The 56295-nt window shown below is 72.8% G+C and carries 54 protein-coding genes (1 of these 54 cut by a window edge); 42 read left to right on the top strand and 12 right to left on the bottom strand.

Translation table 11 applies throughout. From position 1 onward, the window contains the following. Positions 1-200 precede the first annotated feature (200 nt). From FHX40_RS00220 to FHX40_RS00250, 7 genes are all read left to right on the top strand, one after another. Entirely contained in the window at positions 201-482 is a 282-nt protein-coding gene (locus FHX40_RS00220; protein WP_142257714.1) for a metal-sensitive transcriptional regulator, read from the top strand. Between the two features lie 84 nt (positions 483-566). Next, a complete protein-coding gene (locus tag FHX40_RS00225; protein WP_142257715.1) occupies positions 567-779 on the top strand; it encodes a heavy-metal-associated domain-containing protein in 213 nt (70 codons plus the stop codon). Positions 780-984: 205 nt separating this feature from the next. Beyond that, on the top strand, positions 985-3324 hold the full coding sequence (locus FHX40_RS00230; protein WP_142257716.1) for a heavy metal translocating P-type ATPase: 2340 nt from the start codon (positions 985-987) through the stop codon (positions 3322-3324). A 108-nt stretch (positions 3325-3432) separates the two neighbouring features. Further along, positions 3433-3966 carry an SRPBCC family protein gene (locus FHX40_RS00235; RefSeq protein ID WP_142257717.1) on the top strand — a complete coding sequence of 178 codons (534 nt, stop codon included), beginning with the start codon at positions 3433-3435 and terminating at the stop codon, positions 3964-3966. A gap of 97 nt (positions 3967-4063) precedes the next feature. After that, a complete protein-coding gene (locus FHX40_RS00240) occupies positions 4064-4852 on the top strand; it encodes a MerR family transcriptional regulator (RefSeq protein ID WP_142257718.1) in 789 nt (262 codons plus the stop codon). Further along, entirely contained in the window at positions 4852-5700 is an 849-nt protein-coding gene (locus tag FHX40_RS00245) for a hypothetical protein (RefSeq protein ID WP_142257719.1), read from the top strand. Before FHX40_RS00240 ends, FHX40_RS00245 begins: the two co-directional genes overlap by 1 nt. A gap of 158 nt (positions 5701-5858) precedes the next feature. Further along, complete coding sequence (locus FHX40_RS00250) at positions 5859-6629, top strand: magnesium transporter MgtE N-terminal domain-containing protein (protein WP_142257720.1); 771 nt, start codon at positions 5859-5861, stop codon at positions 6627-6629. Positions 6630-6659: 30 nt separating this feature from the next. On the opposite strand, the gene mftR is transcribed toward FHX40_RS00250, so the two are convergent. Beyond that, complete coding sequence (mftR, locus tag FHX40_RS00255; RefSeq protein WP_229788782.1) at positions 6660-7217, bottom strand: mycofactocin system transcriptional regulator; 558 nt, start codon at positions 7215-7217, stop codon at positions 6660-6662. A gap of 436 nt (positions 7218-7653) precedes the next feature. On the opposite strand from mftR, the gene FHX40_RS00260 reads away from it, so the two are divergent. The 4 genes from FHX40_RS00260 (at position 7654) to FHX40_RS00275 (ending at position 11362) form a co-directional block, all read left to right on the top strand. After that, positions 7654-8457: a mycofactocin-coupled SDR family oxidoreductase gene (locus FHX40_RS00260; RefSeq protein WP_142257722.1), complete on the top strand. Its 804-nt coding sequence runs from the start codon at positions 7654-7656 to the stop codon at positions 8455-8457. Positions 8458-8564: 107 nt separating this feature from the next. Beyond that, on the top strand, positions 8565-9392 hold the full coding sequence (locus FHX40_RS00265; RefSeq protein ID WP_142257723.1) for a mycofactocin-coupled SDR family oxidoreductase: 828 nt from the start codon (positions 8565-8567) through the stop codon (positions 9390-9392). Positions 9393-9436: 44 nt separating this feature from the next. Further along, positions 9437-10348: an AAA family ATPase gene (locus FHX40_RS00270; protein WP_142257724.1), complete on the top strand. Its 912-nt coding sequence runs from the start codon at positions 9437-9439 to the stop codon at positions 10346-10348. Positions 10349-10465: 117 nt separating this feature from the next. Next, positions 10466-11362, top strand: coding sequence for a VWA domain-containing protein (locus FHX40_RS00275; protein ID WP_211350118.1), 897 nt, complete (start codon positions 10466-10468; stop codon positions 11360-11362). Positions 11363-11398: 36 nt separating this feature from the next. Here FHX40_RS00275 and FHX40_RS00280 read toward each other — a convergent pair whose 3' ends face one another. Further along, the gene (locus tag FHX40_RS00280; RefSeq protein WP_142257726.1) at positions 11399-12154 is read right to left on the bottom strand and encodes a helix-turn-helix domain-containing protein; all 756 of its coding nucleotides are present in this window, start codon (positions 12152-12154) and stop codon (positions 11399-11401) included. 148 nt (positions 12155-12302) lie between these two features. On the opposite strand from FHX40_RS00280, the gene FHX40_RS00285 reads away from it, so the two are divergent. From FHX40_RS00285 to FHX40_RS00345, 13 genes are all read left to right on the top strand, one after another. Then, the gene (locus FHX40_RS00285; RefSeq protein WP_142257727.1) at positions 12303-12647 is read left to right on the top strand and encodes a hypothetical protein; all 345 of its coding nucleotides are present in this window, start codon (positions 12303-12305) and stop codon (positions 12645-12647) included. A 199-nt stretch (positions 12648-12846) separates the two neighbouring features. Then, entirely contained in the window at positions 12847-13194 is a 348-nt protein-coding gene (locus FHX40_RS00290) for a hypothetical protein (RefSeq protein WP_142257728.1), read from the top strand. A 651-nt stretch (positions 13195-13845) separates the two neighbouring features. Next, the gene (gene hppD, locus FHX40_RS00295; protein ID WP_142257729.1) at positions 13846-15045 is read left to right on the top strand and encodes a 4-hydroxyphenylpyruvate dioxygenase; all 1200 of its coding nucleotides are present in this window, start codon (positions 13846-13848) and stop codon (positions 15043-15045) included. Positions 15046-15326: 281 nt separating this feature from the next. Beyond that, complete coding sequence (locus FHX40_RS00300; RefSeq protein ID WP_142257730.1) at positions 15327-16322, top strand: inorganic phosphate transporter; 996 nt, start codon at positions 15327-15329, stop codon at positions 16320-16322. Then, entirely contained in the window at positions 16319-16984 is a 666-nt protein-coding gene (locus tag FHX40_RS00305) for a DUF47 domain-containing protein (RefSeq protein ID WP_211350119.1), read from the top strand. Before FHX40_RS00300 ends, FHX40_RS00305 begins: the two co-directional genes overlap by 4 nt. Before the next feature lie 54 nt (positions 16985-17038). Further along, on the top strand, positions 17039-17455 hold the full coding sequence (locus FHX40_RS00310; RefSeq protein ID WP_142257731.1) for a hypothetical protein: 417 nt from the start codon (positions 17039-17041) through the stop codon (positions 17453-17455). Next, the gene (locus FHX40_RS00315; RefSeq protein WP_142257732.1) at positions 17452-20172 is read left to right on the top strand and encodes a KGGVGR-motif variant AAA ATPase; all 2721 of its coding nucleotides are present in this window, start codon (positions 17452-17454) and stop codon (positions 20170-20172) included. The genes FHX40_RS00310 and FHX40_RS00315 overlap by 4 nt, the downstream gene beginning before the upstream one ends. Positions 20173-20558: 386 nt before the next feature. Further along, the gene (locus FHX40_RS00320) at positions 20559-21494 is read left to right on the top strand and encodes an NADP-dependent oxidoreductase (protein WP_142257733.1); all 936 of its coding nucleotides are present in this window, start codon (positions 20559-20561) and stop codon (positions 21492-21494) included. Between the two features lie 40 nt (positions 21495-21534). After that, entirely contained in the window at positions 21535-22668 is a 1134-nt protein-coding gene (locus tag FHX40_RS00325) for a methyltransferase domain-containing protein (RefSeq protein WP_142257734.1), read from the top strand. Between the two features lie 114 nt (positions 22669-22782). Then, complete coding sequence (locus FHX40_RS00330) at positions 22783-23616, top strand: CPBP family intramembrane glutamic endopeptidase (RefSeq protein WP_170198662.1); 834 nt, start codon at positions 22783-22785, stop codon at positions 23614-23616. Beyond that, entirely contained in the window at positions 23613-24770 is a 1158-nt protein-coding gene (locus tag FHX40_RS00335; RefSeq protein ID WP_142257735.1) for a sensor histidine kinase, read from the top strand. Before FHX40_RS00330 ends, FHX40_RS00335 begins: the two co-directional genes overlap by 4 nt. Continuing rightward, complete coding sequence (locus FHX40_RS00340) at positions 24767-25426, top strand: response regulator (RefSeq protein ID WP_142257736.1); 660 nt, start codon at positions 24767-24769, stop codon at positions 25424-25426. The genes FHX40_RS00335 and FHX40_RS00340 overlap by 4 nt, the downstream gene beginning before the upstream one ends. Before the next feature lie 130 nt (positions 25427-25556). Then, positions 25557-26348 (top strand): HAD family hydrolase, encoded by a 792-nt coding sequence (locus FHX40_RS00345; protein ID WP_142257737.1) that lies wholly within the window; start codon positions 25557-25559, stop codon positions 26346-26348. 18 nt (positions 26349-26366) lie between these two features. On the opposite strand, the gene FHX40_RS00350 is transcribed toward FHX40_RS00345, so the two are convergent. The 4 genes from FHX40_RS00350 to FHX40_RS00365 form a co-directional block, all read right to left on the bottom strand. Further along, a complete protein-coding gene (locus FHX40_RS00350; protein WP_142257738.1) occupies positions 26367-27482 on the bottom strand; it encodes a hypothetical protein in 1116 nt (371 codons plus the stop codon). Continuing rightward, on the bottom strand, positions 27479-28420 hold the full coding sequence (locus tag FHX40_RS00355; RefSeq protein ID WP_170198663.1) for a TOMM precursor leader peptide-binding protein: 942 nt from the start codon (positions 28418-28420) through the stop codon (positions 27479-27481). The genes FHX40_RS00350 and FHX40_RS00355 overlap by 4 nt, the downstream gene beginning before the upstream one ends. Positions 28421-28788: 368 nt before the next feature. Continuing rightward, positions 28789-29370, bottom strand: coding sequence for a dienelactone hydrolase family protein (locus FHX40_RS00360; RefSeq protein ID WP_142257740.1), 582 nt, complete (start codon positions 29368-29370; stop codon positions 28789-28791). A gap of 141 nt (positions 29371-29511) precedes the next feature. Continuing rightward, a complete protein-coding gene (locus FHX40_RS00365; RefSeq protein WP_142257741.1) occupies positions 29512-30828 on the bottom strand; it encodes an FAD-binding oxidoreductase in 1317 nt (438 codons plus the stop codon). A 92-nt stretch (positions 30829-30920) separates the two neighbouring features. On the opposite strand from FHX40_RS00365, the gene FHX40_RS00370 reads away from it, so the two are divergent. Continuing rightward, positions 30921-31799 carry a sigma-70 family RNA polymerase sigma factor gene (locus tag FHX40_RS00370; protein WP_142257742.1) on the top strand — a complete coding sequence of 293 codons (879 nt, stop codon included), beginning with the start codon at positions 30921-30923 and terminating at the stop codon, positions 31797-31799. A 160-nt stretch (positions 31800-31959) separates the two neighbouring features. Here the strand turns inward: FHX40_RS00370 and FHX40_RS00375 are convergent, their stop codons facing one another. Then, the gene (locus FHX40_RS00375; protein ID WP_170198664.1) at positions 31960-33210 is read right to left on the bottom strand and encodes a PAS domain-containing sensor histidine kinase; all 1251 of its coding nucleotides are present in this window, start codon (positions 33208-33210) and stop codon (positions 31960-31962) included. A 1070-nt stretch (positions 33211-34280) separates the two neighbouring features. On the opposite strand from FHX40_RS00375, the gene FHX40_RS00385 reads away from it, so the two are divergent. From FHX40_RS00385 to FHX40_RS00400, 4 genes are all read left to right on the top strand, one after another. Beyond that, positions 34281-35255, top strand: a complete 975-nt coding sequence (locus tag FHX40_RS00385) for a zinc-binding dehydrogenase (protein ID WP_142257744.1) — start codon at positions 34281-34283, stop codon at positions 35253-35255. A 236-nt stretch (positions 35256-35491) separates the two neighbouring features. Beyond that, complete coding sequence (locus FHX40_RS00390; protein ID WP_142257745.1) at positions 35492-36826, top strand: citrate synthase; 1335 nt, start codon at positions 35492-35494, stop codon at positions 36824-36826. A gap of 172 nt (positions 36827-36998) precedes the next feature. Further along, on the top strand, positions 36999-38309 hold the full coding sequence (locus FHX40_RS00395; protein WP_211350120.1) for a PP2C family protein-serine/threonine phosphatase: 1311 nt from the start codon (positions 36999-37001) through the stop codon (positions 38307-38309). Between the two features lie 195 nt (positions 38310-38504). Then, a complete protein-coding gene (locus tag FHX40_RS00400; RefSeq protein WP_142257746.1) occupies positions 38505-39860 on the top strand; it encodes an aminomethyl transferase family protein in 1356 nt (451 codons plus the stop codon). Positions 39861-39937: 77 nt separating this feature from the next. Here the strand turns inward: FHX40_RS00400 and FHX40_RS00405 are convergent, their stop codons facing one another. The 3 genes from FHX40_RS00405 to FHX40_RS00415 all read right to left on the bottom strand — a co-directional run bounded on the left by FHX40_RS00405 (position 39938) and on the right by FHX40_RS00415 (position 43172). After that, on the bottom strand, positions 39938-40621 hold the full coding sequence (locus FHX40_RS00405) for a response regulator (RefSeq protein WP_211350475.1): 684 nt from the start codon (positions 40619-40621) through the stop codon (positions 39938-39940). Next, complete coding sequence (locus FHX40_RS00410) at positions 40618-42276, bottom strand: sensor histidine kinase (RefSeq protein ID WP_142257747.1); 1659 nt, start codon at positions 42274-42276, stop codon at positions 40618-40620. Before FHX40_RS00410 ends, FHX40_RS00405 begins: the two co-directional genes overlap by 4 nt. Before the next feature lie 398 nt (positions 42277-42674). Then, entirely contained in the window at positions 42675-43172 is a 498-nt protein-coding gene (locus tag FHX40_RS00415; protein WP_142257748.1) for a copper chaperone PCu(A)C domain-containing protein, read from the bottom strand. 192 nt (positions 43173-43364) lie between these two features. Here FHX40_RS00415 and FHX40_RS00420 point away from each other — a divergent pair, with 192 nt between their 5' ends. The 6 genes from FHX40_RS00420 (at position 43365) to FHX40_RS00445 (ending at position 48557) form a co-directional block, all read left to right on the top strand. Next, positions 43365-45026, top strand: coding sequence for a pentapeptide repeat-containing protein (locus tag FHX40_RS00420; protein WP_142257749.1), 1662 nt, complete (start codon positions 43365-43367; stop codon positions 45024-45026). 122 nt (positions 45027-45148) lie between these two features. Beyond that, complete coding sequence (locus FHX40_RS00425) at positions 45149-45379, top strand: hypothetical protein (protein WP_142257750.1); 231 nt, start codon at positions 45149-45151, stop codon at positions 45377-45379. Between the two features lie 213 nt (positions 45380-45592). After that, positions 45593-47092 (top strand): cytochrome bc1 complex cytochrome b subunit, encoded by a 1500-nt coding sequence (gene qcrB, locus FHX40_RS00430; RefSeq protein ID WP_142257751.1) that lies wholly within the window; start codon positions 45593-45595, stop codon positions 47090-47092. 64 nt (positions 47093-47156) lie between these two features. Next, positions 47157-47363 carry a hypothetical protein gene (locus FHX40_RS00435; RefSeq protein WP_142257752.1) on the top strand — a complete coding sequence of 69 codons (207 nt, stop codon included), beginning with the start codon at positions 47157-47159 and terminating at the stop codon, positions 47361-47363. Positions 47364-47400: 37 nt separating this feature from the next. Further along, positions 47401-47964 carry an NADPH-dependent FMN reductase gene (locus tag FHX40_RS00440; protein WP_142257753.1) on the top strand — a complete coding sequence of 188 codons (564 nt, stop codon included), beginning with the start codon at positions 47401-47403 and terminating at the stop codon, positions 47962-47964. Positions 47965-48020: 56 nt separating this feature from the next. Next, positions 48021-48557: a flavin reductase family protein gene (locus FHX40_RS00445; RefSeq protein ID WP_142257754.1), complete on the top strand. Its 537-nt coding sequence runs from the start codon at positions 48021-48023 to the stop codon at positions 48555-48557. Between the two features lie 6 nt (positions 48558-48563). Here FHX40_RS00445 and FHX40_RS00450 read toward each other — a convergent pair whose 3' ends face one another. Continuing rightward, positions 48564-49055, bottom strand: a complete 492-nt coding sequence (locus FHX40_RS00450) for a hypothetical protein (protein ID WP_142257755.1) — start codon at positions 49053-49055, stop codon at positions 48564-48566. Positions 49056-49264: 209 nt separating this feature from the next. On the opposite strand from FHX40_RS00450, the gene FHX40_RS00455 reads away from it, so the two are divergent. From FHX40_RS00455 to FHX40_RS00480, 6 genes are read left to right on the top strand one after another with little or no spacing between them, the layout of a single operon-like run. After that, the gene (locus FHX40_RS00455; protein WP_229788790.1) at positions 49265-50827 is read left to right on the top strand and encodes an ABC transporter substrate-binding protein; all 1563 of its coding nucleotides are present in this window, start codon (positions 49265-49267) and stop codon (positions 50825-50827) included. Continuing rightward, entirely contained in the window at positions 50824-51813 is a 990-nt protein-coding gene (locus FHX40_RS00460) for an ABC transporter permease (protein WP_142257756.1), read from the top strand. The genes FHX40_RS00455 and FHX40_RS00460 overlap by 4 nt, the downstream gene beginning before the upstream one ends. Next, the gene (locus tag FHX40_RS00465) at positions 51813-52709 is read left to right on the top strand and encodes an ABC transporter permease (protein ID WP_142257757.1); all 897 of its coding nucleotides are present in this window, start codon (positions 51813-51815) and stop codon (positions 52707-52709) included. Before FHX40_RS00460 ends, FHX40_RS00465 begins: the two co-directional genes overlap by 1 nt. 20 nt (positions 52710-52729) lie before the next feature. Next, positions 52730-53713, top strand: coding sequence for an ABC transporter ATP-binding protein (locus FHX40_RS00470; RefSeq protein WP_142257758.1), 984 nt, complete (start codon positions 52730-52732; stop codon positions 53711-53713). Then, entirely contained in the window at positions 53706-54386 is a 681-nt protein-coding gene (locus FHX40_RS00475) for an ABC transporter ATP-binding protein (RefSeq protein ID WP_142257759.1), read from the top strand. The genes FHX40_RS00470 and FHX40_RS00475 overlap by 8 nt, the downstream gene beginning before the upstream one ends. Positions 54387-54418: 32 nt before the next feature. Beyond that, complete coding sequence (locus FHX40_RS00480) at positions 54419-55246, top strand: universal stress protein (RefSeq protein ID WP_142257760.1); 828 nt, start codon at positions 54419-54421, stop codon at positions 55244-55246. 244 nt (positions 55247-55490) lie between these two features. Here the strand turns inward: FHX40_RS00480 and FHX40_RS00485 are convergent, their stop codons facing one another. Continuing rightward, positions 55491-55901, bottom strand: a complete 411-nt coding sequence (locus tag FHX40_RS00485; protein ID WP_142257761.1) for a DUF2795 domain-containing protein — start codon at positions 55899-55901, stop codon at positions 55491-55493. Between the two features lie 222 nt (positions 55902-56123). Between FHX40_RS00485 and FHX40_RS00490 the strand changes: the two genes are divergently transcribed. Continuing rightward, positions 56124-56295, top strand: partial view of an MBL fold metallo-hydrolase gene (locus FHX40_RS00490; protein WP_142257762.1) — the 5' end (the start) only. The gene runs 671 nt beyond the window's last position; only the first 172 of its 843 coding nucleotides appear in the window; its start codon is at positions 56124-56126; its stop codon lies off the right edge, out of view.

A 56295-nucleotide genomic window follows, 5' to 3' on the forward strand; every position in this document is an offset into this window, starting at 1 on the left:
TTTTCTGCCCGCGAAACCCCCGGAGCCCGGATGTGAGGAGGGTCATGCGGCGGGGCGGTGATCGGGGGGAATACCCTAGGGGGGTAGGGTGTTCTGGCCAAGGTACCGCGGCCCGGGCGGGGCGGTATCGGGGGCCCGCCTCGCCCGGTTCCCGCGAGGAGGCGTGGTGCCGAGGGCGACGGGAACGGGGGAGCAGGCGGATGGTTGGATACACGAAGGCGAAGGAAGACCACCTCAGGCGGTTGCGGCGCATCGAGGGCCAGGTCCGCGGCCTGCAGCGGATGGTGGAGAACGACGCGTACTGCATCGACGTTCTCACCCAGGTGTCGGCCGCGAGCCGGGCGCTGCAGGCGTTCGCCCTCGAGCTGCTCGAACGGCACATGGCGCACTGCGTCGCCGAGGCCGCGGCCAAGGGCGGCGCCGAGGCCGACGCGAAGATCAGGGAGGCGTCCGCCGCCATCGCCCGTCTGGTCCGCTCCTGACCGGCCGGACGCCAGGACCACGGCGAACGACGGGGCGGGAACCGACCCCCGTCCCGCCCCGGAACACATAGGAGGTTGACCGTCATGGCGATCACCAGCACCTACACCGTCAAGGGCATGACCTGCGGCCACTGCGTGCGCTCGGTCGAGGAGGAGGTCGGCGAGGTCCCCGGCGTCACCGGCGTCGAGGTCGAGCTGGAGACCGGCCGGCTCACCGTGCACAGCGAGGCCCCCATCGCCGCCGACCGGATCGAGGCCGCCGTCAAGGAGGCCGGATACGAGCTGGTGACCGGCTGACCGCGACCCCGCAGGCCGTACCGGTGTCCGCGGGCCGGCGGGCACCGGCGGCCGCGGGCCGCGGGAGGCGGCCTTGAGGAGGTGCGATGACAACCGGCACAACGCCCGGGGACCCGGCGCCGGCCCGGCACCGGGCCACCGGCGACCACGCGACCGGTACGCACGACGGCACCGGCCATGGCCGTCCATCCGGAGAGGAGGAGTGATGGCTTCCGTCACCGGCGACCGGCAGACGGCCGCGGGCACACCGAAGGACGAGGGCACGGCGGACGGCGTGGAGTTCGCCGCCCGGAACGTGATCGAGCTCTCGATCGGCGGCATGACCTGCGCGTCCTGCGCCGCCCGCATCGAGCGCAAGCTCAACAAGCTCGACGGCGTCACCGCGACCGTGAACTTCGCCACCGAGAAGGCGAAGGTCACCTACCCCGACGGCCTCGACCCGGCCGACCTCGTCGCCGTGGTGGAGAAGGCGGGCTACACCGCCGCCCTCCCCGCCCCGCCGCCGCCCGAGCCGGAGGAGGGCGGGCCCGCCGCCGATCGGGACACTGCGCAGGACACCGAGCAGGACGCCGAGCTGCGGGCGCTGCGCACCCGGCTGATCGTCTCGATCGTGCTGTCGGTGCCCGTGGTCGCGATGGCGATGATCCCGCCGCTGCAGTTCACCTACTGGCAGTGGCTGTCGCTCACCCTCGCCGCGCCGGTCGTGGTCTACGGCGGCCTGCCGTTCCACCGCGCCGCGTGGACGAACCTGCGCCACGGCACCGCCACGATGGACACGCTCGTGTCGCTCGGCACGCTCGCCGCGTTCGGCTGGTCGCTGTGGGCGCTGTTCTTCGGCACCGCCGGGATGCCGGGCATGACCCACGGCTTCGAGTTCACCGTGGTCCAGGGCCACGGCAGCGGCAACATCTACCTCGAGGCCGCCGCGGGCGTCACCACGTTCATCCTCGCCGGCCGCTACTTCGAGCACCGCGCCAAGCGCCGCGCCGGGGCCGCGCTGCGCGCGCTCATGGAGCTCGGCGCGAAGGACGTCGCGGTGCTCCGCGACGGCGCCGAGGTCCGGGTGCCGATCGACCGGCTCGCCGTGGGCGACCTGTTCACGGTACGGCCCGGCGAGAAGATCGCCACGGACGGCGTGGTGGTCGAGGGCTCCTCGGCGGTGGACGCGAGCATGCTCACCGGCGAGTCGGTCCCGGTCGAGGTACGGCCCGGCGACGCGGTGACCGGCGCGACCGTGAACGCGGGCGGGCGGCTCGTGGTGCGCGCCACCCGGGTGGGCGCGGACACCCAGCTCGCCCAGATGGCCCGGCTGGTGGAGGAGGCGCAGACCGGCAAGGCCCAGGTGCAGCGGCTCGCCGACCGGATCTCGGCGGTGTTCGTGCCCGTGGTGATCGCCCTCGCGGTGGCCACGCTCGGGTTCTGGCTCGCCCGCGGGGCCGGGCCGGAGGCGGCGTTCACCGCCGCGGTCGCCGTGCTGATCATCGCCTGCCCGTGCGCGCTCGGCCTCGCCACCCCGACCGCGCTGCTCGTCGGCACCGGCCGGGGCGCCCAGCTCGGCATCCTGATCCGCGGGCCGGAGGTGCTGGAGTCCACCCGCCGCATCGACACCGTGGTGCTCGACAAGACCGGCACGATCACCGAGGGCCGGATGACCGTCGTCGACGTGGTCGTCGCCGAGGGCGAGGACCGCGACGAGGCGCTGCGGCTCGCCGGGGCGCTCGAGCACGCCTCCGAGCACCCGATCGGCAGGGCGATCGCCCGCGCCGCGCTCGACGCCGCCGACGGCGCCGCGCTGCCGGTGCCGGAGGGCTTCGCCAACGTCGAGGGCCTCGGCGTGCGGGGCACGGTCGAGGGCCACCACGTGCTCGTCGGCCGGCCCGCGCTGCTCGCCGAGCGGGCGTCCGCACCGCTCCCACCGGAGCTGGAGCGCGCGTTCGAGCAGGCCCGGGCGGCCGGCCGTACCGCGGTGGCGGTCGGCTGGGACGGCAGGGCGCGCGCCGTGCTCGTGCTCGCCGACCGGGTCAAGCCGACCTCGGCCGAGGCGATCCGCCGCCTGCGCGAGCTCGGCCTCACCCCGGTGCTGCTCACCGGCGACAACAAGGCGGTGGCCGAGGCGGTCGCGCAGGAGATGGGCATCACCGAGGTGTTCTCCGAGGTGCTGCCCGCGGACAAGGTGGCCGTGGTGAAGCGGCTGCAGTCCGAGGGCCGGGTGGTGGCGATGGTGGGCGACGGCGTGAACGACGCCGCCGCGCTCGCCCAGGCCGACCTGGGCCTGGCAATGGGCACCGGCACCGACGCGGCGATCCAGGCCGCCGACCTCACGCTGGTGCGCGGCGACCTGCGGGTGGCGGCGGACGCGATCCGGCTGGCCCGCCGTACCCTCGCGACCATCAAGGGCAACCTGTTCTGGGCGTTCGCCTACAACGTCGCGGCGCTGCCGCTCGCCGCGGCCGGGCTGCTCACCCCGATGATCGCCGGTGCCGCGATGGCGTTCTCCAGCGTGTTCGTGGTGAGCAACAGCCTGCGCCTGCGCCGCTTCGCCTGACCGCCGCGAGAACGGTGGTCCATATCGAGAGCACTGCTCTTGCATTCCGAGGCCACCTCGTGAGATCGTCGCTCTGAAAAGAGAGCACCGATCTCGCGAGGTGGCCTCATGCCGTCCCGGCTCCGCTACTCCGGCCCGCCGCCGGAGGTCCTCTACCGCGACTACGCCGCCCGGGGGCGGGTGGACCGCGACGCCCAGCTGGTGTCCTCCTCCAGCCGGATCGTCGGGCATCCGGCCGAACGCGTGTGGGAGACGCTCACCGACGTGCCCGGCTGGCCGTCCTGGGCGGCGAACGTGCGCGTCACCGCGTTCGACGGGGTGCGCCCCGGCGCCCGCTTCCGGTGGCGGCTGAACGGCGTGGCGATCCGGTCCCGGTTCGCCGTGGTGCGGCCGGGCCGCGAGCTCACCTGGACCGGCGCGTTCCTGTGGTTCCGCGCGGTGGACCGGCACGTGCTCGAGCCGGTGGGGGAGCACGCCACCCGGGTGACGATCACCGAGTCGCTCGCCGGCCCGCTGCTCCCGCTGCTCTACAGCGCCGAACGCCTGCGCGCGAACCACGAGCGCTGGCTCGCCGACCTCGCCGCCGCCCTCGACGCCCGGCCGGTACGGCGGGCCGGGGACGGCCCGTCGCGCGGCGGTTGACCCTGTCTCATGGTCAACCGCGAGGCGGTTGACCCTGTCTCATGGTCAACCGCGAGGCGGTTGACCATGACGCAACGTCAACGTTCTTACTGCCCGCATGAGGATCGGCGAACTCGCCGCACTGGTCGGGGTGACCACCCGTACCGTGCGCCACTACCACCATCTGGGCCTGCTCCCCGAGCCCGCGCGCCGGGCGAACGGCTACCGCGAGTACCGGCTGCGGGACGCGGTCGTCCTCGCCCGCATCCGGCGGCTGGCGGAGCTGGGCCTCTCCCTCGACGAGATCCGTGACGTGCTCGCCGACGACCAGGGCCGGGAGCTGCGCGAGGTGCTCGCCGAGCTCGACGCCGACCTCGCCCGGCAGCAGGAGGCGATCGCGGCCCGGCGGGCCCGGCTCGCCGCGCTGCTGCGCGAGGAGGAGCTCGACCCCGACGCGCCGATCTCGCCGGACATGGCGGAGGTGCTGCGCCACCTGCCCGCCGAGGGGTCCCGGCTCGCCGCCGTCGACCGCGGGCTGCTCACCCTGCTCGACACGGTGACCGAACCGGCGGCCCGCGAGCGCGTGCTCACCCTGCTGCGCCCGCTCACCACGCCCGAGGCGGTCGCCCGCGGGCGCGAGCTCTACCGGCGGCTGGAGGAGCTCGCCGACGCCGACCCCGGCGACCCCCGGGTGGCCGAGCTCGCCGCCGACTTCGCCGCGAGCATCCCCGCCGAGCTGACCGGGTTCGCCGGGACCGCCGAGCCGGCCGACGGCCCGGGCGGCGACGTCGGGAACGACGCCGCCGTCTGGCTGGACGCGATCACCGCCGAGCTCTCCCCGGCCCAGGCCGAGGTGGTCCGGCTCACCGTACGCAGGCTCGCCGAGCGCCGGGAGGAGGGCCGCTGATGGTACGGCTCGCGCGCCTGCTGGCGCTCCTCGTGCCCCCGGCCGAGGTGCTCGTCGTGGTGCTGCTGCTCACCGGGGTGGAGCTGCCCATGCCGGTGATCGTCGCCGCCGAGTCGGCCGTCGCCACGGTCATCGTGGTGGAGGTGACGACCGCGTACCGCCTGTTCCGGGAGGAACGGCGGGCCGGGGCGGGCCGCCGGGCCGCCGCGGCGGCGGTGTGGCGCCGCCTGGTGCCCGAGCCGGCGCGCCGGGCCCTGGCGTTCGAGATGAAGGGCACGGCGAGCGTCGCGCTGTGGCTGCTGCGCCGCCGCGACGGGGTGCCGCCGGGCGCCACCGCCCTGCCGTACGCGGGGGAGCAGTGGCCGATGCTGCTCATCCTCATCGGCGCGATGGCCGTCGAGGGGGTGGTGGTCGAGGTGCTGCTCGCCGCGTTCGACGTGGCCACGGCCATCCGGGTGGTGGTGATCGTGCTGCACGTCTACACGATCTGGCTGCTGCTCGCGGCCGGCGCGTCCTGCGCGGTGCGCCCGCACGTGGTGACCGGGGACACCCTGCGGATCCGGTACGGGGTCTTCCTCGACGTGTCCGTGCCCCGCGCGCTCATCACCTCGGTACGGCTCGCGCGGCGGCACGACGAGCCGCGGGTGGTGGCCGTCGCGGACGGCGGGCTCGCCGTCGCCGTCTCCTCGCGGACCAACGTGGAGCTGGAGCTCGCCGAGCCGATCACGGTGGCCCGTCCGCTCGGGGCCCGGGCCGAGGTCACCTCGATCCGCTTCTTCACCGCCGACCCGGCCCTCGCCGTCACCGCGCTCAGCGCGGGAAAGGCGCCATCTGACACCTACGAGTAAAGATTGTTAAGGGCGTATGCGGGCGGTGACAAAGGTGCCTCAAGGGTCTTAGAGTCAACATTCACCACACTAACCGACTTTTGACCCTTGATCACTGTGCGATCTCTCACAGGGAGATCACGGACCCGACGGCCTGTGCGACTAGGCGGGAGGCGAGCATGCTGCCCGGTTGGATGATGCCGATCGACGAGCTCATCAACAACGTCCTCAGCGCCCCGCGTCACGAGGCAGCCCGCGTCCTCGTCGCCTTGCCTCCCGATCGGTTCGAGCCGGTGCTCCAGGCGATGCGGCTCGAGGACCTGATCCACGTGGCGATCGCCGCCCGGCCGAAGGAGCAGGCCGAGCTCATGTCACGGCTGTCCATCACCAAGATCCAGGACATGGTGCACGCGATGGCGCCGTCGTACGCGGCGACGTTGCTGTCGTCGCTGCCGCCCAAGCGCCTGGTGGCCGTGATGGAGGGCGTGTCCCCGCAGCACACCTCCGAGCTGCTGCGGGTCATGCCGGAGGAGCAGCGGGCGATCCTGCTCAGCTCGATGGACCGGCAGAACGCGGGCTCGCTGCTCGCCTCCAGCTACGAGCTCGACGTCGCACAGGTCCTGGCACGTACCAACGTCACCGTCTCCTCGCTCGGCGAGGGCCAAACCGACGCCCTGCTCGTCGGCATCTTCGGCCGGTACATCCTGCTCACCATCCACTACATCGACCAGGGCGAGTTCACCGCGCAGGACCTGCAGAAGGCCGAGTCGCGGGCGCACGGCATGCAGGTGAGCGCGGTGCTCGCGGTCACCAACGCCCCGATCTCCTACGACGTCCAGGAGTACAAGCTCGACGCGATGCGGCGCGGCCGGGTCATCGACGTCGTCACCTGGACCGATCCCGGCCACGACGGCCAGCTCCAGCGCATGCTCGTCCAGCTCGTCCGCTGACCCTGCGCACCGGGCGGGTCGCCCGCGGCGTCAGCCGAGGGCGAACCCGCTCCGCAGCATGTCCAGGCCCGCCTCCAGCAGGCGGGACAGGTCGGCGTCCTCGTGCCGCAGCCACTGCTCGTACGCGCCCAGCGCGACGCCGAGCAGCGCCCAGGCGATCGCCTGCGGCGGGTGGTCGTCGGTACGCAGCCCCAGGCGCTCGGCCGCGTACTCGGCGATCACGTTCCGCCATGCCGCGTACCGGAGGATGGAGTGCGCCTGCAGGGCGGGCACGTACAGCAGCAGCCGCATGCGCTCGCGGTGCCAGTGGATCTCCTCCGGCGGCAGCCGGTTGAACTCGAGCACCGCGGCGCGCAGCGCCTCCATGAGCGGGGCGGACCGTGGCTGCCGGCGCAGGAACTCCCGCAGGTCCGCAAGGCGCTGGTCGAAGTCGCCCCACAGCACGTCGTTCTTGGAGGGGAAGTAGCGGAAGAACGTCCTGCGCCCGATGCCGGCGGCAGCCGCGATGTCGTCGACGGTGGTGGCCTCGAAGCCCTGGTCACGGAAGAGCCGGATCGCCACGTGGGTCAGCTCCGCCGCGGTCGTCACGGGGCGTCTGCCCAGCCGGCCGGCCGGGCGCGAGGTGCCGTGCGGTGACGCCGAGCCCACGTTGGGTCTTCCTTTCTGCACTGAGTGCCATTAGTGTCGGTGCAACGACAGAGGCGGATGACGTCGCCGACGTCCTTTCGACGTCGTCCTGAACCCGAGGAGCGTCCCATGTCCGTCCCTCTCCGACCGACCTCTCCCACGCCCTCGCCGAAGGACGCCGGGCCGCCGGCATAGCCACGGCCGCGTAGCCCTCGTCACCGCCCCCGTGCCGGAACGCGATCCCGAATCCTAGGCGGGTCGCGGCATGCCCGCACGGCCGCCGCCGCTTTCCGAAGCGGACCATCGTCCCTGATCAATCCCCGAAACCCCCGTTCCGATCGACCCCGCACCCCGTGTCGCGGAGGTCGGTCACGCAGCGCGACGCAAGGAGCACGGTATGGGACGTGTCGCAGGCAAGGTCGCCCTCATCACCGGTGCCGCCCGTGGCCAGGGCCGCAGCCATGCCGTACGGCTGGCGCAGGAGGGGGCCGACGTCATCGCGGTGGACATCTGCGGACCGATCCCGAACATCACCTATCCGCACGCCACCCCCGACGACCTCGCCGAGACGGTCAAGCAGGTCGAGGCGCTCGACCGGCGGATCGTCGCGGTGCATGCGGACGTGCGGGACCGCGACGCGCTCAAGCAGGCGATCGACACCGGGGTGGCCGAGCTGGGGCGGCTCGACATCGTGGTGGCGAACGCCGGTATCTGCATCATCAAGAGCTGGGACGAGGTCACGCCGGAGATCTGGCGCGACACCATCGACATCAACCTCACCGGCGTGTGGAACACCGTCCAGCTCGCCGCGCCGCACCTGATCGCCGCCGGGGGCGGGTCGATCATCATCACCAGCTCGGCCGCCGGCCTGAAGGGCCTGCCGTTCCTCGCCCCGTACGCCGCCTCCAAGCACGGCCTCGTCGGGTTGATGCGCGTCTTCGCCCACGAGCTCGCCCAGCACAACATCCGGGTCAACACCGTGCACCCCACCGGCGTGCGCACCCCGATGGGCGAGGGCGGCGGGCTCACCGAGCTGCTCGCGAAGAACCCGCGGCTCGGCGGCATGTTCACCAACAGCCTGCCCATCGAGGCCACCGAGCCGGAGGACATCAGCAACGCGGTGCTGTTCCTCGCCTCCGACGAGTCCCGCTACGTCACCGCGCACACCCTGACCGTGGACGCCGGTAACACCCAGTACTGATCCGCGTACGAAACCGACAGCGACCCGAGCCGCACCCCCTGGAACCCGAGCGAGAGACCGCAGGACCACATTCCCCCGCAATTCCCCCGCAGCGAAGGAGGCGCGAGATGGGACGCGTTTCGGGCAAGGTCGCCTTCATCACCGGTGCCGCCCGTGGCCAGGGCCGCAGCCACGCGGTACGGCTGGCGCAGGAGGGCGCCGACATCATCGCGGTGGACATCTGCCGCCAGATCGACACCGTCCCCTACCCGATGGCCACGCCGGACGACCTCGCCGAGACCGTCAAGCAGGTCGAGGCGCTCGACCGGCGGATCGTCGCCGTCGAGGCCGACGTGCGCGACCACGACGCGCTCCAGGCGGCCGTCGACCGGGGCGTGGCCGAGCTGGGGCGGCTCGACATCGTGGTGGCGAACGCCGGCATCGCCTCGCACGGCTCGGCCGAGGAGATGAGCCTGCAGACCTGGCAGGACATGATCGACGTCAACCTCACCGGGGTGTGGCTCACCGCCAAGGTCGCCATCCCGCACCTCAAGGCGGCGGGCGGCGGCTCGATCATCATCACCAGCTCGGCCGCCGGGCTCCAGGCGTACGCGAACGTGTCCCACTACGTCGCGGCGAAGCACGGGGTGGTCGGCCTCATGCGCACCCTCGCCCTGGAGCTGGGGCCGCACAACATCCGGGTGAACAGCATCCACCCGACCCAGGTCGACACCCCGATGATCATGAACGAGCCGACGTACCGGCTGTTCATGCCCGACGCGGAGAACCCGACCCGGGAGGACTTCGCGCCGGTGTCGCAGGCGATGCACGCGCTGCCGACGCCCTGGATGGACCCGGTCGACATCAGCAACGCGGTGCTGTTCCTCGCCTCCGACGAGGCCCGGTACATCACCGGCGTCACGCTGCCCGTCGACGCCGGAGCCGTCATCAAGTAGTCCGCACAGGGGCACGGCCACGGACCGCGAGGAGGAGCAGCCGGATGGCAGGTGAGGATCTCGCCCGCACGCGCGAACGGGTCGCCGCCCGTCTCGTCGGCCGCGAGCGCGAGCTCGAGCTCGTCCTCGCGGCCGTGGCCGCCGGCCGGGACATCGTGCTGGAGGGGCCGCCGGGGGTCGGCAAGACGACGATGCTCCAGGCGATCACCGAGGAGTGGGGCATCCCGCTCGTGCTCGTCGAGGGCAACGCCGACCTCACCCCGGCGAAGCTGATCGGCCACCACAACCCGGCGCGGGTGCTGCAGGAGGGCTACGACGCCGACAACTTCGTGCCCGGGCCGCTCGTGCAGGCGATGCGCGACGGCGGGTTCCTCTACATCGAGGAGTTCAACCGCGCGCCCGACGACGTGATCAACACGCTGCTCACCGCGATGGCCGAGCGCCGGATCGCGGTGCCGCGCGTCGGCGTGGTGCAGGCCAGGCCGACCTTCCGGGTGATCGCCTCGATGAACCCGTACGACAACGTGGGCACCACCCGGCTGTCCACCAGCGTGCACGACCGGCTCAACCGGCTCGCCATCGGCTACCAGGACGCCGCGGCCGAGCGGGGCGTGGTCGCGCTGCGCACCGGCGCCTCGGGCCCGCTCGAGGACCGGCTCGCCGACGACGCGGTGGCGGTCACCCGGGCCACCCGCGAGCACCCGGACGTACGGCAGGGCAGCAGCGTGCGCGGCGCGATCGACCTCGTGCTCGTGGCCCGGCAGCTCGCCGCGCTGCGCGGCGTGCGCGACCCCGGCGACGACGCGTATCCCGCGCTCGTGCACGACGCCATGGTGGTCGCGCTCTCCGGGCGCATCCACCTCGACGAGGCGGCCGAGGCCACGCCCGAGCAGGTGCTCAAGGAGATCTGGGAGGATCACTTCCTGCTGCGGCCGTCCGCCGCCGCGCCCGGTTGAAGGGAGGCCGAGGCGGACTCGCCGCTGAGCCGCGACGGCCGGGGCCCGCTCGGCCGGCGGAACCGCGCGCTGCGTCCGCTGCGGCGCAAGCCCAAACAGCTCACCGAACGGCCGACCGTGTTCGAGGCCGTGCCCGACGGCGGGAGCGCCCGCGGCGGCATCGTGCTGCGCGCCCGGCCCGGCCGCGCCGGTACGGCGGCGCCGCCCCGCCGCGGCGCGAGCGCGCCGGGCGCCACCGACGAGACCGCCGAGATCGTGCCGCTCGACACCGGCGGCGCGGGCGTCGACCCGGCCGTGCGCGCCCGCGCCCGAGAGATCGCCGCCCGGCTCGCCGTACCGCGGCCGCGCACCGGCCGCACCGCCCGCCCCGGCACCGGTGCCCTGGCGAGCCTGCCGTACCGGGGCGACGCGGACGAGATCGACGTCGACCGCACCCTGGAGCGGCTGACCGAGCGGCCCCTCCCCGAGGACGAGGACGTCGTCGTCCGCGACCGGGTCCGCACCCGCCGCGCGGTCGTGCTCGCCGTCGACGTGTCCGGGTCGATGAAGGGGGAGCGCATCCGTACCGCCGCCGCGACCGTCGGCGCGCTCGCCGCCGAGCTGCACCGCGACGCCCTCGCCGTGATCGCGTTCTGGTCAGACGCCGCGATCCTGCTCCGGCTCGGGCACCCGGTGCGGCCACTGGAGCTGCTCGACACCCTGCTGCGGCTGCCCGCGCGCGGCCTCACCAACGTGTGCTTCCCCCTCGACCTCGCCGCCCGCGAGCTCGCCCGCGTCCCCGCCCGGGACGCCCGGGTGCTGCTGCTGTCCGACTGCGTGCACAACGCCGGCCCCGACCCCCGCCCGGCCGCGGCCCGGCTCCCCCGGCTCGACGTGCTCCTCGACACCGGCGAGGAGCACGACCTCGAGCTCGCCCGCGACCTCGCCCGGCTCGGCCGCGGCACCCTCCACCCCATCCCCGGCCACCGCGCCGTCGCCCCCGCGCTGAGCGCCCTGTTCCGCGCGAGCGCGTGAGGCCGCCCGGCCGTCACCGGAACACCCGCGAAAGCGTCACAACCACCCGCGGCGGTGGGCGAGGATCGCCGCCTGGAACCGGCTCGTGGTGCCGAGCAGGGCGAGCAGCTCGCTCACGCGCCGGGAGTACGTGCGAAGCGACAGGCCCAACCGTGCGGCGGCGGCATGGTCGGGCAGGCCGTCGTGCATGCAGGCCAGGATCGGGACCAGGTGCGCGGGCGGCCCGCCGGCGTCGCGGACGGCGGGGTTGTCGCCGCCGTTCCACGCGTCGCGGTGCAACCGGGTCAGGGCGGCCACCACGATGGGGTCGCGGACGAGGAGCATGCCGTTGAACATGGCGTGCTGGTCGAGCGCGAGCACGGCCGCCGCACGGTCGAACACCGTCAGCCGGAACGGGATCTTCTCGATCAGACGGGCCTGGCTGCCCGACCGCCACTGGATGGTGTCGATCCCCGAGTCGCAGGCGAGTCCGCGCGGAGTGGTGATCTGGCGTACGACGGGGATTCTGGCGACCGCCAGGCGCATCCAGTCGGCCGCATTCGTGACCATGCGCTCTGAGATGCCCCGGTTCAAGCAGAGTGAGAGGTCGTCGAAGGTCAGCAGTTCCCGGCGGGTGGCGGCGACGAGCCGCATGACCACGGTCCCCACCTTGGCCGCAGGTATCACCTGGGCCGGTGGCCGGACGCCCCGCGCCGCGTAGAAGGCGGACTCCGCCAAGGCCTCGCCGACCGTTTCCCGCGCCGCGGCCCGCGCCTCGGCCTGCCGCTGATCGTCAGCCGGTGACCGTGCCATTGTCACCCTCCTCACCCGAAACGCCGGGGCGCGGTCGTTCATGGTTCAACCACTGGCGCGTTCACGTCACGACACCCATCGACCACAAAGCGTAGTCATACGCTGACGGCTGCCGAAAGGCGATGGATGAACGAACAGAGAGGACACCATGCGCAAGAGGTCAACAGCACCGGTGCGCGCACTCGCCACCGGCGTCGTCGCCGCTGCGGCCCTGGCCGCGCTGACCGCGGTCCCGGCCGAGGCGATCGTCATGCGTCCCCCCGGCCCCAACGAGGATTGCGTCACCGGTGCCGATGGGACCCATGTCGGCTGGGCCCAGTGCACGAACAACGGCCGGCGCACGATCAGGTTCAGGGGCGTGATCGTCTGCGGCTGGTGGCCCGACCGCTACACCGAGTGGAAGGTCCTCGGCCCAGGCCAAACCGGTCGGGTCAGGGGCGAGTGCGGCGGCAGTGGGGTCGGCGGCGTCGGCATCGACGTCCGCGACGATTAGTCGCCCGCAGCCATGCGCACCGGCGATAAGCCGTGCCGCCATGGCGCCCATCTTGGACGCGTCCACCACCTGGGCCGGTGGCCGGACGCCGCGTTGTTCGGCCACCGGCATGCTCACGCCACGACGCTGATCCATCGCAACGAGCGGTCTCACGGTGACGCTGCCGAAGGGCGATGGATGAACGAACAGAGAGGACACCATGCGTAAGAGGTCAACAGCACCGGTGCGCGCACTCGCCACCGGCGTCGTCGCCGCTGCGGCCCTGGCCGCGCTGACCGCGGTCCCGGCCGAGGCGATCGTCATGCGTCCCCCCGGCCCCAACGAGAGGTGCAGCACCGGCACCATCGGACAATTCACCGGTTACGCAGACTGCATTAACAACAACAATCACCCGATCGAGGTCAAAGCAGTGATCATCTGCGGCTTGTGGTTCGACAGGCACACCGACTGGGTGGTCATCCACCCCGGCCGCGGCGCAAGGCTCCAGGGCAGCTGCACCCACGGCAGTGGGGTCGGCGGCGTCATCATCGACGTTCGCGATCGGTAGTTGCCCGCGGTCATGCACACCGGATGGGGGTTTTCACCCTGGGAGACCTGCTCGCCGCCGTCACGGCCGCGGCATTCCGCCGTCGCGGTCGGCCTCCCGGGCCTGGCGAGCATGCTCCACTCCGCCGGGGCGGCACTCCCATAAGGACACCGTCGTCTGCAAAGACCACAACAGCCACCCCATTGGTTCCGCCCCTCGTCCATCGGTGACCGGTATCGGAGTGGAGATCCGAGATCTTGGACTCCTCCCTCCGGCAAGGCGGGGATTCCTGCTTCACCGCTCGCGGGCCGGGCTTCCTGGTACGGGTGTCGGCTGTCGAAGGACCCCTCGCGCGGGTGCGCGCGGGGGCCGCGCGAGGACCGCGAGCCGCGGCGAGCGCGGCCCGGGACCGTCCGGGCCGTCCGCCGCGGCTCTGTCGTTCCGGCACCGCCGTACCGGAGCGCCTCCGCCGCCCGTGCTGCGCGCTCTGTGTCATGGCCGGGTCAACGGCTGGGCAATCCGACCAGCGTCCGGCCGACTCGGCTGGCCATATTGCGCAGGCTGACCAGTGTTCGGCTGCCCATGTTGTCCAACGGCGACTCCGTGCTGTCCCATGGCGGCTACGACGCATCGGGGGGTGTTCGGACGGCACGCACGCAGCGAGGAGGAGACATGGGCCTGGAGCACACGCTCACGCTGACCGACCAGGAGCGGCGCGCGGACCTCGACATCGACCGGCTGCGGCGGCTGGTGGGGCTGGTGCCGCACGACGGGTCGGCGGACCCGTTCCCGGTGACCGGGTGGGACGCGATCGAGTGGGTGGTCGGGAACGCCACGCAGACCGCGCACTTCTACCGCACGGTCTTCGGCATGGAGCTCGTCGCCTACTCGGGCCCGGAGACCGGCAACCGGGACCACGTGGCGTACGTGCTGGTCAGCGGGGCGGTCCGGTTCGTGGTGAAGGGCGGGGTCGCGCCGGACAGCCCGCTGCTCGACCACCACCGGCGGCACGGCGACGGCGTGGTCGACATCGCGCTCGAGGTGCCGGACGTCGACCGGTGCGTGGAGTACGCCCGCAGCCAGGGCGCGACCGTGCTGGAGGAGCCGCACGACCTCACCGACGAGTACGGCACGCTGCGGGTGGCCGCGATCGCGACCTTCGGCGACACCCGGCACAGCCTGGTGGACCGCTCCCGGTACGGCGGGCCGTACCGGCCGGGGTACGTGCCGCGCACCGTGCCCACGCGGCGGCCGGAGCCGCTGTTCGAGGCCCTCGACCACGTGGTGGGCAACGTCGAGCTCGGCAAGATGGACGAGTGGGTGGCGTTCTACAACCGGGTGATGGGGTTCACCAATCTCGCCGAATTCATCGGCGACGACATCGCCACCGAGTATTCCGCGCTGATGTCGAAGGTGGTGGCGAACGGAAACCACCGCGTGAAGATTCCGCTGAACGAGCCGGCGGTCGCGCGCCGGCGCAGCCAGGTCGACGAGTATCTCGATTTCTACCAGGGCCCAGGCGTGCAGCATCTCGCGCTCGCCACGAGCGACATTCTGCGCACGGTGGACCGGCTGCGCGCGGCGGGCATCGAGTTTCTCGACACCCCGGACGCCTACTACGAGGATCCCGAGCTGCGGGCGCGTATCGGCAAGGTGCGGGTGCCGATCGAGGAGCTGCAGCGGCGCCGCATCCTCGTCGACCGTGACGAGGACGGATACCTGCTGCAGATCTTCACCAAGCCGATCGGGGACCGGCCCACGGTCTTCTTCGAGCTCATCGAACGGCACGGCTCGCTCGGCTTCGGCAAGGGGAACTTCCAGGCGCTGTTCGAGGCGCTCGAGCGGGAGCAGGCGCGGCGCGGCAACCTGTGACCGGAAATCGCCAAAAAACTCACAAACGCGATTTGTCGGATAAGCGGAATATGTACATAGTATGTCAAGACAAACTCTTGACTGTTCACCTTCTGTTCATCTAAAACTGGAATAATTGGACAAGGAGGGTCTATGTGCTCCCGGTTATCCGTCCGCAATTACGTCGTTTTCCGCGCCTGGGATCCCACATCCACCAGCGAGAACCGGCGCCACCGACGTCACGCGCGCGGATCGGCCGCGAGCACGACCCGCATTTTCCGCGACCCGGTGGTTCCCGCCATATGACGGGGTGGGTCCCGGCGTTCACGGTGACCGCCGTGGCCTTCGTGCTCATCACCGGGGCGAACGACGGGGCGACGCTGATCGGACTGGGCCTGCGCTTCCCCGATGTGCCGGGCTGGCTGACCGCCGCGCTGCTCACGGCCGTGCTGTTCGCCGGGCCGTACCTCATGGGGATCTCCGTGGCCCGCACCTTCACCGAGCGGCTCGTCGCGTTCGGTACGGCGGGCGGCGCGGCGACCTTCCTCGCCGGGGTGATCACCGCGCTGGTCGTGGTCGCGGTCCTCACCAACCGCGGCCTGCCGACCAGCCTCACCCTCGCGCTCATCGGCGGCATCACCGGCGCGGGCCTCGGCGCGGGCCTGCCGGTCTCCTGGTCCGGGGTCGGCACGGTGCTCGCGGCGGGCGCCGCCGCGCCGGTGGCCGGCCTGGTCTTCGGGTACCTGCTCGGCGTGATCGCCGGGCGGGTACCCGCCACCCGCCGCATGCCCCGCCTCGTCCGGGCCGCCCACCTTCTCGCGTACGGCCTGCAGAGCGTCGCCTACGCCGCGAACGACGGCCAGAAGATGATCGCGGTCGCGGGGGTGGCGCTCGCCGTGGCCACGGGCGGCCTCGACGCGGTCGGCGAGATCGACGTGCCGCCGGCGTGGATGGCCGCACTGACCGCCCTGTTCTTCGCCGGCTCCCTCGTCGGGCTGGGCCGGGTCGGCGCGCGGCTCGGCCGGGGCCTCGCCATCACCCGCCCGCCGCACATCGTCTGCGCCGAGGTGGCCGCCTCCGGCGCGGTGCTCGGCAGCGTCGCGATCGGCTGTCCGGTGAGCATCACCCAGTCGATCGCCGCGGGCGTGGTCGGCGTCGCCGCCCGCGAGGGCCTGCGCCGCATCCGCTGGCAGCAGGTGGCGAACATCGGGCTCGCCTGGCTCGTCACCCTGCCCGCCGCGATGCTGCTCGCCACCCTCGCCGGGCTCGTCCTCCGCCTCGTCCCGGGGGTGCGGTGAGCGCCGCCCGCCGGATCCCCGGCCTGCGCCGCCTCGCCCAGGCCTGGGCCGACCTGCGCGGCAAGTCCGGCCACCGGATCGTCGACCTCGTCTGCGCCCAGATCGCCCACGCCCGCGCCGGCGCCGAGCTCGCCCGCGCCACCGCCGCCGGGGCGGTGGACCGTACCGAGGCCCGCGCCAAGATGGCGGAGGTCGAGCACGAGGGCGACGCCGCCCGGGCGAACCTGGTCCGCGCCCTCGGCCGGGTGCTCGTCACCCCGATCGACCGCGAGGACCTCTACCGCCTATCCCGCTCGGTCGACGACGTCCTCGACCACCTGCGCGACTACGTGCGCGAGACCGACCTGTTCGGCCCACGCGACCTCACCTTCGCCGTCGAGCCCCTGGAGGCCCTCATCGACGGCCTCGACAAGCTGGAGACCGCCGCCCGCATGATGATCGAGTCCCCGTCCTCGGTCACCACCGCCGCCCTCGCCACCCGCAAGTCCTGTACCCGGCTGCGCCAGCTCCACCAGTCCCGCCTCGCCACCCTGCTCGCCGCCCCCCTCGACCTCGAGGCGCAGCGCGAACGCGAACTCCTCCTCCGCCTCGACGCCGTCGGCCGCCGCCTCCGCGAGGCCGCCGACACCCTCGCCGACGGCATGCTCAAGCGCAGCCACTGACCGCTTTTGCATTACCGGTGCCGAACACGGGTCCGAGCGTTACCATCAATTTCCGTGGCGGTGGACGTTGGCTGGAAACAGCTGCGCGCAAGTTTTCGCTCTCAAAAAGAGGCCGTTGAGGCGATGGCGGAGGGACCTCCGGCGGCCCTGCTTCTTTTCTACAGCGTGGAGTGCGGGTTGAAGGCGTCGATGCTCCGCCGTTTCAACCTCCGATCGACCGCTCAGCTGCCTCCGGATCTCCGTCGGCACGACCTGCACCGGTTGGCGAAGGAATTACGCCTTCCGCCTGCTTTGTGTGACCGCATGCAGCGGTCCTGTCCGTCGCAGAGCGGCCAGGGACCGAGCGTCTCTTTCGGAGATCTGCACCAGGCATGGCGATATGGGCACGCCCTGCAGAAGGACGAGGAGGAGAAGGCGATCCAAGTGTTGCGTGAGCTGCGGAACTGGTGTCAGGGAGAATTGGGGGCATGATGCCCGGCGCAGCGGACTCGGTCCCCGAGCACATCTACACCTGGGTGGATGTGGACGCCCACCTGGAAAAGCTCGCGCTCCATAAGCAGTGGCCGGAATGGCTCCACGAGTGCGACGCATTCTGGGACGGCCTTGAACTGACCGTCGATCCGGCGGTTCCTGCGGAGGAGGCGCTTCGGTGGCTGGGGGACCGATTCGGCGTGGGGTCCATCATGACGGGCGACGGGACACCCGCTTTGCGCCTCGACGACATACCCGGTCGTCCTTCCCGCAGGCTGCTTCCTATCACGATCAACCACCGCGAGCCCGAAGCCCACAGACGCGAGCCGCGGTGGCGTGAGCGTCGGATCGTCCGCAGCCTCGGCGAGCCGCTGCCGCCACCCGAGTCCGGCCTCCCACACGGTGTCCGGATGGCCGCCTTCCACTCGTACAAGGGAGGCGTGGGCCGTACCCTGCACGCGATCGCGCTGGCCGACGCCGTGGCCCGCAAGGGCGGCCGTGTGCTGCTGATCGATGCCGACCTGGAGGCGCCGGGCATCACCTGGATGCTCACGGGTCACGGCAAACGGGTGGACTTCAGTTACGAGGACTTCCTCGCGCTGCTGCACGCATCCGATGACGGGCGTCCGGACGAGGCCGTCTCACTCGGCGCCGCTTATCTGCCGAACCAGACGTTCGACAACGTCATCGTCATGCCGACGCGGCGATCCCTTGCCGACATCGCGCCGCCCAAGATCGAACCTACGGATCTGCTCACGGCGGATCGGTCCATCTATTACCTGACGGAGTCCCTTGCCGAGCTCGCCGCCGCGTTGAATGCGTCCACCGTGCTCATCGACCTTCGCGCCGGCGGCAGTGAGCTGTCGGCTCCCGTCCTGCTGGACCCCCGGGTACAGAGGATCTTCGTCACCACGGTCAGCGACCAGTCGTTGTATGGCACGGATCGGCTCATTCGGGAACTCGGGCGACGTGCACCTTCGCGGAAGGGCGATCCGGCGAGCGCGATCATCATCACACAGTTTCGAGAGCAGGCCGACCGATCGCTGGTGATCGAAGCGGCGGCCCGGTTGCGGGACGCGCTCGCCGAGACCCTGAAGGCGGAGCCCAGCGAGGACGAGGACAGGACCGTCGACAACGACGTGGCCGTGGAACCCACGTTGAGCGCGTTCCAGGATCACCTCCTTTCCCTCCCCGCCAACTGGGACGCGGTGATCGCACTCGCCAGACGCCAGCAACTCCCGCAGTTGCTGGAGACGCTGGCACAGGACCTCGCCCCCCCTGCGGCGACGGCGGCCGAGAGCTCGGATGAGCCGTCCCAGCAGGAGAGCTCCAAGGTCGATCTGGCCCGCAGGCGTCGGCAACTGGGCGATTTCGCAACGCGACTGGTCCATGCTGAGACCGCTGACGGCACCCGTTTTCTGCCGACCGAGTCGCTTCGGAACCTGCTCACCTCGCATCGCACCGAGCCGCCACTGTGCGTGGTGGTGGGCGCGAAAGGGTCCGGTAAGACGTTTACGCAGGTCCAGATGTGTTTCCGGGGGACCTGGCGAGATTACGCCAGAGATGTGGGCGTGGACAATGTCACGTTGGATGCCCGGCTCGCCCCGGTGTTCGTCTCCCGGCATCTGCAGGACCGCACCTCCGAACAGATCAGTGAGGTGCAGCAGCTCGCCTGCGCGTCCCCCGACGCCGAACCGGCGAGTCAGCTCCAGCTCCGTGACCTCATCGACACATCGCTGCGATCCTCACTATCCGACCTCGAGTGGCGGCGAGTGTGGCTCACTTGCATGGCAAGGGCGGTGGGGATCGAGGCGTCACCCGAGGACGTCGAGGAAAAGCTGGTCGAATTCGCGCGCGCCACGACGAGGATATTTCTCATCGACGGCCTCGAGGATCTGCTCCAGGATTTCCTGCGGAACGACGCGCAACGGCAGGCACTGAGAGTCCTCCTCGTCGACTGTCTCGAATGGCTTCGTAGCCTCCGCGGTCGCCCCCTCGGTCTTATCGTTTTCATTCGGCGCGACCTCGTGCAGGCCGCGATCAAGCAGAACCACAGCCAATTCCTTGCGCGTTACAGCGACTACGAGCTCAAATGGAATGCGGCAGAGGCCCTACGGCTTGCGCTGTGGGTGACCCAGCAGTCCGAGGCACTTCCAGGGCTGGCACCCGAGACGATTCTGCAGGCGAGAGACGAGGACCTGAGCCGCCAGCTCATCCCGGTCTGGGGTGAGAAGATGGGATCGCCGCGTTCGCGAGAGGCGCGGTCCGACAGGTGGTTCCTGGCGGCATTGTCCGACTTCAACGGCCAGATTCAGGCGCGAGATATCGTGACGTTCCTGGCTGAGTCGGCGAACGGGTCAGTCTCCGACACGCGCTACACGGACAGGCTGCTCATCCCCAGCGCCATGCGTAACGCGCTTGTGACTTGCAGTGAGAAAAAGATTGAGGCTATCAGCGAGGAGAGTCCGCAGGTCGGCGCTCTGCTCAAACGTCTTAACGCGCTGGAAGCGGAGAAAAAGCGCATTCCCTTCAGTCCGCACTCAGTGGGACTGTCGAGCGAGGATCTCGATATTCTCGCGGCCAACGGCGTCGTGTTTCGAGAGGAAGACCAGTACTGGATTCCAGAGATATTCCGCCACGGCCTCTCCTTCAAGGCCGTCGGCCGGCCCAAGATACTCGCGATCGCGAACCTGGTACGGCAGCGTAACTTCGACTGACGTCGACGCCGTTCGTCGGAGACGGGCAGGGGCCGGTCGGCCCTTGTCTGCCTTGCCGCTTTCCGTGTTGCCAAGCCGCGCATCGTGGGCGAGCCAGGTCGTCACGGACGAGGCTCTTGCTCGCGGACCCGCGACGCCATACTCAAATGCGGCCACCGACCCGGCGTCCCGGCCTCGCCGCCCGCGGTGTACCGCAGCGGGCTGGCGGCCTCCGTGTGGGCGAGGCGGTCGTCGGTCCGCTCGCCGGCCGTTCATCCGATCCTAAGCGCCTCGGATCCGGCGCATGCGGATGTCGGCAGGTACGGGCCATTCGCCGTCCTCGGGATTTCGTGGCGCCTACCGTTCGAGGTGTTTCGACCGCGAAGCGTTCGCAGAGAGGACTCGGCATGAAGGCGGTGCGCTTCCACGAGTACGGCGACAGCGGCGTCCTGCGCTACGAGGAGGTCGACCGGCCGGTCCCCGGGCCGGGGCAGGTGCTGGTGCGGGTCGCCGCCACCTCGTTCAACCCCATCGACATCGCGATCCGGGCCGGACTCATGCGGATGACGATGCCGCTCACCCTGCCCCACGTGCCGGGTCTCGATCTCGCGGGGACCGTCGCCGAGGCCGGGCCGGAGGTGTCCGGCTGGAGCCCGGGGGAGCGGGTCGTGGCCTTCCTGCCCGCGATCGCGCCCGGCGCCGCCGCCGAGTACGTGCTCGCCCCGGCGAACGTGCTCACCGCGGCCCCGAAGACCATCGATCTCGCCGACGCCGCGGCCCTGCCCGTCGTCGGCCTCACCGCCTGGCAGGCGTTGTTCGAGGACGCGGGGCTGACGCCCGGGCGGTCCATCCTCGTCAACGGCGCGGGCGGCGCGGTCGGCGGGTACGCGGTCCAGCTCGCGCACCGGGCAGGGGCGGAGGTCACCGCGACCGCGAGCCCGCGCAGCGCCGACCGCGTCCGCCGGTACGGCGTGGCCCGCGTCATCGACCACACCGCCACCCCGGTGGTGGAGGCGGCCGGGCGGCGGTTCGACGTCGTGCTCAACCTCGTGCCCACCACCCCGGAGGGGCTCGCCCGACTGGCGACCCTCGTGACCGACGACGGCATCCTGGTCAACGTCACCACCCCCGCGGTCGCCCACGCCGTCCCCGGTCGGCGGACCGTGCAGACCCTCGTCCGCAGCGACGCCACCCAGCTGGCGACCCTCGTCGCCCGCGTCGACTCCGGCGACCTGCACGTCCACGTCGCCGACCGCCGCCCGCTGCCGGAGCTGCCCCAGATCCACGCCCTCGCCGAGCAGGGCCGCCTGCCCGGCAAGACCGTCATCGTCCCCGAATCCTGATCTACCAGCGCTCGGCGGAGCAGACAGCAGACGTGGCGTCATGGACTGGCGACCCTATGCACAGGCGCTCGCCGAGCAGGTCACCCATCCGGGCTCGCGGTGGCGGGAGCCTGTCGAGAAGACCCCGCGTCACCTGCTCGTGCCCGCATGGTGGGCGTGGCGGGGCGGCCGGTGGGAGCTGCGGCAGGGGGCGGCCGACGAGGAGGCGTGGCTGGAGGCGGCCTACCGGGATCGGACGCTGGTGACGAGGGTCGGCACGTTCCACGCCGACCACGCCAAGGTCGGCGACGAGCCGAGGGGGCGGCCCACCTCGTCCGGCACGCTGCCGAGCCTGGTGCTGCAGATGTACCGGCACGCCAGGATCGGCGAGAAGGACACCGTGCTCGATGTCGGGACCGGCTCCGGGTACGGCACGGCCCTGCTGTGTCATCTGCTCGGCGACGAGCGGGTGACGAGCGTCGACGTGGACGACTACATAACCGCGATCGCCGCCCGGCGGCTGGGCGAGCTCGGGCTGCACCCGCACGTCGTGACGGTGGACGCCACCGGGCCGCTCCCGGGAACGTACGACCGGATCGTGGCCATGGTGTCGGTGCGGCCGATTCCCGCCTCCTGGCTCGCCGCGCTCAACCCCGGCGGCCGGCTGGTGACGACCATCACCGGCACGTCGCTGATCGTGTCCGCCGTCGCCACCGACGACGGCGGCGCCGTGGGACAGGTCGAGCGGGACTGGGCGATGTTCATGCGCACCAGGAGCGGCGCCGACTATCCGCCGGGGCTGGACGCGCTGCTGGAGACGGCGCGTACCGCCGAGGGAGAGCAGGTCGGGACGGCGCGGTACCCGGTGATCGACGTCGAGGAGAACGCCTGGGAGCTGCGCTCGATGGTGGAGATCCTCGCGCCCGGCATCGTGTACGACTTCCGCGAGGAGGGCGACACCCGGACCCTGCTGATGGTGCACGAGGACGGCTCGTGGGCGAGGGCCGTCCAGACCGGCAACGAGCCCGGTGTCGTGCACCAGGGCGGCCCGCGCCGTCTGTGGGACGTGCTCGACCGGGCGCGCGACCACTGGCTGGAGCACGGCTCGCTGCCGTTGTACGGCGCGCGCGTCCGCATCACCCCGGACGGGACGATCCACCTGCGGCGTGGCCGCTGGAGGGCCGCCATCGCCTGAGCGCCTTGTCCCCCGGGAGAGCTACCGGCGAATGTCCACCGCGTGGTGACGACTCGCGGGCGGCGGATCCGTAGCGTCGTCGACGTAGCCGGATCCCCCTGTCAAGGAGTCGTCATGCGACTGGTGGTGCAGCTCGCGGCCGTGGTGGCGGTCGCGTTTCTCGGTGGCCTGGTCACGGGTGCGGTGGAGGGGAGCGCGCCCGCCACCCTGGTCGCCGGGGTCGGGACCGCCGTGGTGCTGGTTCTCGGGTACGCCCTCGCGGTGCGGCGGACGGAGCGGCGCGCGGCGGAGGAGGTGGCGGCGAGGGGCGCCGCCGGGGCGCTCGCCCGCGGGCTGCTCGTCGGCGCCGGGATGTTCGGGACGGTCGTCCTGTGCCTTGCGTCGCTCGGGTACTACCGGGTCGACGGCATGGGCTCGGTGGCGGGCGCGGTGGCGCTCGTCGGGTTCATGGCCGCCGCCGCGACCTGGGAGGAGCTGGCCTTCCGCGGCGTGCTGTTCCGCATCGTCGAGGAACGCCTCGGCACGTGGTGGGCGATGGGGCTGACCGCGGTCGCCTTCGGGCTGATGCACCTGCCCAACCCGGACGCGAACCTGTGGGGCGCGACCGCCGTCGCGATCGAGGCCGGCGGCATGCTCGCCGCGGCGTACGTGGCCACGCGCAACCTGTGGGTGCCGATCGGCGTGCACTTCGGCTGGAACTACGCCGCGGCCGGGATCTTCGGCACCGTGGTCTCCGGCACCGGCGAGAACCAGGGGCTGCTGGACGGCGTGACGTCCGGCCCGGCCCTGCTCACCGGCGGCGCCTTCGGCCCGGAGGCGAGCCCGTTCGCGGTGCTGTCCGGCCTGCTGCTCACGGTCGCGTTCCTGTGGCTCGCCCACCGGCGCGGGAACCTGATCCCCCGCAAGGGCCGCGCGACGGCCGCCGAGAGCGTTACGGTCGCCCGGTGATCGACATCCGACGGATCCCGGACCGGTGGCGGCGGCTCGACGTCACGGTCCGGGACGCTCCGCTGGCGCTGCTGCTCGCCGCCACCTCGTTCCTCCCGGGCTTCCAGGGATCCGGCACGCGCATCATCGAGGCCCCGGCCCGGCCGTACGACATGCTCGCCGTCGCGGTGATCGTGCTGCAGGCCGCCCCGCTCGCCGTACGCCGCCGGTGGCCCGCGATCTCCCTCGCCCTCGTGGTGATCGGCTTCGCCGCCGACCAGCTGCTCGGCTACCACACGCCGACGGGCACCGCGCTGCCGATCGCGCTGCTCAGCGCGGGCGCCCACCTCGGACGCCACCGGCTCGCCGCCGTGCTCGCGCTCTCCGCGGCGTACGTGCCGCTCGTGGTCGCGCTCGACCGGCTCCACCCGGGCGCCGAGGAGCCGAGCGAGTTCGTCACGTTCTACCTGGCGCTGGCGCTGTTCTGGGGGATCGGGGCGTGGCTGCGCTCCACCAGGGCCGCCGAGGCGGAACGCCGCCGCCGCGTCGCCGAGGCGACCCGGGCCGCCGAGCGCACCCGGATCGCCCGCGAGCTGCACGACGTGGTGACCCACCACGTGACCGCGATGGTGGTGCAGGCCGAGGCGGCCCGGTACCTCACCGCCTCGCCCGACCGGCTCGACGCGGCCCTGGACGCGATCACCGACACCGGGCGGCGGGCCGTCGCCGACCTGCGGCGGCTGCTCGACCTGCTCAACCCCGGCCACGACGCCCCCGACCGGATGCCGTCGCTCGGCGAGCTTGCCGCGCTCGTCGAGCGCATCCGGCGGGCCGGGCAGCCGGTCGAGCTCGTCGAGGACGGCAAACCCGCCGAAATCGCCGGAAGCGCCGAGCACGTGGCCTATAGGGTCGTGCAGGAGGCGCTGACGAACGCCCTGAAGTACGCGCACGGCAGCCGTACCGGGGTCCGCGTGCGCTACGGCGAGAAGGAGATCACCGTGGAGGTCACCAACGACGGCTCCGGTACCCGGAGCGCCTCCCCGCCTGGCGGCGGGCGCGGCCTCGCCGGGCTCCGGGAGCGGGTCGAGGCGCTCGGCGGCGACTTCGACGCCGGGCCGGCGGCCGGCGGCGGCTTCGCCGTACGGGCCCGGATCCCCGTGGGCGGGGCGTCGTGACCGAGCCGATCCGCGTCCTGGTCTGCGACGACCAGCCGCTGATCCGCACCGGGTTCGCCACGATCATCGACGCGCAGCCCGACATGGAGGTGGCAGGCGAGTGCGGGGACGGCCACACCGCGGTCGAGCTCGCCCGGCGGCTGCGCCCGGACCTGGTGATCATGGACGTGCGCATGCCGGGGCTCGACGGCATCGAGGCGACCCGGCGGCTCGCCGGGGCGGGCGTGCCGGATCCGGTCAAGGTGCTCGTGGTGACCACGTTCAACCTCGACGAGTACGTGTACGAGGCGCTGCGCGCGGGCGCGAGCGGCTTCCTGCTCAAGGACGCCCCGCCCGCGCACCTGCTGCACGGCATCCGCACCGTCGCGTCGGGCGCCGCGCTGCTCGCGCCCGAGGTGACCCGGCGGCTCGTCGGCAGGTTCGCCTCCCGCATCCGGCCCGCCGAGCGGCCCGCGGCCGAGCCGCCGCTCACCCCGCGCGAGCTGGAGGTGCTGCGCCTCATCGCCGAGGGCCTGTCGAACAGCGAGATCGCGGACACCCTGGTGATCAGCCAGGAGACCGTGAAGACGTACGTGTCGCGCATCCTCACCAAGCTCGACCTGCGCGACCGGGTGCAGGCGGTCGTCTACGCCTACCGCAACGGCCTGGTGACCTGAGGAGTGCCGGAGAGGTACGGCGGGCCGGCGCGGCCTGGGACCGGACGGGCCAGGGTAGCGGACCGGGGACCGGCCGCCCGCGCCCGCCGTACCCGCGAGCCGTCCGCGACGAAGGGGATGAGCAAGGCGAATGGCTACCACGGGGTTCCAAGGAGCGATCTTCGACGTCGACGGGGTGCTCGTCGACTCGCCGCACGAGCGCGCCTGGCGGCAGGCGCTGCGCGAGCTGATGGAGGGCGAGTGGGCGGACATCCGGGACCGGACCACCTGGTCGCCGGAGGCGTTCACTTCCGAGGTATACCAGCGGGTGATCTCCGGCAGGCCGCGGATGAGCGGCGCGCTGGGCGCGCTGGAGCACTTCCGGGTGCCGGACGCGGCCGGCCGGGCGAAGGTCTACGCGGACCGCAAACAGCGGCTCATCGTCGGGTTCATCGAGGCCGGCGAGTTCACCGCGTTCCCCGACGCGATCCGGTTCGTGCTCGCCGTACGCGCGGCGGGCATCCCGATGGCGGCGGCCTCCTCGTCGAAGAACGCCGACCGGTTCCTCAAGCGCATCCGCGTCGACACGTTCGCCGAGCGGGAGCGGCTCGGCCACGACTTCGTCCGGCCGGGCATGACGCTGTACGACCTGTTCGCCGCCGACCTGTCCGGCCGGGACCTCGCCCACGGCAAGCCGGACCCGGAGATCTTCCTCGTCTCCGCCGCCGAGCTCGGCGTGCCGCCGGAGCACTGCTTCGTGGTGGAGGACGCGGTGAGCGGGGTGCGGGCGGCGAAGGCCGGCGGCATGGCCGCGCTCGCCGTCGCCCGGGCCGGCGACCGCGCGCTGCTCGCCGCCGCCCGGGCCGACCTCGTCGTCAGCAGCCTCGACGAGGTCGACGTGGCCGCGCTCGCCGAGCACCGGCTCGCGGCCCGGCGGCCCTGACCGCGGCCCCGGTACGGCTCAGCCCGCCGCGGCCGCCGGGGCGGGTGCGGCGCGGCGGGACCGGATGCGGCGGCTGACGAAGACGTAGAGGTAGAGGGCCCAGCCGAGGGTGATGATGGCGAGGGTCGCCACCGGGCCCGCGGGCACGCCCGGGGCGGCGGCGATCTCGTCGAGGGCGCGGGCGCAGGTGACCACGGTGAGCGGCACGGTGTAGCCCGCGAAGAAGCCGAGGCCGAGGACGCGGCCGACGACGAGGAACCAGGCGTACCGGCGCACGCTCGCCGGGACCTTCGGGGCGGGCCGCCGGGCGAGCCGGGCGCGCAGGTAGGTCTGCGCGTCGTCCATCAGGTTCTTGTTGCCGGTGAGGTTGGCGTACGCGAAGTAGACGTCGGTCCGCATGAAGAAGAGGAACTGCCAGACGATCTGCGACAGGCAGATCAGCATCACCAGCCGGACGACGTCGTTGCCGGTGAAGTAGAGCGCGCACAGGCAGGCGCACACCAGCAGGAAGTCGGTGCGCATCCCGGCGAGGTGCACCCGGTACCGGGAGCGGCGGGGCGTCTGCCAGATGCCGGTGACCCGGGTCTGCACGACGAGGAACTGCAGCCGGGTGCCGAGCGACAGCTCGGCGCGCACGCCGAGGGAGCGGGCGGCGAGGATGTGGCTGAACTCGTGCACGAACACGAGCAGCCAGGAGCCGACGGCGAAGGAGAGGGTGAACGCGAGGCTGTCCGCCCAGACGATCTCGTCGTACGACGGGATGATCTCCGGCCGGGCGATCACCGCGGCGAGCGCGCCGCAGGCGACCAGGCCGATGAGCACGTTCGCGGCCGTCGAGAAGAACGGCCGGGCCGTGGCGGGGGAGATGCGGTCCCACAGGTTCGGCGGGCGTTGCGGCGGGCGGAGCAGCCCGGCCGCGTCGAGGCCGGCCACGAAGTCGGCCACGTCCACGTCGACGCCGCGGGTGCGGTGGATCTCGGCGCGCACCTCGTCGACGGTGCGGGTGCCGTCGAGCAGGGCGATCACGTCGGCGGCGATCGCGGGCACGTTGACGAACGTCTCGCCGTTGCCGATCACGTAGTCGTCGGGGCCGTCCCGGACGACGCTGAGGAAGGACAGGTCGGGTCGGGTCACCGGCAGACCTCGCAGTCGGCCGCGCGGGTGAACTCCCGGGCGGTGGTGGTGAGGGTGAGCAGGTCGAGGTAGACCGTGCGGCCGAGGATCGCGGGCGGGCCGGTGCGCGTCGCCCACCGGATGATCTCCGCGGCGAGCATGCCGGAGACGATCACGCACAGCGGGGCGAACGCCGGGATGATCCGGCCGGCGTTCTCCGGGGTGGGCAGCGTGGCCCTGCCGTACCGTTCGGCGAGCTCACGCTCCTGGCAGGCGAGGCAGGCGGTCTCCCCGGGGACGACGAGCGGGCCGACCAGGCCCATGTGCTGGTTGAACCCGCCGGTGACGAACGGCACGCCCGCCTCGACGCAGGCCCGGTTGACCCAGCGGCGGATGTGCGGCTGCGGGGTGTCGACCGTGTTCACCACGAGGTCCGCGCCCTTGATCACCTCGGCGACGTCGGCGGCCGAGCTCAGGCGGCGCGGCACCGGGTCGATCGCCGCCTCCGGCTCGTGCTCGCGCAGCCGCCGGGCGGCGGCGGCGACCTTGGGGGTGCCGACGTCGCCCGTGGTGTAGAGGTGCTGGCGGTGCAGGTTCGACGGCTCGACGTGGTCGTCGTCGACGAGGCGCAGGGTACGCACCCCGGCGGTGGCGAGCTGCACCGCGACCGCGCCGCCGATCGCGCCGACGCCGAGCACCGCCACGGTGAGCCGGGCGAGCGCGCGCAGGGCCTCCTCGACCCGCTCGGCCGGGTGGAACATCGACAGGAACAGCGCCTGGCGGGAGCGCCGCTCGTCCGCGATGAGCCGCGCGGTGTCGCTCTCCCGCACCAGGATCCGGGCGGCGAGCAGCCGATCCACGGCCGCGTCGATCTCCTCCGGGGAGGCGCCCGCGACGCGCCCGTACAGTTCCGCGCGCTCGCGCGGGCCCGTCGCGCACAGCCGCAGTAAATCGCGCAACGGCGGCTCGACAGGCTCCAGAATTTGCCCGGTCGGGGGAAAGTCGCCAAGCCTGGCCCGGCCCGACAAATCGTCGAGGAAGAATGGGAAGGCAGGATTGACCTGAACCCGCATCTCGGTCGGCTCTCAGGGGGTGGACGGTGGGGCCGCCGGAGGGCGCGGCGGCCCCATGCCCAGGTCAGCAGCTGTTGCTGTTACCGGTCGTCTCGACCTCCTCGACCTTCTTGATCTCGATCTTCACGGATCGCCCCTTCCGTTGTCGATGTCGATTTCACCGGTAGTGTGGAGCTTAAGTAAGGTTCCAGAGTAAGGCAATACCCTGTTTTTGGGGTGTGCGTTACGTGGTCGCCTTTTCTCCGATCGTGATCTCAGTCCGAAATTCTTTTAAGGAATTCCGTTACCCGTTGCCACATGAGGGTGGCGGCGCACGGGTCGTAGTCGGGCAGGCCGGGATCGGCGAACAGGTGCGCGTCGGTCGGGTAGGTGTGCACCTCGAACGCGGCGCCGGAGGCGGTGACGAGCCGCTCCAGCTCGGCGACCGTCGCGGGCTCCACCCACGGGTCGCCCTCGCCGTAGTGCACCTGGACCGGCACGCCGGCGGGCCACGGGCCGGCCAGCGCGTCGTCCGCCACCGCGCCGTGCATGAGGATCAGGCCCCGGGCCGCCGGGTGCGACGCGGCGAGCGTGCCGGCCGCGGCGGCCCCGAGGGAGAACCCGGCGAACACCACGGGACGGTCGACGGACTCGCCGAACCGGCGCACCCGCCGCCTGATCTCCTCGACGCCGAGCGCGTCGCGCTTGCGCAGCCCGTCCTCGACCTCGTCGAACACCTCGCCGTCGTAGTAGTCGGGCACCACCACGGTGTGCCCTGCCGCGCGGAGGATGTCGGCGGCGGCGTGCACGCCCGGACGCAATCCCAGTGCGGAGTGCAACAACATGATCTCGGCCACGCGGCCTGTGTATCACCGCACACCGACACTGACAATGACCATGTCCGGACGTCAGGTGGCGCGGTCGAGTCCGGGGCCGCGCCGCCCGCGGCCCGGCGCCCGGGCCCGGGGTTACGGCCCGGCCGCCGGAGGGCCGTCCGGTCAGTGCGCCACCGGGTGGTTCGCCAGGAACACCCCGTGCGGGTCGCGCTCCCGCTTGATCCGCCGCAGCCGGTCGAGGGTGGCGGCGGGGAAGGTGTGCGCCACGGTCTCGCCCGCCCCGAGGCAGATGTACGGCCTGCGCCCGGTGACGAGCCCGCCCAGGTCGCCGGCGATCCGCCGCTGCCGCTCCCGTATCGCCGCGGCGGTGTCCGGCCCGGTCACCGCGCCGAACGTGTACAGCAGGTACGGCTCGGCCAGCGCGCCGCACGCGCCCCCGTCCGGCCGCTCCTCGGCGAGCGCGCCGCCGAGGTGCCGGATCTGCACGCCGCCGAGCGGGTCGATCGGCTCGTGCAGCAGCACCCGCAGCGCGGCCTCGTCGAGCCCGGTGAGCAGCTCGCCCCCGGACGCGCTCGGCATCGGGTCGACGGGGTCGCCGGTGATCGCGCCGAGCTCGGCCGGGGTGAGCGGCCCTCTGGTGTCCTGGAGCGGGCCGCCGATCGCGTCGAGCGGCTTGAGCAGGTCCCGCGCCTCGTCGGCCTCGCCGAGGAAGGCGACGCTCACCGTGACCATGGGCGGCACGCCCGGCAGGTTCAGCCGGCCGAGCCACGCCGACAGGGCCGGCGGCGCCTGCGCGGTGACCTCCAGGTAGGCGGCGGCCACCTCGTCCGCCCGGGCGAGCGGCCACGCCATCGCCCCGCCGTACAGGGCCGGGGCCGGGAACAGTTCGAACTCGATCGCGGTGACGATCGCGAAGTCGCCCCCGCCGCCGCGCAGCGCCCAGAACAGCTCCGGATCGGACCCGGCGGTCACCCGGGCCCGCTCGCCGTCGGCGTCCACCACCTCGAACGCGGTCACCGCGTCCGCGGCCCAGCCGTACCGGCGGCCGAACCAGGACAGCCCGCCGCTGAGCGTGTATCCGGTCACGCCCACCACCGGCGAGCTCCCGGCGAGCCCGGTCAGCCCGTACGGCGTGGCCGCCGCCAGCACCCGGTCCCAGGTCACGCCCGCCCCCACCCGGGCCAGCCGCCGCTCGGGCCGTACCACGACCTCGTCGAGGCGGCGGGTGCGCAGCAGGATCGCCCCGTCCGTGCCGGGCGCGGCGCTGTGCCCGGTCGTCTGCGCGGCCACCGCGCGCCCGGCCGTGCGCGCGTACCGCACCACGGCGGCGACGTCGTCCACGTCCGCGGCCTCCACCACCGCGGCGACCGGCTGCTCGACCGCCAGGTTCCACGGCCGGGCCGCCTCGGCGAAGCCCTCGTCGCCCGGCAGCAGGACCCGGCCGGATACGGCCGCGCGCAGCCCGAGGCCGGTTTCCATGTCGGCTCGCATTGTCGTACCCCACTCCTACGCTCGGTCCGCGGTCACCCTCCCGGTGCCGCGCTCGTCTCTCCCATGACGGAGCAGGAGCCATGAAGGTGACGACGGACGAGAAGGAGCTGCTCGCGGGCCGGTTCGCCGAGCACCGCCCGCGGCTGACCGCGGTGGCCTACCGGATGCTGGGCTCGCTCAGCGAGGCGGAGGACGCGGTCCAGGAGGCGTGGCTGCGGCTGAGCCGCTCGGACGCGGCGGAGATCGACAACCTCGGCGGCTGGCTCACCACCGTGGTCGGCCGGATCTGCCTCGACATGCTGCGGTCGCGCGCCGCCCGGCGGGAGGAGCCGCTGCAGCAGGTGCGGCTGCCCGACCCGGTCGTGGCCGACGGCCTCGACCCGGAGCCCGCGGCGGTGCTCGCCGACTCGGTCGGCCTCGCCCTGCTCGTGGTGCTCGACACGCTCTCCCCGCCGGAACGCCTCGCGTTCGTGCTGCACGACATGTTCGGCGTGCCGTTCGCCGAGATCGCGCCGATCGTGGGCCGTACCCCGGCGACCACGAAGAAGCTCGCCTCCCGGGCCCGGATCCGGGTGCGCGACGCGGCCCCGGCCCCGGACGCCGACCTCGCCGAGCAGCGCCGCGTGGTCGACGCCTTCCTCGCCGCGGCCCGGGGCGGCGACTTCGACGCCCTGCTCGCCGTACTCGATCCGGACGTCGAGCTCCGTGTCGACGAGGGGCCCGCGCTGCCGGGGCGGCGCGCCCGCGGCGCGGCGGACGTCGCCAGGTCGGCGATCATCGGCTCGCGCGACGCCGGGGCGCCGCGTCACGTGCTCGTCAACGGGGTGGCCGGGATCCTCGAGACGAAGGACGGCCGGCCGGTCGCCCTGCTCGCGTTCACGGTCCGCGGCGGCCGGATCGCCACGATCGACATCCTCACCGACCCGGTACGGCTCGCGCGCCTCGCTCCGGCCCGGTAACCCGCCTGGCGGTTCTCGCCGCCCGGTGGCCTGCCGCCGGGCGGTGGGTCCGGCCGAGGCGTGCGGACGCCCGCCGGGCCGGCGGCCCGAGGCGACGGTGTGGGAAACCGGCCGGTCCGGGAAGAAGGCGGTTCACCCGGACGTTCCGGCGGGGCGCTGGTCAGGAGGAGGACTTCTCCGGAGGGCGGCCGGAGGACTCGGGGGAGGTGGCGAGGGGAAGCCGCAGCACGAAGCGGGCGCCGCTGGGGTGGTCGGCGGCGTAGAGGTGGCCGCCGTAGCCCTGGGCGATCTCGCGGGCGATGGACAGGCCGAAGCCGGATCCGCCGCGGTCCGCGGCCTCGGCGTCGCGGCGCCGGTAGAGGCGGTGGAAGATGCGCTCGCGGTCTTCGGGCGGGATGCCGGGGCCGTCGTCGATGACCTCGAGCACGGCGTCGGGCGGGTCGGCCGTCACCACGATCTCGATCTTGTTGGTGGTGTGCCGTTCCGCGTTGGCGATGAGGTTCGACAGCACCCGCGCGAGCCGTACCCGGGAGGCGCGGACCGGGGCCGGGCGCTCGAAGCGGGTGATCACGTTGCTCCCGGGCGGGTGGGACTCGAGCTCGTGCTCGACGAGCTCGGTGAGGTCGAACAGCTCCGGGGACGGCGGCTGGGCGGCGTACAGCCGGGCGAGGGTGAGCAGGTCGTTGACGATGGAGTTGAGCCGCTCGACGTCGCGGTACAGCTTGACCAGCGTCCGGCGCAGGTCGGCGTCGGGCTCGGAGAGCGCGACCTCGAGCTCGGTGAGCAGCGCGGTGATGGGGGTGCGCAGGTCGTGGGTGGCGTCGAAGAGGAACCGCTGCTGCTGCTCGATCGCCTCCTGGAGGGCCGACACGGTCTGCTGCTCCTGCCGGTAGGCGTGCTTGAGCCGGGCGCTCACGCTCGCGAGCTCCCGGGCCCGGGCGAAGATGTCGCGCTGCAGGTCGTCGGCCCGGACCTCGCCGTTCCCCTCGTGGTCGCCGCGCGCCTGCTCGACGAGCGAGGTGATGTCCACGCACCGGTTGACGATGAAGCGTACGTTGCCGCTCTTGTCGAGCACGGGGGCGTTCACCAGGTGCCAGTACCGCTCCTCGTACTCGCCGGGCCGGTCGGAACGTTCCACCTCGCGCCGCACGAGCGGCACCACGTCGGTGGTGCGCTTGGTGAGCACGCGCTCCAGCGAGGTGCGCACCGGCTCGAGCTCCCGCGCGTTCGACCCGTTCGACACGCCGGGGAACGCGGCGAAGATGGGACGGCCGATCACCTCCTCCCTGCTGCGCCCCGTGGCCCGGAGATAGGCCTCGTTCGCGGCCGCCACGACGAGGTCCGGGGTCAGCACGACGAACGGGGCGAACAGCGAATTGAACACCGCTTCATAGTCCACGTTGGTCTGCATGACACTCACCCCCGACCATCCGTACCCAGAATCGCCCATGTAGGTACATAGAGACCAATATCGGGACAACTCTCTCGGTCGGGTTCGGCTCTGCAACGGGCATCGGGACGATGGTCAAACCCCTTTGCGCCGTCAAAGTTCGGCAAAGCCTGCGCCGCCCGCCGTCTCCGAAACCGCGCCGTCATCGGGAGATCGTGCCTTCGCTGCGACTCATCGGCGCCATGTTCGACGGTCGCCGGGAGCCCTCGCATCGGCAAAGACGCGGGGTGAGCCGCGAAGGTAGATCTTTTCCTCTCGGGTACGGCCGGCCTCGCTCACCTGTTCGCATTCCCGGTGCCGCCGGGCCGTGGCCGATCGTTCCGCGCCCGTGACCGGTGATCTTCGGAGGTGCATCGGCGCAGGTCGGGGGGTGTCACGCCGGGAGCGGTCCCCGGGCGCGCACAGGGGCGGCCGGTTCGCGGCCCGGGCCGGCCCGGCGGTGCGGACGATGTTTCCGGCTCGCTTTCCCCATCGGGCACGCCGGTGCCGGGAAACCGGATTCCGCGACGCCCAGGGAAACACCGTTCACGCTTGACGGCATCCGTGCAGGCGTTTCCACAAAGTATTTGACCGGCACCGCGACCCGTGTGAAGGCCGATCGGGGAATGCGCCGCCGGTACGGCCTCGGTGTCGCGAACGCCGGGCCGTACCGGCGATCGCGACGGCGGAACGCGCCAGCGATGAAAGATGACCGCGCAATCGGTCCCCGCGATCACCGGCGAGCGGCCGATGCCGGAAATCGACACCGCCGTCCCGAATTCCGCTCGAATCCGGAACCACCGGCCGAGCGGCAAGGACGACCATCCGGTGGACCGGGAGGCCCGCCAGGCGTTCCGACGGCTCCAGCCGGGCATCCGCTGCCCGAGTGGCCGCCCGGCCTGCGCCCGACCGACGCGCCGCAGGTGAACGCGATCGGCGGACTCGCCGAAATCCCTGGTCAGAGGGCGTCGCCGCCAGGCTTGACCTCAAGCGAAGTCGAGGTCGGAGACTGTCGGGCGTACCGGCCCGACGACGACAGGAGTCTGATCACGATGCGTGCCATCCAGGTGCGGGAGTTCGGCGGCCCGGAGGTGCTGGAGCCGGTGGAGCTGCCGGATCCGGTCCCCGGACCCGGGCAGGTCGTGGTGGACGTGGCGGTGACCGACGTCATCTACCTCGACGTGATGCGGCGCTCCGGTCGGGCCGGGCCGGCCGCGCCCGCCCTGCCGTACGTGCCCGGCCGCGGGGGCGCCGGGCGGGTGCTCGCGGTGGGGGAGGGCGTGGACCCCGCGTGGGTGGGCCGCCGGGTGGTGGCGCGCACCGACGGCGGGTACGCCGAGCGCCTGCTCGCCGCCGAGGAGGAAATCGTCGAGGTGCCCGACGGGCTCGGCCTGCGGGAGGCGGCGGCCGTGCTGCACGACGGCGGCACCGCGGTCGGCCTGTTCGAGGCCACGCCCGCGGCCGCGCACGACTGGGTGCTCGTCACCGCCGCGGCCGGGGGAGCGGCCCACCTGCTGGTCCAGCTCGCGGGCGACGCCGGGGCCCGGGTGGTGGCCGCCGCCCGGGGGGAGCGGAAGCTCGCCATGCTCCGCGGCCTCGGCGTGGCGGCCGTGGTCGACTACTCCGAGCCGGGCTGGCCGGACCGGGTGCGCGCGGTGACCGGCGGCTCCGGCGTCGACCTCGTCTTCGACGGCGCGGGCGGCGAGTACGGCAGGGCCGCGTTCGACGCCGTGGCCGACGGCGGCCGGTTCGTCACGTACGGCTCGGCGGGCGGTGGCCTGACCGTGATCGACCCCGCCCATGCCGCGGAACGGAACGTGACCGTGCACAACCCGCTGTTCGCCGGGCCGCCCCCGGACCCGGCGACCGCCCGCGCCCGCATCGCCCGGGCGCTCGAGCTCACCGCCAAGGGCGTGCTCCGGCCGCACATCGGCGCGGTCCACCGCCTTGACCAGGCCGCCGAGGCGCACCGGGCACTCGAGGAACGACGTACCCTGGGCAGGGCGCTGCTGCTCGTCTCCGGCTGATCGCACGCCGCTCCGGCGGGCCGGTCACGCCGGGCGCGACGGGGCGGCGGCGCCGGGCCTCCGGAATCCCTGCGGGACCGGGGATTTTGTTCCGTACCGGGGGTGCTGACAGCCGTTGTTACCGGCACTGGGACACTACGTGGGAAAAGGTTTGCCCACGTACGAGTTGTCCGTTCGGACAGTCCACAAGATGTCCAGACGGGCTTCGTCCTACGGCCGGTAAAGAGGAGACCGAGATGACGATCAGTCCGCAGGCTCGGCGCGGAGAGGAAGCTGCCGGATCCTCCGGGACCGCTTTCAGGCTCGAGTACGACAAGGGTTCCTTGTCACTCCCGGTCCGTCCGGTCACCGAAGGGCCGGCCGGAATCGACGTGAGCAGCCTCCTCAAGGAGACCGGACACGTCGCGGTGGACCCCGGGTACGCGAACACGGCGAGCTGCGCCTCGGCCATCACCTACATCGACGGTGAGGCGGGCATTCTGCGCTACCGCGGCTACCCGATCGAGCAGCTCGCGGAGAAGTCCACCTTCCTCGAGGTCGCCTACCTGTTGATCTACGGCGAGCTGCCGACCCGTAAACAGCTCGACGAGTTCACCACCAACATCACCAAGCACACGCTGCTGCGTGAGGAGATGCGGCTGTTCTTCGACGGCTTCCCGCGGGACGCCCACCCGATGGCCGTGCTCTCCTCGGCGGTGAGCGCGCTGTCCACCTTCTACCAGGACAGCCTCGACCCGTTCGACAAGGACCAGGTCGAGATCTCCACGATTCGGCTCCTGGCGAAGTTCCCGACCATCGCCTCCTACGCCCACCAGAAGTCGATCGGTCGTCCTCTGCTCTACCCGGACAACTCGCTGGGCTACGTGGAGAACTTCCTCCGCATGACCTTCGGCGTGCCGAGCGAGCCGTACGAGGTGGACCCGGTCCTCGTCAACGTGCTCGACATGCTGTTCATCCTGCACGCCGACCACGAGCAGAACTGCTCCACCTCGACGGTACGGCTCGTCGGCTCCAGCCACGCCAACCTGTTCGCCTCGGTGTCGGCCGGCGTGAACGCCCTGTTCGGCCCGCTGCACGGCGGCGCCAACCAGGCCGTGCTGGAGATGCTGCAGGACATCTACAACTCCGGCGGCGACGTCAAGGCCTTCGTCGAGAGGGTGAAGCGGAAGGAGAAGGGCGTCCGCCTCATGGGCTTCGGCCACCGGGTCTACCGCAACTACGACCCGCGGGCCGCGATCGTGAAGAAGGCCGCCCAGGAGGTGCTCTCCCGGACCGGCCAGGGCGACCCGCTGCTCGACCTCGCCATGAGCCTTGAGGAGATCGCCCTCAACGACGAGTACTTCATCGAGCGCAAGCTCTACCCGAACGTCGACTTCTACACCGGCCTGATCTACAAGGCCATGGGCTTCCCCACCGAGATGTTCACCGTGCTGTTCGCGATCGGCCGCCTCCCCGGCTGGATCGCCCAGTGGCGGGAGATGATCGAGGACCCGATGACGAGGATCGGCCGTCCCCGCCAGCTCTACGTGGGCCCGTCCGCCCGCGACTACGTGCCGATCGAGCAGCGCTGATCCGGGCGTTTCCCTCGCCCCTGGGGGCCGGTTCTGTGGGTGCACAGGACCGGCCCCCAGGGCTCTTTCCGGGCGCCTCCGCCGCGTCGGCTCCCTCCGCCGTCCGCCGATCCGCGTGCCCGCCCCGGTTCGCGGGTAACGGACGGGGACAGGTGCGACAGGAAGGGGAGGCATGGCGAGGCGAACGCCCGTCGGTCCGGCCGGCCTGGGCGGCGAGACCGGCCCCGCGGACGACGACCCGCCGCGGCCGCCGGAGCCGGAGCCGCACGAGGAGGCCGGGCCGTACCGCCGGTCGGCCATGCTGCTCGACGCCGCGCTGGAGATCGGCGCGGAGCTCGACCTCAACACGGTCCTGGGCACCATCGTCGACGTGTCGATGCGGGTGGTGCCGTCCCGGTACGGCGCGCTCGGCGTGCTCGACGAGTCGGGCGGGTTCAGCGCGATGATCAGCCGCGGGTACTGCTCGGACCGGTCGGCGGCGCGCGGCGAGGAGATGCCGCACGGCACCGGGCTGCTCGGCGAGCTGGTGCGCGATCCCCGGCCGCTGCGGCTGGACGACCTGTCCACCCATCCGGGCTCGGCCGGGTTCCCCGAGGACCACCCGGTGATGACGTCCCTGCTCGGCGTGCCGATCGAGGTGCGCACGACGGTCTACGGCAACCTCTACCTCGCCGACAAGATCGGCGGGCCGTACACGCAGGAGGACGAGGACATCCTGATCGCGCTCGCCCGGGTGGCGGGCGTGGCGATCGAGAACGCGCACCTGTACCGGCGGCTGCGGCGCATCACCGAGGACTTCCAGCGGCGGCTGCTCCCGCCCATGCCGCAGGTCGAGGGCTGGGAGCTGGAGAGCCGCTACCTGCCCGCCACCCGGCTGCCGAACATCGGCGGCGACTGGTACGACCTGTTCCAGCTGCCCGACGGGGCGGCCTGCCTCGCGGTCGGCGACGTGATGGGCCACGACGCGCGCGCCGCCAACACGATGGCCCAGATCAGCAACATGCTCCGGGTCGTCGCCTACTACCGGCGGGAGCCGCCGAGCGACGTCCTGCACGACCTCGACCGGGCCCTGCACGACCTGCACGGCGGCCCGATGGCCACCGTGCTCCTCGCCCGCGTGGAGCCGTCCGCCTCCGGCGCCGCCCTGCTGCGCTGGGCGAGCGCGGGCCATCTGCCGCCGCTGCTCATCGTCCCCGGCGAGCGGGCCCGGTTCCTGCGCACCGAGCCCGGCCTGCCGCTCGGCGTCGACTTCGCCGTGCCCCGCCCCGACCACCACACCGAGCTTCCCGCGGGCGCCGCCGTACTGCTCTACACCGACGGCCTCGTCGAGCACCACGACCTCCACCTCGACGACGGCATGCGCAGGCTCGCCGACATCGCCACCGCCCACGCCGACGCCCCCCTGGCCCGGCTGTGCGACGCCCTCCTCGACGCCACCTTCGACGACGACGTCACCCTCCTCGCCGTCCGCTCCCGCCCCTGACCTGCGGTACGGCTCGCGCCGCGCCGTGGCGGCCCGGGCGACGGGATCGGTCATTTGTCGTAGTGCAGTGTGCCTCGTTGCCGGACGAGATCCGGGTCCGCGGTCGGCTCTACTGGGACGTGGCGGTGCCGGGGGCACCGCGGGCCCGGGCGGCGAGGCCTGGGCCGGGGCACCGGAGCAGGAGGATGTGACGTCGTGGGTGCTGAAAGTCTTGAGGCGGCGATCCAACGTGCGGGATCCGTGGTCGAGCTGCTGCGGAACTCGCCGGCCCGGCCGCACGCCTTCCCGGTGACGCCGGAGTTCACCAACTGGCGCTCCGAGCAGCAGGCGTGGCGGAAGACGTGTGCGCTGCTCGATCAGTCGCACCACATGACCGATCTCTACATCAGCGGCAAGGACACCCTGCGGCTGCTGTCCGACTTCGGCGTCAACACCTTCAAGAACTTCACGCCGGGCAAGGCGAAGCAGTACGTCGCGGTCAACAAGGACGGGTACCTCATCGGCGACGCCATCCTCTTCCACCTCGAGGAGAACCTCGTCGACGTCGTCGGCCACGTGACCGTGCCGAACTGGCTCGAGTACCACGCCAAGGCCGGCGGTTACGACGTGACGATCGAGCGCGACCCGAACTCGGTCGAGCGCCCGGCCGGGCAGCCGCCGAGGCTCTACCGGTACGAGCTGCAGGGCCCGACCGCGGTGCGGCTGCTGGAGAAGGTCACCGGTGGCCCGCTGCCGCAGGTGAAGTTCTTCAACATGACCGAGCTCACCATCGCCGGCCGCAAGGTGCGGGCGCTGCGGCACGGCATGGCCGGGCAGCCCGGGTTCGAGGTGTTCGGCCCGTGGGAGGACGGCGAGGCCGTGCTCGAGGCGCTGCTCGAGGCCGGCAAGGAGTTCGGGCTCGTGCGGGCCGGCGCCAAGGCGTACTCGACGGCGAACCTCGAGTCGGGCTGGATCCCGACCGCGGTCCCCGCGATCTTCGGCCCGGAGGAGCGGGAGTACCGGGAGTGGCTGCCGCTCGCCCAGGTCGGCTCGCTCGGCGGCAGCTTCGTCTCCGACGACATCACCGACTACTACGTCACGCCGTACGACATCGGCTACGGCCACATCGTCAAGTTCGACCACGACTTCCTCGGCCGCGAGGCCCTGGAGCGCATGGCCGGCGAGGCACGCCGTACCAAGGTGACGCTGGTGTGGAACCCGGACGACCTCGCCGCCGCGCAGCGCACGCTGTACGAGGACGGCGTCCCGGCCAAGTACCTCGAGTTCCCCAAGAGCCGCTACGCCTTCTACCAGGTCGACGCGGTGCAGAAGGACGGGAGGCTCGTCGGCCTCTCGCTCGACGTCGGCTACATCGCCAACGAGCACGCGTACGTGTCGCTCGCCACGGTCGACCGTGACCTGGCCGAGCCGGGCACCGAGGTCACCGTGCTGTGGGGCGAGGAGCCGAACACGGCCAAGCCGGCCGTCGAGCCGCACCGCCAGGTCGCGATCCGCGCGACGGTCGCGCCCGCCCCGTTCGTGCAGGAGGTGCGGGAGCACTACCGCAAGTGACCGAACGGGGGCGTGGCCCCCGGGACCGGGGCCGGTCGGCACTCTCCCGCCCGCACTCGCCGACCGGCCCCCACCGGTCACGGATCCTCGGGCGGCGGCGGCGCCAGACCCTCCCGTACGGCCACCAGGGCCGCCTGGGTCCGGGAGGTGAGGCGCAGCTTGCGCAGCACGTTGCTGACGTGCGTGCGCGCGGTACGCTCGCTGATCACCAGCTCGTCGGCGATCTCCCGGTTGGTACGGCCACCGGCGATCAGGGTGAGGACGGCCCGCTCCCGCTCGGTGAGCGCGCTCACCCCGCTGGGCGCGATCATCTCCCGGGTGAGGCGCCGGGCGACGGCCGGGTCGAGGAACGTCTCGTCGCGCGCGGCGGCGCGGATCGCCGAGGCGACCTCGTTCGGCCCCACGCTCTTGAGCAGGTAGCCGGACGCGCCGTTGCCGAGCGCGGCGTGCACCCGCTCGATCTCGCCGAAGCTCGTCAGGATCACCACCTTGACGTCCGGGTACTCCTGGGTGATCCGTCCGGTGGTCGCCACGCCGTCGAGCCGGGGCATGAGCAGGTCGAGCAGGACGACGTCCGGCGCCTCCCCGTGGGCGGACATCTTCCGCAGCAGGGCGAGGGCCTCCTCGCCGTCCTCCGCCTCGGCCACGACCTCCATGTCGTCGAGCACCTCGAGGTACGCGCGCAGGCCGCGGCGCACGACCGCGTGGTCGTCGACGATCAGCACGCGGATCCGCCTCGGGGTCTCCTCTGTGGTGTTCACGATGCCCGTTCCTGAGTGTCGAGGACGGCCCAGTCGCCCGTCCTCCGGTCGAGGATTCGATCGGAGAGCGGGAATCCGGCCGCCACGGCCGGTGACACGGGCGGCAACGGCACCGTGAGCCGGACGACGGTGCCGCGGCCCTCCTCTGGTCGGATGGTCACGGTACCCCCCCATCGCTCCGCCCTCTCCCGCATCGCTCGCAGGCCGTACCCGGCCTGGATCTCGCAACTGTCGTCGTTTCGGCCGATCGTGCCGCACCAGCGGCCGTCGTCGATCACGCTCGCCCTGAGCCGTTCGCCGTGGAGCCGCATCCGGATCGTCACGTTCTCCGCCTCGGCGTGCTTCACCACGTTGTGCACCGCCTCGGAGACGATGCGGTAGACGTCCTCGGCGAGCTCCCCCCGGACGCGCTCCAGACCCGGGCCGATGTCGACGACGAAGTTCAGGCCGGTGCGGTTGGCGGTGCTGTCGACCAGGGCCCGCACCGCCTCCTCGAGGCCGTCGAGCTCGGCCGCGGACCTCGGGCGCAGCTCGTGCACCATCGCGCGCAGGTCGGCGAGCACGGTCTGGGAGAGCGTGCCGACCTCGTCGGCGATGCGCCGTACCTGCTCCGAGGGTACGGCACCGCCCCGCGAGCCGAGCACCTCCATCGACTTGGCCAGCATGCTGATCGAGAACACCTGCTGCACGATCGAGTCGTGCAGGTCGCGGGCGATGCGCTGGCGCTCCTCGCGGCGCGCCGCGTCGCGCTCGCGCTGCAGCAGCGTGGCGTGGTCGACCGCGATCGCCGCCTGCTCCGCCATCGCGCGCAGGAACTCCAGCCGCCGCTTGGTGACCGCCTGGCCGGGCGCGAAGAACACGTTGATCACGCCGGCCGGGGTGCCGCGGATCTTGAGCGGGATGCTCGCGAACGCGTCCCACTTGAGCTCGCTCAGGTAGGAGCGCAGCGGGTCCCAGCCGGGGTTGGTCTGGATCTCCTCCCACCGGTTCGGCACGACGACCGGCCTGCCGGTCCGCAGCGCGTCGAGCATGCGCAGCGCCGCGCCCCGCCGCTGGCAGGTGAGCAGCCGGTCGAAGAAGTCCGGCAGGTGCGTGAAGCCGGCCGCGCCCATGATGCGCAGGTGCCGGCCCGCCTCGTCGAGGGTGAGGATCTGCACCCCGGCCAGCTCGTCGGCCTTCATCACCTCGGAGGCGAGCGCGTCGAGCAGGGCGGGCAGCGAGCACTCGCGGGCGAACTTCGCCGCGGTACGCGCGATCGCGGCGATGCGGCGCCAGCGCTGCCGCTCGTCGGTGACGTCGCGGAACGACACCACGGTGAGCGAGGGATCGGTGGGCAGGCGCTGCGCCCGGTAGGCGAACTCGCGGCGCACGCCCGGCTCGGGGCACCAGGTGGTCACGTGTTCGGTCGAGCCGTCGTCGAACAGCCCGAGCGGCTCGGCCTCGTCGTCCTGGGCGAGCGCGAACGGCGCCTCGGCGCCGATGAGCTCCTGTTCGGGTCGGCCGCACAGCCGTACCCCGGCCGGGTTGAGCTGGACGAACCGCCCGTCCGCGGAGACGACGGCGAGGCCGTCGGGCGCGTCGAGGGCGAGCCGAGCCCAGGACACGGCCGGGGAGGCGGTCACTTCCGCCTCTCCGCCGCGTGATGGACCGGCCATGACGAGCTCCCTTCGCAGTGAATCGCATCACAAGGATGCATGGCGGACGCTGGCAAATCATCCCCGCCAGCGAAGATTGCGTCATTTGTCGCATATCGGACTCGTGGCATCGTCCCGACGATACGGCCGGGGTGGACGCGTCCGCGCGCCCGCCCGGCGCATCGAGCGGGCCGAGGCGGATCCGCGCGCGCGTGGGTGCGGGAGCTGCGCCGGCAGGAGCCGCGTCGCCGCGGCGTCACCGGCGGCGGATCGGCGAAACCCTCGGCATCGTCCGGCGGTCCGCCGGGGAGCGGTTCTCCGGCGAGGAGCGACGGCGTCCGCGCCGCTCGCGGTCATCCGCCCGCGAGCCCTCGCCGTGCATCACGCCGCAGGGTACGACACGGCCCGGACGGCGCGGCCTACCCCTCCTGCCAGGGCCGGAAGGTGGCGCGCCAGTCCGACGGCGGCAGCACGGGAACGTTCACCTCGATCCGGCCGGCCCGCTCGAACCGGAAGGTGACCGGAACGTGCTCGCCGCTGCGCAGCGGCCGGGTGAGCCCGGTGAGCAGCGCCTGCGGCTCGGGGGTGCCACCCACCCGGCGCTGCCGCGGGATCACCGACACGTCGCCGCGCACCCGGGCGCCGTCGAACAGCCCGGGCGAGCCGATCTCGACGAGCCGGTCGTCGGTGGCCCGCTCGCTCACGACCGTGAAGTAGAGCGGCACGTCCTCGCCCTGCCGGAGCGGCCGCCCGCCGGGTGCGCCGATCATGAAGGCGTTCCGGAGCAGGATGCCGTTCGTCTCCCCGTTCGCGCCCTCGGTCGGGTCGTACGGCTCGCTGTACACCGACGCCCCGAGACCGCAGCCGGAGACGAGGGCGGCGACGGCGACCGTCAGGCAAGCCAGGCGCATCCTCATGCCGTCCCTCCACGACTCCTTCCCGCCGCGCAGTGGTTACCCGCCGCCGTGCGGCCCATGCCGCGCCGGGCGTCCCTTGGCCGTCGGCTGGCGACCCGGTTGGCCGGGCTTGGCCGTACCCGCCCGGCGGGGTGGACACAACCGGCATTTGCCGCGCTGTATCCCTGGCAGGATTGATCGCCGGAGGTGGGGATGAAGAGCGACCGCGGATACCTCTGGCTGGGGGCGCTGGCCGGCGTGTGCGCCTTCGTCGGACTGCGGATCCGGCAGCGGCGGCGCGACGGCACCGCCGTACCCGCGACCTCGCCCGACCGGCCCTCCGCGGCGCTCCCGGCGGAGCCGCCGGTGCGGATCGCCGGGCCGGTGCGGGCATCGGTACGGCCGGCGGCCAAGGGGAACGTGCGGGGCACGCCCGGGCCGGTCGACTCCCCGTCGCCCGCGAAGCCGGACCGGTTCGCCGTGGTCACCCGGGCCGTCGCCCTGGTGATCGCCGCGATCGGGACGGTGACCGGCGTGGGCGTCCTGCTGTCGCTGTGGACGCGGGACCGGTGGGGCGCCTACGCGGCCGTGGGCGAGGGCCTGCTGGCCGTCGCGGTGGCCGCGGGCGCGCTGCTCGCCGTCTGGGTGGCGGTCACCGCGCGCGGGCGGGACATCGAGACGTACTTCCGGTCCGGCCGTCGCCGGGACGGGGCGGCGCGGCGGGCGGGCCGGGCGTGGGGCTTCCTGCTCGGCATCCCGCCCGTCCTCGGTCTCGCGATCATCACCGAGCTGCGGGACCTGTACGCCGAGGGCCGCACCCCCGACCTGTTCCCCGTGTTCCCGTTCCCGGTCGAGCCGCCGCTCGACGCCTCGCTCACCGCCCTCCTGCTCACGCTCACCCTCACCTGCTGCCCGCTCGCCCTCTACGTGTACCTGCGGGACCACCTGCCGCGCGGCACGGCCGTCGGGTTCGCGGTGGCGATCCTCGCCGTGATCTTCGTCATCGGCGCGGCGCAGGCCGTGTCCGGCAACGGTCCCATCGAGGCGCTCGGCCTCAGCGTGGAGTCGTACCTGATCGTGGCCGTGCTCTCGATCGGGGCGTTCCTGTGGGCCTTCGACCACCGCTCCGACGCGAGCCGGAGCAACCTGGGGGCGGCCCTCGTCGGCGGCGCGGTGATCGGCTTCATCGTGTTCACCCAGCAGGACATCGCCGCCCGGCAGGCCGCCGAGGAGCAGGACCGGCAGGCGGCCCTCGACGTCATCCGGACCCAGACCGACCTCACCGGCGCGGACCTCGCCTCCCGCGACCTGGCGGGTCTCTCGCTCCGCAACCGCCGCCTCGAGGACGCGAACCTCGACCGCGCGTCGCTGCTCGGCACGGACCTGTCCCGGTCGAGCCTGTCCCGGGCGACCTTCACGGACGCGAAGGCCACCGGCGCCCGGCTCGCCGGCGCGGACCTCACCTGCGCGAACCTCCAGGGCGCCGACCTGCGCGACGCCGACCTCAGCGGCGTCACGCTGCGGATCACCGCCTACCCGCGGCGCCGCGTGATCCGCGTGGGCGACGCCGCGCCCGCGGGGTCGGACCTGTGCCGGGTGGTGGACGGCGACGTCTGGGGCACGGTACGGCTCCGCGGCGCGGACCTGCGCGGGGCGCGGCTCGACGGCGCCGACCTGCGCCGGGCGGACTTCTGCGGCGCGGACCTGCGCGGCGTCGACCTGAGCCGGACCCGGCTGCTCGTGTTCGCCGCCGACGCCCGTGACGACCGCTTCTACGCCCTGTTCCGGGACGCCGTGTTCGACGCTGCCACCCGCTGGCCCGCGCGGGTCGACCCGGGCCGCATCCCGCAGGGGACCGGCGCCTGCCGCTCCTGAGCGACCCGCCTGGCGTCGAGGTGACAGTCGCGCTGCCCCATCTGGCCGGGGGCGGCCCGGCGGGTTACGGTCCGAAGTGAGTGCGATCGTTTCGGTAACCCGTCGATGTGAGAGAGGCCGCCATGCGGGATCGTCACGCCCCTGTCTTCCTCGCCCGGTTCTGCGGCAACTGCAACTGCGGCTGCCCCGAGCTGTACGTCGACCCGGCGGCGGCGCCCGAGCGGCAGGTGATCATCACCGACGACTTCGGGCAGCGGGTGGAGATGAGCGTCGACCAGTTCCGGGACCTCGTCGAGTCGGCGAAGAGCGGCGCGCTCGACGACCTGCTCGACCGGCAGCTCGCCGGAGCCTGAGCCGAGCCCCGGGCGGCGCTCCCGGCCGTCCGCCCGCCCGCGGGCGGGCACGGGCGCGGGCCGCCCGGAATCTCCCGGCTTTGCCGCGGAGAGGAAGGAAACCGGCAAAGCTTCGCACGCCCTGCGGCGGCCACCGGATAAGACCTCCCTGCGGGGGTATGCGGCACCCCTAACGAGACGAGACCGCTCATCTCGTTGGGAGGCGCGGACAGCATGGGTGTGTCGCCGTCGTTCGCCGAGGCCGATGACCGTTTCGGGAGCGCCCGCGCGCTGCGCAGGAACCTCCGCAAGCTGTTTCCCGACCACTGGACGTTCCTGCTCGGGGAGATCGCGCTCTACTCCTTCGTGCTCCTGATCCTCACCGGCACGTTCCTGACGTTCTGGTTTACCCCCTCGATGACCGAGGTGGTGTACGACGGGCCGTACCAGCCGCTGCGCGGCGCGTCGATGAGCCAGGCCTACGCCAGCACCCTTCAGATCAGTTTCGAGGTGCGCGGGGGCCTGCTGCTGCGGCAGATGCACCACTGGGCCGCGCTCCTCTTCGTGGCCGCGATCTTCACGCACCTGCTGCGGGTGTTCTTCACCGGCGCGTTCCGCAAGCCCAGGGAGCTCAACTGGGTGATCGGCGTCGGCATGCTCCTGCTCGCCATCGCCGAGGGGTTCACCGGCTACTCCCTCCCCGACGACCTGCTCTCCGGGACCGGCCTGCGCATCGCCCAGGGGGTCCTGCTCTCCATCCCGCTCGTCGGGACCTACCTGTCGTTCCTCGTCTTCGGCGGGGAGTTCCCGGGCGACATCGTCATCGCGCGGCTGTACCCGGTGCACATCCTGATCATCCCGGCGCTGCTGCTCGCGCTCGTCACCGTGCACCTCATGCTCGTGTGGGTGCAGAAGCACACCCAGTACCGCGGCCTGCACCGGACCGAGCGCAACGTCGTCGGCGCGCCGGTCCTCCCGTCGTTCGCCGCCAAGAGCATCGCGTTCCTGCTGTTCACGGCCGGGGTGATCGCCGGGCTCGGGGCGTTCGCCCAGATCAATCCGGTGTGGCTGTACGGTCCGTACACCCCGACCAACGTGTCCGCCTTCGCCCAGCCCGACTGGTACGTCGGATTCCTCGAGGGCACGCTGCGGCTCATGCCGTCGGTGGAGACCACCCTGTTCGGTCACACGATCGCCTGGAACGTGCTCCTCCCCGCGGTGGTCTTCCCGCTGCTGTTCTTCACCGTCCTGGCGGCCTGGCCGTACCTCGAGCGGCGGATCACCGGCGACCGCGAACCCCACCACATCTGTGACCGCCCCCGCGACGTGCCCACCCGCACCGCCATCGGCGCCGCCGGCATCACCCTGTACGGCGTGGCGTGGGCGGCGGGCGGCGACGACGTGCTCGCCCGCTTCCTCGACCTGAACCTGTTCGGCCTGGTGTGGTTCTTCCGGATCGCCCTGGTGGCCGGCCCGCTGCTCGCCTTCTTCCTCACCCGGCAGATCTGCCTCGGGCTGCAGCGCGCCGACGAGGAGATGGCGCACCACGGCGTGGAGAGCGGCGTGATCGAGCGCGCGCCGAGCGGCGGCTACTACGAGATCCTCACTCCGCCGGATCCGGAGGAGCGGGCGAAGCTGCCCGCCTCCTACAACGGCGGCCCCACCCGGCCGCGGGAGCTCGCACGGCACCGGTCGGGTGGTCCCGGCGCGGACCGGGACGAGGGGTCTCGGTAGGGTTTCATGTATAGCCGGTAGGAAATATTGACATCCTGCCCGGCCGGAACCTAATGTCGCCGGTATGAGCCAAGGCCGACACCCGACCCGGCGCGGGCGTCCCGGTGACCCCGCGGAGTTACCGGGCGAACCGGAATACCCCGGCGAGCTCCACTGGTACGACCTGCCGGACGACGACGCCGAACTCGAGGACGACCGGCCGGCGCCCCGTGCCCGGTGGCGCCTGTCGCGCGCCCTCACCGTGCTCGCCGCCTGGCGGGGCAGGCCATGACCCGGCACATCGACGATCGACGAGAGGACGGTGCGCGGTGAGCGCGAGCATCGTGACCGTGGTCGGGAACCCCCGCCCCGGATCCCGTACCCTGCAGACGGCCGTCGCGGCGACGGCCGCGATCGCGGCGCGGATCGGCCACGACGTGCCGGACGGCGGCGGTGACGTCGTCGACCTGTCGGCGCTCGGCCCGCAGCTGTTCGCCGCGGAGTCCCCGGAGGTCGACGCCGCCCTGAAGCTCGTCACCGGCGCGTCCGTGCTCGTCGTCGCCTCCCCCACCTACAAGGGCACCTACACCGGCCTGCTCAAGGCGTTCCTCGACCGGCTGCCGCCGAACGCGCTCGCCGGCACGGTGGCGCTGCCGCTGCTGGTGCTGGGCCACCCCCGGCACTCCCTCGCGGTCGAGGTCCACCTGCGCCCGCTGCTGGTGGAGCTGGGCGCGGCCGTGCCCACCCCCGGACTCGCCCTCCTCGAAGCCGACCTGCCCCGGCTGGACGAGGTGCTCGCCGGCTGGGCCGACCGCGTGGCCCCGCAGGTCGCCGCCGCGCTCGGCGGCGCGGGCCGCACGGCCGAGGCGGCCGGTACGGCGCAGCCCGCCTAGGGGCAGGCCAGGGAACGGCGGCCGCACCGGGCCGCCCCGGCACCAGGAGTCACCCCATGACCCACACCCTCCCCCCGGGCACCCGTGACCCGGATGCCCGCCCCCTCCGGCCCGTCGACGCCGACCGGTTCCGCCGGGCGCTCGCGGTGCACGCGGCCGGCGTCGTCGTGATCACCGCGCAGAGCGAGGGGACCCCCGTCGGGCTCACCGCGACCTCGTTCTCCTCGGTCAGCCTCAACCCCCCGCTCGTCTCGTTCTACGTCGACCGCTCCTCCACCACCTGGCCTCGCCTGCGGGCGGCGGACCACTTCGCGGTGAACGTGCTCACCGCCGACCAGGCCGAACTGGCCCGGCGGTTCGCCCGTAAGGGCATCGACCGGTTCGCCGCCCCCACCCGCTGGCGTCCCGGGCCGCTCGGCGCGCCGCTGCTGCTCGACGTGTCGGCGCACCTGATCTGCCTGCCGTACGAGTCGATCGACGTGGGGGACCACATCCTCGTGGTCGGCCTCGTCACCGAGGCCGAGGTGCACGAGCCCGGCCACCCCCTCATCTACCAGCGCGGCCGGTTCGGCCGCTTCCTGCCGCAGACCTGATCCCGCTCAGCGCCGCACGGGGAACGCGCCCGCGGGCGTGCGCGCCAGGCCCGCGAGGGCCGCGGCGACCTCCGGGTCGGCGGTGAGCGCGGCGCGCACCGCCGGGTCCGTGTCGAGCAGCAGCGCGAGGTGGCCGAGCGCGTGGGCGGCCACGTGCTCGGGCCGTACCTCGCCCGGCGTGGGGCCGGCCGGGCCGTCGCCCCGGGCGAGCCGCGGCTCGGGAAGATCGATCGCGGGGAGTTCCGGCCACGGGTCGGGGCAGACGGCGTAGCTCAGCACGATCCGCCCGTCCGGCTCGTGGCGCCAGCTCGTGGAGTGCACCACGGTCCGCGCCGCGTCCGCCGGCACCGCCGCGAGCCGGCGGGCGGCCTGGTCGGGGCTCTCCCCGGGCGCGGGCGAGGTGACCAGGTGACGGTACGCCCAGCGGCCGTGACCGGCCACGCGCAGCGCCAGCACCTCGACGACGATCGGCGCCACGGCGACGTTCGCGCTCGACACGTCACTCCCCTCGGAGTGGGACGGATCACGTGATCAGGGCTCGGAGTTCGTAGTTGCCAACGATATGCAGAAGGGAGATTATCGCGGTTGTGTGCCGATCTGGGGTCGCCACGCCCGCGGTGTCCGGATTCGACTCGCATCCTGTAGCAAGGTTCTCGTAGTTGCATAAAACTTGCAATAAGGGAGCGCGCTGATTTACCGTCGGCCCCATGAAGCGCGTTTGGGCCTTGGCCGTGGCCGTGCTCGGCCTGCTGGCGGCCTGCTCCGCCCCCGTTGACGCTCCGGCGGAGGACGACACCTTCGTCATCGGCCTCAGCTCGGAGTTCGACACCCTCAACCCGGTGCTGGGACACGCGCCCGATGGCGGGTCACCGCTGTTCGACGGGCTGGTCAGCCGGGCCGCCGACCTGAGCCTGCGGCCCGCGCTCGCCCGCGAGGTCCCCGAGGTGGACGGCACCACCGTGACCTTCCGGCTGCGCGAGGGCGTGACCTTCCACGACGGCACCCCGCTCACCAGCGAGGACGTCGCCTTCACCTACAACGCCGTGCTGGACCCGGCCAACAACTCCACCATCCGCGGCGACTACGCCGCGATCGAGAAGGTGGAGGCGCCGGACCCGCAGACCGTGGTGTTCCACCTCAAGCACCCGTACGCCCCGATCCTGCAGCGGGCCACGCTCGGCATCGTGCCCAAGCGGCTGCTGGAGGGACAGAGGCTCGACGCGGCCGCGTTCAACACCAGGCCCGTCGGCACCGGGCCGTACCGGTTCGTCTCCTGGACACCCGGTGACAAGATCGTGCTGGAGGCGAACGAGAGTTACTGGGGCGGCGCGCCGGAGATCAAGCGGCTCGTGCTCGCCTTCGTCCCCGACGACAACGCCCGCGCCACCCGGATGGCCGCCGGCGAGCTCGACGCGACCGTGCTGCCGCCCAAGGCCGCGGCCCGCTTCGAGAACCAGAGCGGCCTCCACGTGCACAAGGTGCCGAGCGCGGACTACCGCGGCGTGATGTTCCCGATGAAGCAGCCGGTCACCGGCGACGCCGCGATCCGCAAGGCGCTGAACCTGGCGATCGACCGCGCGGCGATGGTGAACACCATCCTCGCGGGCGCCGGCGAGCCCGCCTTCGGGCCGATCGCGCCCGGCACCCCGTGGCACAACCCCGCGGTCACCGGCTCCGCGAGCCCGGACCGGGAACAGGCCGTGCGCATCCTCGAGGAGGCGGGCTGGAAGCCCGGACCCGACGGCATCCGGGTCAAGGACGGCACCCCCGCCCGGTTCACGCTCATGTACCCGGCGGGCGACTCGCTGCGCAAGGAGCTCGCCCTCGCCGTCGCCTCCGACGCCAGGCGGATCGGCATCGACGTACGGCTCGCCGGGCTCGACTGGGACGCCATCGAGCCGCGCATGGCGAAGGACGCCCTGATCATGGGCTACGGCAGCCCGTACGACCCCGACTACGTCAACTACGAGCTGTTCCACTCCTCCTACGCCGGCCAGGGCTTCTTCAACCCCGGCCATTTCAGCGACCCGCGTGTGGACGAGCTGCTGGAGCACGGGCGCGCCACCGCCGACGAGAAGGAGCGCAAGCACGTCTACGACGAGTTCCAGCAGCGGGTCCACGACCAGGCGCCCTGGGCGTACCTGGTGTACCTCAAGCACGTCTACGTGATCCGCGGCGAGTGGACCGGCATCGAGCCGGCCGTGGAGGCGCACGAGCACGCCACCGGCGGGCTCTTCCGCAACATCCACCAGTGGAAGAGGGCCGCATGAGCCTCTCCGGCGCCCTGGCCAGGCTGGTGGCGTGGCGGCTCGCCTTCGTCGTGCCGCTGCTGCTGGTGGTGACGGCCGCGATGTTCGGGCTCGCCAAGGCGTCCCCGTTCGACCCGGTACGCCAGTACCTGGGGGAGCGGGCGCTCGTCACCAGCCCGGAGATCCGGGAACAGATCCGGGCGAACTGGGGGCTCGACCGCCCGCTCGCCGAGCAGTACCTCACCTGGCTCGGCAACCTGCTCACCGGCGACCTGGGCGAGTCCCGCTCCTTCCACCGGCCGGTCGCCGAGGTGATCGGGGAACGGCTCGGCTGGACCATGCTCGTCACCGGCGCGGCGATCGTGCTCATGCTCGCCGCGGGCCTCGTGCTCGGCACGATCGCCGCCTACCGGCAGGGCTCCTGGGCGGACCGCCTGATCACCGGCGTCGCCTACGCGAGCGAGGCCGCCCCGGTGTTCTGGATCGGCCTCATCGCCATCTGGATCTTCTCGGTCACGCTCGGGTGGCTGCCCGCGGGCGGGCTCACCGACGCGGGCTCGGCGACGGTGACCGTGGGCGAGGTGGCGCGGCACATGATCCTCCCGGTGGCGGTGCTCGCCTTCTCCCAGTCGTCGTGGCTCGTGTTGTTCGTCCGCGAGTCGGTGATCGGCGCGCTCCGGGAGGACTTCGTGATCGGCGCCCGGGCCCGCGGGCTGCGCGAGCGCACCGTGCTCGCCGGGCACGCGCTGCGCTCGGCGCTGCTGCCGTTCCTCACCCTGCTCGGGGCGCGCATCCCCGAGCTGGTGACCGGGGCGATCCTCGTGGAGAGCGTGTTCTCCTGGCCGGGGGTGGCCGGTACGGCGGTGCGGGCCGCGCTCGCGGTCGACTTCCCGCTGCTCGCCGCGCTCACCCTGCTCGCCACGGTCGCGGTCGTGCTCGGCAACCTCGTCGCCGACGCCGCCTACGTGATCGCCGACCCGCGGACCCGGGTGCTGGGGGTGAGCTGATGGACCAGGCCACGGTGACCGGAAGGACGCGGGCCACGGCCGGGAGCCGCCGGTACGGCCCGGCCGCGGGCCGGGCGGTGCGTCGCTCGGTACGGCTCGCCGCCGGGACGCTCGTGCTGCTCGGCCTCGCGGTGGTCGTGGTGCCGCTGGTGGCGCGGGTCGACGAGCGGCTCGTCGACCTCGGCTCGGCCGCGCTGCCGCCCGGCCTCGCCCACCCGTTCGGCACCGACGAGATGGGCCGGGACGTGCTGCTGCGCTCGATCTACGGCCTGCGCGTCTCGCTGCTCGTCGGCCTGGTCGCCGCCGCGGTCTCGGTGGCGATCGGCGGCGTGGTCGGCGTGGTCGCGGGCGCCCTGGGCGGGGTCGTGGACCGGCTGCTCATGCGGGTGGTCGACGGGTTCAACTCGCTGCCGCACCTGCTGCTCGGGATCTTCATCGTGGCGATGTTCGCGCCGAGCGCCTGGGCGGTGATCGTCTCGGTGGGGCTGACCCACTGGACCACGGCCGCGCGCATCGTGCGCTCGGAGGTGCTGAGCCTGCGCGGCCGGCCGTACATCGACGCGGCGATCGGCGGCGGCTCCAGCCGGATGCGGATCATCCGGCGGCACTTCGTGCCCGCGCTCATCCCGCACCTCGGGCTCGCCGCCACGCTCATGGTGCCGCACGCGATCTGGCACGAGACCGCGCTCAGCTTCCTCGGCCTCGGCCTGCCGCCGCACCTCGCCTCCCTCGGCAACATGATCAACGACGGGCAGCGGTCGCTGCTCGCCGGGGCCTGGTGGCCGAGCGTGTTCCCCGGCCTGTTCATCCTCCTCCCCACGCTCGCGGTCGCCGTGCTCGCCCAGCACTGGCGCGACCGCACCAACCCGCGCCGGCGATCGGAGCTGAACCTGTGAGCACGACGAAGGGAGCGGCAGTGACCACCACCGGCGCCGCGACGGCACCCGGCGCGACGGCCACCGCGCAGGCGGCGCGGCTGCGCGTGGCCGGGCTCACCGTACGGTTCCACCTCCCCGACGCCACCGTGCACGCGGTCACCGAGGCGGCGTTCGAGGTCACGCAGGGGCGGTGCCTCGCGCTGGTCGGCGAGTCCGGGTGCGGCAAGTCGGTGATGGCGCACGCCCTGCTCGGGCTGCTGCCCGGCAACGCCACCGTCACCGGGTCGGCCTGGCTGGAGCAACCGGGCGCGCCGCCGCTCGACCTCATCGCCGCGCCGGAGCGGGTGCTCGCCCGGCAGGTGCGCGGGCGCATGATCGGGCTCATCCCGCAGAGCCCGGCCGCGCACCTCACCCCGGTGCGCACCGCCCGCGCCCAGCTCGCCGAGGCGGTGCGCGAGCTCGGCGGCCGGTACACCGCCGACGAGCTGGCCGAACGCGCCGGGCTGCGCCCGCGCGACCTCGACCGGTACCCGCACCAGCTGTCCGGCGGCATGGCCCAGCGGGTCGCCAACGCCGTCGCCCTGGCCGGGGACCCGTGGCTCGTCCTCGCCGACGAGCCCACCACCGGCCTCGACCGGCCGCTGGTCGACGCGACCATGGCCGAGCTGCGGCGGCTGTGCGACGACGGCCGTGCCGTACTGCTCATCACCCACGACCTGCGCGCCGCCGAGCAGGTCGCCGACGACGTCGCGGTGATGTACGCGGGGCGGATCGTCGAGATCGCGCCCGCCGCCGAGTTCTTCCGGGCGCCGCGCCACCCGTACGCCGCGGGGCTGCTCGACGCGCTGCCCACCCGGGCGTTCACCCCGATCCCCGGGCGGCCGCCCGAGCTCACCCGGCTGCCCGCCGGGTGCGCGTTCCGCCCGCGCTGCGGCCGGGCCGACGACGCCTGCGCGGCCCTGCCGCGGATGACGCCGGATGCGCCCGTCGCCTGCCACCACCCGCTGGAGCGCCATGCTTGAGGCTCACGACATCACCGTCGGCTACGACCGCCGCCGGGTCGTCGACGGGGTCGGCATCGCCGTACCGCCGGGCACGACCGTCGGGCTCGCCGGGCCGAGCGGCTGCGGCAAGTCCACCCTCGCCCGGGTGCTCGCCCTGCTGCAGCGGCCCGCCGCCGGGCGGGTGGTGATCGACGGCACGCCCACGCCGGGGTGGCGGCACCGGGCGCCGCGGGAGCTGCGCACCGCGGTCGCGCTCATCTTCCAGCAGCCCCGCCTCGCCGTCGATCCCCGGCTCACCCTCGCCGAGATCATCGAGGAGCCGCTGCGCGCGAACGGCCGCCCGGTGGACCGTGCCGCCGAGCTCGCCGAGGAGATGGGGCTCACCCCCGACCTGCTCACCCGGCGCCCGCACGAGGTGTCCGACGGGCAGCTCCAGCGCGCCTGCGTCGCCCGCGCCCTGACGCTGCGGCCCCGCTACCTGATCTGCGACGAGATGACCACGATGCTCGACGTGTCCACCCAGGCCCACCTCGTCGCCCGGATCGAGGCCTACCGCGAGGCCACCGGCGCGGGCGTGCTCGCGATCAGCCACGACACCGACCTGCTGGCCCGCTGGTGCCAGGGCGCGGACCGGGTGCTCGCCTGGCCCCCGCAGGCCGCACGGACACCGCGGGCCGCCGCGAACACGTAGCAGGTCGTGCCGCCCGGGGCAGGTATCCGGGCATGACATCGCAGCAGCGTCACCGTGTCGTCGTCGGCTTCGACGGGTCCGCGCCGGCGCAGGCCGCGCTCGCCTGGGCGGTGGAGGAGGCCCGCCTGCACGGCGCGCCGCTCGTGGCCGTGACCGTGCTGCGCGAGCGCCCCGGCGCGGACCCGGCCGAGGAGCCGGTCCTCGGCCCGCTGCGCCGGCTGGCCGCCGAGGTCGCGGGCGACGGGGTGGAGTTCCGCCACTTCCACGGCTCGCCCGCGGCCGGGCTCGTCGCCGCGTGCGGGCCCGCCGACCTGCTCGTGGTGGGCTCGGCCGGTGGCGGCTGGGGCGGGCCGCCGCTGGGCTCGGTGAGCCGGGCCTGCCTGCACCACGCCCCCTGCCCGGTGGCCGTGATCCCGGAGTTCGCGCGCGAGCGGCCCCGGTACGACCGGATCGTCGCCGGGGTGGACGGCTCGGTGCCCTCCCGCCGGGCGCTGCGCTTCGCCGCGCACGAGGCCGCGCTGCGCGGCGTACGGCCGGTGGTCGTCCACGCGGTGCACTGGGACCACCTGGGCGTCGAGTTCGTCACCCCCACCCCCGACGAGCTGATCTCCTGGGGCGAGCGGCTGGTGGCCGGCGAGCTCGCCGAGACGGGCGTCGACGCGGAGACCGAGATCGTGTACGGCCATCCCCGGCAGGTCCTCATCGAGGCCGCCGAGGAGGCCGACCTGCTCGTGCTCGGGCACAGCGGCCACAACCCGCTCGCCGGGCTGCTGCTGGGCTCCACGAGCGACCACTGCGCCCGCCAGGCCCCCTGCCCGGTGGTCGTGGTACGGCCCGGCCGCGACGACGGCCACGGGTGAGCGCCGGGGCGGCGGTCAGGCCGGCGGGCGATGCCGCAGCGAGCGCCCGGCGCCCGGATCACCCGCGTGCGACGGCGCGCCGCGCGACGCCCAGGCGACCCGTGCGCCCCGCCGGGCACTTCCGGCCCGGGTCATCGCGCGTCGACGCGAGGCCCGGTGGCCAGGGCCGCGTCACCGGCGGCGATCGACGGCCGTGCCGTACCCGAGCGGTGCAGGCCCTGCCGGCTCGCCGGCCCGGTGACGGTCAGTCGTGCCGGCGGGAGATGCCGAGTTCGCGGGCGACGTCCTCGACGTTGGCGTAGGTGCGTCTCGGCAGCGAGCGGACCGCGGCGAGCACGGGTTCCGGGGCGAACCGGGTCGCCGCGCGGGACAGCAGCGTGTCCCGGTCGGCCGGGAACGCGTGCACCCCGCTGATCCACTTCGCCAGGTCGCTGCGCTCGTCGACGTCCCTGGAGCTCAGGCCCTCGGGGGAGCCCGGCTCGTGGACGGGGGACCGGGTCGCCGAGGTCGGCCCCTCGTCCCCGGCGGCGGTCAGCGGCTCGGTCTCCCGCCACTCCTCGGTGTGCGGGCTCTCCCCACCCCGGATGAGGCCCTGGACCTCGTGCTTCTGCTCCTCGTCGAGCCGCCTGCCGTGCTTGGAGCTCTCGCGTTGCATGCGTGCCCCCCTTCTCGCCCTGACGGCCCTACCCCGCATGACGCCGGGAAACGTCGGCGCGCGGCGCTGTGGCCGCCGGGCCGTGTGAGGGCCGCCCGCATGGGCAGCAGCGACCCTATCCGGCGATCGGCCGCCTCCGGTACGGCGCACCGTCGGCCGGGGTGTGCGGCATGGAGCCGCGATGAGGACGAGGACCGCACCGGCGAGGGTGAGGGGATCGCGATGACGCTCGGGCGCGAGAAGGGCAGCGCGTTGTTCGTCGGGAACGCCACCCTGCTGATCCGCTACGGCGGCTTCACGATCCTCACCGACCCGAACTTCCTGCACCGCGGCCAACGCGCGTACCTCGGGTACGGCCTGACCACGAAGCGCCGCACCGAGCCCGCGCTGCGCG

The sequence above is a fragment of the Thermopolyspora flexuosa genome (assembly GCF_006716785.1).
Taxonomy (GTDB): domain Bacteria; phylum Actinomycetota; class Actinomycetes; order Streptosporangiales; family Streptosporangiaceae; genus Thermopolyspora; species Thermopolyspora flexuosa.

Coding starts and splice junctions, on each gene's coding strand:
- FHX40_RS00220 (WP_142257714.1), top strand. CDS start 201: ATGGTTGGATACACGAAGGCGAAGGAAGACCACCTCAGGCGGTTGCGG.
- FHX40_RS00225 (WP_142257715.1), top strand. CDS start 567: ATGGCGATCACCAGCACCTACACCGTCAAGGGCATGACCTGCGGCCAC.
- FHX40_RS00230 (WP_142257716.1), top strand. CDS start 985: ATGGCTTCCGTCACCGGCGACCGGCAGACGGCCGCGGGCACACCGAAG.
- FHX40_RS00235 (WP_142257717.1), top strand. CDS start 3,433: ATGCCGTCCCGGCTCCGCTACTCCGGCCCGCCGCCGGAGGTCCTCTAC.
- FHX40_RS00240 (WP_142257718.1), top strand. CDS start 4,064: ATGAGGATCGGCGAACTCGCCGCACTGGTCGGGGTGACCACCCGTACC.
- FHX40_RS00245 (WP_142257719.1), top strand. CDS start 4,852: ATGGTACGGCTCGCGCGCCTGCTGGCGCTCCTCGTGCCCCCGGCCGAG.
- FHX40_RS00250 (WP_142257720.1), top strand. CDS start 5,859: ATGCTGCCCGGTTGGATGATGCCGATCGACGAGCTCATCAACAACGTC.
- FHX40_RS00260 (WP_142257722.1), top strand. CDS start 7,654: ATGGGACGTGTCGCAGGCAAGGTCGCCCTCATCACCGGTGCCGCCCGT.
- FHX40_RS00265 (WP_142257723.1), top strand. CDS start 8,565: ATGGGACGCGTTTCGGGCAAGGTCGCCTTCATCACCGGTGCCGCCCGT.
- FHX40_RS00270 (WP_142257724.1), top strand. CDS start 9,437: ATGGCAGGTGAGGATCTCGCCCGCACGCGCGAACGGGTCGCCGCCCGT.
- FHX40_RS00280 (WP_142257726.1), bottom strand. CDS start 12,154: ATGGCACGGTCACCGGCTGACGATCAGCGGCAGGCCGAGGCGCGGGCC.
- FHX40_RS00285 (WP_142257727.1), top strand. CDS start 12,303: ATGCGCAAGAGGTCAACAGCACCGGTGCGCGCACTCGCCACCGGCGTC.
- FHX40_RS00290 (WP_142257728.1), top strand. CDS start 12,847: ATGCGTAAGAGGTCAACAGCACCGGTGCGCGCACTCGCCACCGGCGTC.
- hppD (WP_142257729.1), top strand. CDS start 13,846: ATGGGCCTGGAGCACACGCTCACGCTGACCGACCAGGAGCGGCGCGCG.
- FHX40_RS00300 (WP_142257730.1), top strand. CDS start 15,327: ATGACGGGGTGGGTCCCGGCGTTCACGGTGACCGCCGTGGCCTTCGTG.
- FHX40_RS00315 (WP_142257732.1), top strand. CDS start 17,452: ATGATGCCCGGCGCAGCGGACTCGGTCCCCGAGCACATCTACACCTGG.
- FHX40_RS00320 (WP_142257733.1), top strand. CDS start 20,559: ATGAAGGCGGTGCGCTTCCACGAGTACGGCGACAGCGGCGTCCTGCGC.
- FHX40_RS00325 (WP_142257734.1), top strand. CDS start 21,535: ATGGACTGGCGACCCTATGCACAGGCGCTCGCCGAGCAGGTCACCCAT.
- FHX40_RS00330 (WP_170198662.1), top strand. CDS start 22,783: ATGCGACTGGTGGTGCAGCTCGCGGCCGTGGTGGCGGTCGCGTTTCTC.
- FHX40_RS00345 (WP_142257737.1), top strand. CDS start 25,557: ATGGCTACCACGGGGTTCCAAGGAGCGATCTTCGACGTCGACGGGGTG.
- FHX40_RS00365 (WP_142257741.1), bottom strand. CDS start 30,828: ATGGAAACCGGCCTCGGGCTGCGCGCGGCCGTATCCGGCCGGGTCCTG.
- FHX40_RS00370 (WP_142257742.1), top strand. CDS start 30,921: ATGAAGGTGACGACGGACGAGAAGGAGCTGCTCGCGGGCCGGTTCGCC.
- FHX40_RS00375 (WP_170198664.1), bottom strand. CDS start 33,210: ATGCAGACCAACGTGGACTATGAAGCGGTGTTCAATTCGCTGTTCGCC.
- FHX40_RS00385 (WP_142257744.1), top strand. CDS start 34,281: ATGCGTGCCATCCAGGTGCGGGAGTTCGGCGGCCCGGAGGTGCTGGAG.
- FHX40_RS00390 (WP_142257745.1), top strand. CDS start 35,492: ATGACGATCAGTCCGCAGGCTCGGCGCGGAGAGGAAGCTGCCGGATCC.
- FHX40_RS00395 (WP_211350120.1), top strand. CDS start 36,999: ATGGCGAGGCGAACGCCCGTCGGTCCGGCCGGCCTGGGCGGCGAGACC.
- FHX40_RS00410 (WP_142257747.1), bottom strand. CDS start 42,276: ATGGCCGGTCCATCACGCGGCGGAGAGGCGGAAGTGACCGCCTCCCCG.
- FHX40_RS00415 (WP_142257748.1), bottom strand. CDS start 43,172: ATGAGGATGCGCCTGGCTTGCCTGACGGTCGCCGTCGCCGCCCTCGTC.
- FHX40_RS00420 (WP_142257749.1), top strand. CDS start 43,365: ATGAAGAGCGACCGCGGATACCTCTGGCTGGGGGCGCTGGCCGGCGTG.
- FHX40_RS00425 (WP_142257750.1), top strand. CDS start 45,149: ATGCGGGATCGTCACGCCCCTGTCTTCCTCGCCCGGTTCTGCGGCAAC.
- qcrB (WP_142257751.1), top strand. CDS start 45,593: ATGGGTGTGTCGCCGTCGTTCGCCGAGGCCGATGACCGTTTCGGGAGC.
- FHX40_RS00435 (WP_142257752.1), top strand. CDS start 47,157: ATGAGCCAAGGCCGACACCCGACCCGGCGCGGGCGTCCCGGTGACCCC.
- FHX40_RS00445 (WP_142257754.1), top strand. CDS start 48,021: ATGACCCACACCCTCCCCCCGGGCACCCGTGACCCGGATGCCCGCCCC.
- FHX40_RS00455 (WP_229788790.1), top strand. CDS start 49,265: ATGAAGCGCGTTTGGGCCTTGGCCGTGGCCGTGCTCGGCCTGCTGGCG.
- FHX40_RS00460 (WP_142257756.1), top strand. CDS start 50,824: ATGAGCCTCTCCGGCGCCCTGGCCAGGCTGGTGGCGTGGCGGCTCGCC.
- FHX40_RS00465 (WP_142257757.1), top strand. CDS start 51,813: ATGGACCAGGCCACGGTGACCGGAAGGACGCGGGCCACGGCCGGGAGC.
- FHX40_RS00475 (WP_142257759.1), top strand. CDS start 53,706: ATGCTTGAGGCTCACGACATCACCGTCGGCTACGACCGCCGCCGGGTC.
- FHX40_RS00480 (WP_142257760.1), top strand. CDS start 54,419: ATGACATCGCAGCAGCGTCACCGTGTCGTCGTCGGCTTCGACGGGTCC.
- FHX40_RS00485 (WP_142257761.1), bottom strand. CDS start 55,901: ATGCAACGCGAGAGCTCCAAGCACGGCAGGCGGCTCGACGAGGAGCAG.